Here is a 54975-nt window from a genome sequence, read left to right as displayed (position 1 = left end):
TGATGGTCGTAACTCGGACAGCCCGCGTACAGGTGGTGTGAATTCAGATGTTATCGCGCTGAGCCAGCGGTTTGCGATGCTGATGACCGAATATCAGTCGGCCATCGAAGACGGAATCATCACAGTCAACGAGGCCAAACGCCTGCTGAAAGAAACCAGTATGCTGCAACAGGTCCTGATCGAGATGAAACTTCATCTGGAAGAAGAAAGCGTCAGCTGATCTGACGCTCCGTTCGATGCCAGGCCTCCGCATTGATCCGTGATTAGATTTCAACAAAAAAAGGCGGCCAGTGCGCCGCCTTTTTGTTTTATGAAGGGTGAACCTTCGTGAATTAGCCTTCGTCGTTGTTGGCATTCTTGCCGCGACCAGGGCTAGCCCCTTCAGGGCCATTCCCGCCACCGTTATTGCCCTTGGCGCCACCTTTGCCCTTGCCTGGCTTGTCTCCGTGGCCACCTTTGCCGGGTTTGTCACCGCCGTGATTACCTTTGCCACCACCCTTTCCAGGTTTGTCATCGCCGCCACCGGGCTTGCCACCCCCATCGCCGGGTTTGCCGCCTCCGTCACTGGGCGTGTCGCCTCCATCATTTCCTGAGTTGTTTCCGCCGCCGCTATCGCCCCCTGAGCTATTGCCCGAGGTTCCGGAGCCCCCGGAACCAGAGGTGCTGTTTGAGCGATCGCTGTTGCGATCTTCGCCAAAGTTTGCGCTCGAAATTGATGCGGTCGGTAAATCAGTCAGAAGCTCTGCTAACCCCAGGCATTGCGTCGATGTATTCTGCAGAATCGTGTCGAAATCCGACCGTTTCTGCAGATAAGACACGAACCCGCGCGTCACCTGCGAGCAATCGCACAGCGTGCCATAATCACCGGCATTCGCAGCAGTTTTCGCGGTATTCACAGTGCAAACCTGCGATTCAGCCGCCTTCGTTTCAGTTGCCATGAATCCAATAAATGGCGCTGCAACCAGGGCAGCCATTCCAACTCGTGAATAATATTTACGCATTAATAGGTGCTCCTTCGTCCACATTCCCTGAATGCGCTGGGCATCCGATGAGGATGTGGAACTCCGATATGAAGGAGACGTTATGCCTGTCTGAAAAATTCTTGAGAAAGCAGAGAGGCCCTGCCCGGAAAACCGCAGGCCCTGCGGATCAGCCGTGCCGTTTGACGATCACGGACCCCACTGAATAGCCTGCGCCAAATGAACAGATCAGCCCGACATCGCCATCGTTCAGATCATCTGAGTGCTTTGAAAATGCAATAATCGAACCCGCAGAAGAGGTGTTGGCGTAATCTTGCAGGATGTTGGGTTGTTCGTCCGGTTCCGGTTCGCGGCCCAGAACTTTTTTACCGATGAAATCGTTCATCGTTTTATTGGCCTGATGCAGCCAGAGCCGTTTCAGATCATCGCTGTTGATGCCTTCGGCGTCCATATGGTCGCTGATATGCTTGCTGACCATCGGCAGAACCTCTTTGAACACCTTGCGCCCGTTCTGCATGAACTGCATATCGCGACGGTCGATCACACCATCAGGGCGGGAACGGCGCAGGAAGCCGTTGTTGTTGCGGATGTTATTGGAAAAAGATGTGGCGCAACGGGTCGAGAGGATCTCGAAATGCGGGCCTTCGGCGTCCTCGATCCGTTCGACCAGCGTTGCAGTGGCCACGTCCCCGAAGATGAAGTGACAATCCCGGTCCCGCCACTCCAGATGGCCTGAGCAGATCTCGGGGTTCACCACCAACGCCGCCCGGACCGAGCCCGAGCGGATCATATCAGCCGCCGCCTGAATACCGAACGTGGCTGAGGAGCAGGCGACATTCATGTCAAACCCGAACCCATCGATCCCCAGCGCCTGCTGAATTTCGATGGCAATCGCCGGGTAGGCGCGTTCGTGGTTTGAGGCGGCGCAGATCACCAGATCGACATCTTCGGCACTGCGTCCGGCCTGTGCCAGCGCCATGCGGCACGCATCCACCGCCATCTCGGTCATGATGCCCGGCTCGTCATCGCTGCGCTGTCGCAGCGAAGGGTGCATGATCTCGGGGTTCAGGACGCCGGTTTTGTCCATCACATACCGGTTCTCTATCCCCGACGCCTTGACGATGAACTCTTCCGAAGAATGCTGCATCGGTTCCATTTCGCCCGCTGCAATCGCATCCGCATTCTCAGCATTCATCCGGTCGGTATAGGCGTTGAAAGCTTCCACCAGTTCGGCATTGGTGATGACGTTTTCTGGCGTATAGACACCGGTACCGGTGATGGCAGGAGTGTACATGGCGGGCCCTGATTTAATGATCTGCACAAAATGCAATTCCTTCGATCGTTGATCAAGATGTGTTGACCCAAGGGAATGCGCGGTCTTCCGCTTCATAACTTGAATAGTTCATAACTCGAAGTATATTCCCCGGCGATTCGGACGGAAAAGACCCATGTCAGACGAGATCAGCACCCGACTAGGACGCCTTAGCCCTGAGATTCAGGCGATGATGGGCGTCTATGCGCTTTATTGGAAACTGGAAGAGAGCTTTGACAGCATCGAAACAGACCTGAGCCATCAGGAATGTCACATGCTGATCAAACTGGATGTGCCCAAACGTATGGGCGTGCTGGCTGCGGATATGCTGACTGTGCCGTCTACGATCACGGCGACCGCTGATGCGCTGGAGCACTCGGGTCATCTGACCCGGCAACGCGACCCCGAAGATCGCCGCGCCTGGCTTTTGGTTCTAACCGAGCAGGGCGAAGAAGCCCGTAACATGCTGGTGGCTGTCGCTGGTGAGCTATTCCGCAGCGCTTCTGGCCTGAACACTGAAGAAACTGCCGAGTTTGCACGTCTGGCGCGCAAAATTCGCGACAATATCCTGAAAACCGGAATCCCCGAGGGACTGAAGAAATGAAACTCCTGACCTCTGTTTGCCTTGCGCTGGCCGTTTTGACCGCACCCGCCATTGCGCAAGAGCCTGCCAAGCCCGTGAAACTGATGCAGGTCAGCGAAACAGCGCCCGGCTTTTCACGCCAGTTCTTTGGCCGTGTCGCTGCGCGTCAGACTGTTGATCTGGCGTTTCAGGTCGCTGGACAGATTGTCGAGATGCCTGTGACCGAAGGGTTTGTTATCCCAAAGGGTGAACTGATTGCCCGTCTCGATCAGGAGCCGTTCGAGTTGCAGCGCGACCGCACGCGTCTGCAGAAGGATCAGGCTGATCGAACCCTGGCCCGACTGTCGCGCCTGCGTGGTACAGCAGCCAGTCAGGTGGCTGTAGATGATGCCGAAACCGCGGCACAACTGGCTGCGATTGCGGTACGGGACGCAGAATATGAGTTGGAACACGCCACGCTGACCGCTCCGTTCGATGCGTTGGTTTCAAGCCGCGCGGTCGAGGCGTTTAGCACCGTTTCTGCAGGCACCCCCATCGTGCGAATCCACGATATGTCCGAGCTAAGGATTGAGGTCGATGTGCCCGAAATCCTGTTTCAGCGCTCCGGGCAGCAGGATGACATTACGATCACTGCCAAGTTCCCGGTCAGTGATGAGATCTTTCCGCTGGAGATACGAGAGTTCGATGCTGAATCCTCAAGCGTGGGCCAGACTTACCGCATCCAATTCGGTTTGACACCGCCCGAGGGGCTGCAGATTTTGCCTGGCTCATCCGTAACGGTCACGGTTCAGGTGCAGGATGAGCGTACCGGGATCATCATTCCACCGACGGCCGTTGTCGCGGATGCCAGCGGCGCGCTGGGCGTTCTGGTCTTTTCTCCGGTCGGTTCCGGCGAAGGCACCGTCCGCCGGGTCCCCGTTACGATTGAACCTACACAGAGTGGCGATGTCCGCGTGCTTACCGGTTTGTCCGATGGCGATGAGATCGTTGTGGCTGGCGGCGGGGCGCTGACTGATGGTCAGGCCGTCCGCCGCTTTGTCGGTTTCTCGAACTGAGGGCGCTTTCATGAGCATCGCACGCGCTTCGATAGACCGGCCACTATATACGTGGCTGTTCATCCTGATCGCCCTGTTCGGCGGCATTTGGGGTTTCTCGTCACTGGGCCGCCTTGAAGACCCGGCCTTTACGATCAAACAAGCAGTGATCGCCACACAATACCCTGGTGCCACGGCCGAGCAGGTCGCGCTTGAGGTCTCGGAACCGTTGGAATCTGCCATTCAACAGATGGGCGAGGTGGACATTATCACCTCTGTCAATCAGCCGGCCCAGTCGCTGATCGAGGTTGAGATCAAGTCCACCTATGACGGCAACGAGCTACCCGATATCTGGACCCGCCTGCGTGCCAAGGTACGTGATGCGGCACGCGGGCTGCCCTCGGGCGTTGGCGTACCGTATGTGAATGACGGGTTCGGGGATGTGTTCGGCCTGTTTTATGCGGTTACCGCCGACGGGTTCTCGGACGCTGAGAAACACGAACTGGCAACCTTTCTGCGACGCGAATTGCTGACAGTCAGCGGCGTCGCCGATGTCGAGGTGCAGGGCTTGCCGGATGAGGCGATCTTTATCGAACCCGACCTGTCGATCTCGGTCAATCAGAACGTTCCGCTGCAGGCAATCAACGAGGCCATCGTAAATGCGGATTCGGTCAACGCCTCGGGCTCGCTGCGGTCTAGTAGTGATCGGACGACCATCCTGACGGCTGAGGGATCGGACAGCGTGTCGGCCATCGCCGGACTTTCGGTCGGGTCGCAAGGGCAGGTGATCAACCTGTTCGATATGTCCGACGTCTATCGTGGGCGGCAGAACGATCCCGATATCATGATCCGCTTCAACGGGACCGAGGCCTTCACGTTGGGCATCGCCGGGCTGGCCACTGAAAACATCGTCGAAGTCGGTCAGCGCGCGGATGCCAAACTAGCCGAACTGGATTCCGAAATTCCCTTTGGCGTCGAAATCCTGCCCATCTATCAGCAGCATGTTGTTGTCGATGAAGCCTCAAACGCCTTCCTGCTGAACCTCGCCATGTCGGTGAGCATCGTGGTCGCCGTTCTGGGCATTTTCATGGGTTGGCGCGCGGCCATCGTCGTGGGCTCGACCCTGTTGCTGACCGTGGTGGGCACGCTGCTCTTCATGTCGATTTTCTCGATTGAAATGGAGCGCATCTCGCTGGGCGCCCTGATCATCGCCATGGGGATGCTGGTTGACAACGCCATCGTTGTGGCTGAAGGGATGCAGATCTCGATGTTGCGGGGCAAAAATTCTCGTGATGCGGCGGAAGATGTGGCCTCAAAAACGCAAATCCCGCTGCTGGGTGCAACAGTGATCGGTATCATGGCCTTCGCGGGGATCGGGCTCAGCCCCGATGCGACCGGAGAGTTCCTGTTCTCGCTGTTCGCTGTGATCGGCATTTCACTATTGCTGAGCTGGGTGCTGGCGATCACGGTGACGCCTCTGCTGGGGCACTATTTCTTCAAACAGGGCAAAGAGGGTGAGATTGACGCTTATGGCGGCATTCTGTTCCGCGTCTATGGTGCAATCTTGAACTGGGCGCTGCGGTTCCGCTGGCTGGTGGTTGCCGGGTTGATCGGAATCACAGTCGCCTGCTTCGCGGGCTTTGGATTGATGAAGCAGCAGTTCTTCCCCAATTCGAACACGCCGCTGTTCTTCGTGCACTACAAGCTGCCGCAAGGAACGCCGATTGCGCGCACTGCCGAAGATATGGCCGTGTTCGAGGGCTGGCTGGCCGAACGTGATGATGTCGTTTCGGTCGCCACGTTTGTGGGGCAGGGGGCGACACGGTTCATGTTGACTTATTCGGCAGAGAAACCGAACCCAAGCTATGGCCACATGATCATCCGTACCGAGACACTGGACGATATCCCTGCCCTGCAGGCCGATCTAGAGGCGTTCGGCTCGGCCCAGTTCCCCGAAGGTGAGTTCCGCACTAAACGTCTGATCTTTGGCCCCGGTGGCGGCGATCCGATCCAGGCCCGGTTCTCGGGCAGTGATCCGATTGTTCTGCGTCAATTGGCTGAAGAGGCTGTGCAACGCATGTCAGCCGCATCCCCGAATGCGCTGCATGTGCATCACGACTGGCGCGAACAGGAACTGGCTGTGCAGCCGATCTATGCAACCGAACGTGCCCAGACCGCAGGGGTGACGCGCGAGGATATCGCGGCCACGCTGCAATTCTCGACCGATGGCATAACCGGGGGTGTTCTGCGTGAGCGTGACCGCCAGATACCGATCATCCTGCGCCGTCCTGCGGATGGGGAGTATTCGATTGTCGATCAGGTGGTCTATTCCGATCAGTCGGAACGGTTCGTACCCATCGAACAGATGGTGGATGGGTTCGAATACAAGGCGCTCAACACGCTGGTTCATCGACGTGACCGAGTGCTTACGATTACGGTTGGCGCCGACATCCCCCCCGACATGACTGCGGCTCAGGTTCATTCCGAAGTACGCAGCGCCATTGAAGAGATGGAATTGCCGATTGGGTACAGCATGGAATGGGGCGGCGAGTTCGAGGATTCGGGCGACGCTCAGGCCAGCCTTGGGCGGCAATTGCCTCTGAGCCTGCTGATCATGGTGTTGATCTCAGTGCTGTTGTTCAACGCGATCCGGCAACCTGTCATCATCTGGCTGCTGGTTCCGATGTCTGTGAATGGCGTGGTCATCGGTCTTCTTGGAACGGGCCTGCCATTCACTTTCACGGCGTTGCTGGGGCTGCTGAGCCTTTCGGGCATGCTGATCAAAAATGGCATCGTCTTGGTCGAGGAAATCGATCTGGTCCGCGCCACAGGCAAAGCTCTGCGCCCCGCCATCGTCGAAGCGTCAGTCTCGCGTTTGCGCCCAGTGATGCTGGCGGCGATCACCACCATTCTGGGGATGGCTCCGCTGCTGACGGATGCGTTCTTTGTGTCTATGGCGGTCACGATCATGGGCGGACTGGCCTTTGCCACCATCCTGACCATGGTTGCCGCGCCGGTCTTCTACATGATGTTCTTCAACCGCGAAGAAAAACGTCGTCTGGCGGTCAACTAATAGGAACGGGCGGCAGATTCAGCCGCCCACCTCTGTCTCGGGATCATGATGGCAATAAAAGCAAGATAGCTTGTTGCCATCAGGATCACGCAGATAAGCCACATAGAAATCGGGTTGGTAATGGGGCCTGATGCCCGGCTTTCCCTCATCCATGCCGCCGTTTTCAAGACCGATGGCATGGAACCGCCGGACCTGATCGGCGCTTTTTGCGGGAAAAGCGATCATTGTACCATTGCCGATGCTGGCGGGTGCTCCATCGAATGGCTTGCAGATCCAAAAGCCGGTTCCACTATCGGGATCGGTGCCCCATCCCGCCCAGCCATCGATCCATCCGGGCAGGCGCGGCTGCTCAAGGACTGCAAAGATCGCATCATAAAAGCGGATGGCCCGCGGCAGGTCGTTGCTTCCGTTTGTGGTGTAGAGATCCATGAACGCTCCCCCTTGCTCTCATCATGTGGGCCACGAGCACGAAGGGGAAGAAAAAAGACCCCAGCCGAGGCCGGGGTCAATTCATACGTGCTGTTGCTAAGGTTTAGCCCTGCAGCGATTTCACCTCAACATCGCCCTCGGCCTGTGCCTTTATCGCCAGCGCTGCGGCGTTCGATCCCGCAGCTGTGGTGAAATATGGAATCTTGTCATAGAGCGCGATGGAGCGGATGGCCTTACTGTCCTCGACCGCTTGCGCGCCCTCAGTTGTATTCATCACCAACTGCACCTGACCGTCTTTCAGCATATCGACCACATCGGGGCGACCCTCATAGACCTTGTTGACCACCTCACAGGCGACGCCCTGTTCTTCCAGCCAGCCCTGCGTGCCGCGGGTCGCAACCAACGCAAATCCTTGCTCAACCAGAACATTGGCGGCCTCAAGCATTGCTTTGCCCTTGTCGGCATCTTTGATTGAGATAAACGCACGTCCCGAGGAAGGCAGGACCATGCCAGCCCCCATTTGCGCCTTGAGGAAGGCCCGCGGGAAGTCACGGTCCCAGCCCATGACCTCGCCAGTTGAGCGCATTTCCGGACCTAGGATGGTGTCGACGCCGGGGAAGCGGGCGAAAGGCATCACGGCCTCTTTCACCGAGAACCACGGCATGTTCGGGTCGGCCAGAGTCATCTGATCGGCAATCTTGGTGTCCTGACCTTCCTGATATGCGGGGCGCTGCGGGAAGTTCGCCAGTTTCTCACCAGCCATGACACGCGCAGCGATGGATGCAATCGCGCTGTCGGTCGCTTTGGCCACGAAGGGTACAGTACGCGAGGCGCGGGGGTTCACTTCGATCAGATAGATTTCATCATCCTTGATCGCGAACTGTACGTTCATCAGACCCACAACATTCAAAGCCTTGGCCAATTTGAACGCCTGATCCTTGATCTGCTCGATGATCTCTGCCGACAGCGAATAAGGTGGCAACGAACAGGCCGAGTCGCCCGAGTGCACGCCAGCCTCTTCGATATGCTGCATGATGCCCGCCACGTGAACATCAGTGCCATCGCACAGCGCATCCACGTCCAGTTCAACCGCGCCCGCCAGATAGCTATCCAACAGAACCGGGCTGTCACCAGAAACCACAACGGCCTCGTTGATATAGCGTTTCAGCTGATCCATATCACGCACGATTTCCATCGCGCGACCGCCCAGAACGTAGGAGGGGCGGATCACCAGCGGGAAGCCGATCTCTTCGGCAATTTCCAGCGCTTGCTCGTCGGTCGAGGCGATACCGTTTTTCGGCTGTTTCAAGCCCAGATCGTTGACCAGCGCTTGGAAGCGTTCACGGTCTTCGGCCAGGTCAATCGCGTCGGGCGTGGTGCCGAGGATCGGAATGCCTTCAGCCTCCAGAGCGTTGGCCAGTTTCAGCGGGGTCTGGCCGCCGAACTGAACAATCACACCGTGCAGCGTGCCGTTTTCCTGCTCTTTGGTCAGGATTTCCATGACGTGTTCGAAGGTCAGCGGTTCGAAATACAAACGGTCCGAGGTGTCATAGTCGGTCGAGACCGTCTCGGGGTTGCAGTTGACCATGATGGTCTCATACCCGGCCTCGGTAAGTGCGAAACAGGCGTGGCAGCAGCAATAGTCGAACTCAATGCCTTGGCCGATCCGGTTCGGGCCACCGCCGAGGATGACGACCTTTTTGCGGTCGCTTGGGCGTGCCTCGCATTCGACGTCACCCATCATGGGGGCTTCGTAGGTCGAGTACATGTAGGGCGTCTGGGCCTCGAACTCGGCCGCGCAGGTGTCGATGCGTTTGAACACGGCATTGACGCCCAGATTGCGCCGGGCGCGGCGGACATTGTCTTCGTCACGGCCGGTCAGGTTGCCCAGACGTGCGTCGGTGAAACCGAGCATTTTCAGCGCGCGAATGCCCTCTTCGGTAACGGGAAGCCCGTCTTTGCGGACCTGACGCTCGGCTTCGATGATCTCGCGGATGCGAGTCAGGAACCATGGGTCGAATTTTGTGACACCAAAGATTTCGTCATCAGTCAGACCGTGACGCATCGCTTGTGCGATGGTGCGCAGACGGTCGGGGGTCTGCTGGCTGATTGCCTTGATCACGGCGGCCTTGTCATCGGCCATTTCCCAGACGCCGACGTTCAGGCCAGGTATCTCGATCTCGTCAAAGCCGGTCAGGCCCGATTCCATCGAGGCCAGCGCCTTTTGCATCGATTCGTGGATGGTGCGTCCGATGGACATCGCTTCACCGACCGATTTCATGGCGGTGGTCAGATAGGGCTCGGAGCCGGGGAATTTCTCAAATGCGAATTTCGGGATTTTGGTGACGACATAGTCGATGGTCGGCTCGAACGAGGCCGGGGTGACCTTAGTGATGTCGTTGTCCAGCTCGTCCAGCGTGTAGCCCACGGCCAGTTTGGCCGCGATCTTGGCAATCGGGAAACCGGTCGCCTTGGAGGCCAGAGCGGACGACCGCGACACCCGCGGGTTCATCTCGATCACAACCATACGGCCATCATCGGGGTTGATCGCCCATTGTACGTTCGAACCACCGGTCTCGACGCCGATCTCGCGCAGAACAGCAATCGAGCCGTTGCGCATGATCTGGTATTCTTTGTCGGTCAGTGTCAGCGCTGGGGCCACGGTGATCGAGTCACCGGTGTGCACGCCCATCGGGTCGACGTTTTCGATGGAACAGACGATGATGGCGTTGTCGGCAGTGTCGCGCACCACCTCCATCTCGTATTCCTTCCAGCCCAGCAGGCTTTCGTCGACGAGGATCTGGTTCACCGGAGACGCATCCATGCCCGAGCGGCAAAAATGGATGTAATCCTCACGGTTATAAGCCACACCGCCGCCGGTGCCGCCCAGTGTAAAGGCAGGGCGGATGATGGCGGGAAGGCCGATTTCCTCAAGCTCATCCAGTGCCATCTGGACACCGGCGTCCAGATCGGTGGAGCCGTCTTCACGTTTGGGGGCGGTGACGATGGTCGCCTTAGGGTTCTCAAGACCTAACCGGTCCATCGCCTCGCGGAACAGGGCGCGGTCTTCGGCCATCTCGATGGCGTCGCGCTTGGCGCCGATCATCTCAACGCCGAACTTGTCCAGAACGCCCATCTCTTCCAGCGCCAGCGAGGTATTCAGGCCGGTCTGTCCGCCCATAGTGGGCAGCAAGGCATCGGGGCGTTCTTTCTCGATAATCTTGGCAACAACTTCTGGGGTAATCGGCTCGATATAAGTCGCGTCCGCCAGACCGGGATCGGTCATGATCGTCGCGGGGTTCGAGTTCACCAGAATGACCCGGTAGCCTTCTTCACGCAGCGCTTTACAAGCCTGAGCGCCGGAATAGTCGAACTCGCAAGCTTGACCGATAACAATGGGGCCCGCCCCGATTATCATGATCGACTGGATGTCGGTTCTTCTCGGCATGGCCTTGTTCCTTCGATTGTCCGCGAGTCAGGGCACCGCCCCAGCGCCCAAATTGTCCTGCGTTATAGGGACCGCGCGAAAAGGTGCAAGAGCTATCGGAAACAGGGGCGAAATTGCCGCTTTCCCCCCTTTCACCTGCTGGCGTATCCTCTATATCGCGCAGCACGGCAAATGAGGATGCACTTGCGTATTCGTTTCGATCAGGGACCAGCCGGGCGTGGCACCCGGTTTGAGCGTCCATCCAAAATCATCCGCGCGGATAGTGCGGAGGAGGTGCCCCAGGCTCTGGCGGCGCTCGATCAGGCGCGTGCAGATGGGGCCTGGCTGGCCGGCTACGCAAGCTATGAACTGGGTTATGTGTTGGAGCCGCGTCTGGCGGATCGCCTGCCCGAGGGGCGACGGCTGCCGCTGCTGTGTTTTGGCGTGTACGGAGAGCCGGATCGCGTTGGTCTGCCAAAGGACTTGGGCGGTGTCACGGCGTTTCAGCCCCGCTGGGATGAGGCCAGGTATACACAGGCCTTCCGGACGGTGCACGACGCTATTGGCGCCGGTGATATCTATCAGGCGAATCTGACGTTTCCAATCGACCTTGAGGTGACCGGAGAGTCAGACGCACTGTATGCGACGCTCACAGCTGGTCAGCCTGTTGGTCACGGTGCTTTGGTCGAGCAGGAGGGGTTACCCGACCTGCTCAGCCGGTCTCCTGAGTTGTTTTTTCGCACCGATGCCGAGGGCCGGATCGAAACGCGCCCGATGAAAGGAACCCAGCCGCGCAGCGAGGACCCGGTCGAAGATGAACGTCGTAGGGCTTTCTTGTCATCAGATGAAAAGAACCGCGCTGAGAACCTGATGATCGTCGACCTGCTGCGCAACGATATCAGCCGCGTGGCGCTGGCGGGCTCGGTCAAAGTGCCCGAACTGTTCAAGGTCGAAACCTATGCGACGGTTCATCAGATGGTATCGCTGGTGCAGGCGCAATTACATCTTGGGGTTGGCCTATCGGATATTCTGACGGCACTGTTTCCCTGCGGCTCAATCACCGGCGCGCCAAAAATTCGCGCCATGGAGATATTGTCGGAGTTGGAGCCATGGCCGCGCGATGTTTATTGCGGCACCATCGGATGGGCCGCGCCTGATGGACGGTCTGAATTCAATGTGGCCATCCGGACGCTCATGGTCGAGGACGGCAAGGCAACCCTGAACGTGGGCGGCGGGCTGGTCTGGGACAGCACCGCCCCATCGGAATATGAGGAGGCGCTATGGAAAGCCCGCTTCGCCCACCAGCTGAGCTTGATTTCCGTCTGATCGAAACGCTGGCTTTTCGGCCGGGGCAAGGGCTTGTGCGGCTGGATCGTCATTTGTCCCGTATGGCCCGCTCAGCCAAGGCGTTCCAGATTGACTTCGACTGGACCGCTGCTCAGGCGGTCGTGAATTCGGTATCTGGGAAAACCCCGCTGCGTTGTCGCCTGACATTGGATGCATGCGGAAAACTCGATTTGACGGCCGGAGATTTGGCCCCGAACCCGCCGCTCTGGCGTGTCGGTGTGGCTGAGCAGCGCCTTTCTTCGTCGGATATCTGGCTGCGGCACAAAACCACCCGTCGGGCTATCTATGACAGAGCGCGTGCGAACCTGCCTGCTGGTGTTGATGAGCTCTTGTTTCTCAATGAACGAGATGAGGTATGCGAAGGCACGATCACCAATCTGTTTCTTGAGATGCCCGGCGGGCCGTGCCTGACGCCTGCACTGTCCAGTGGGGTTTTGCCTGGAGTTCTGCGCGAAGAGATGCTGGAGCACGATAACACGACAGAGGCGGTGCTGACCCTGGCCGATCTGCAGAAGGCGCAAACGATCCACTTCGGCAATTCGCTGCGAGGGTTGATCCGGGCGGAGCTTGTAACACCGTGAGCAGGCAAAACGAATGGGCTGCGCGCCCAGCTGCCGTGCAGCGACTGAAGCTCGAGTTTGGGCTGTTCTACTTCGCCGTACCGGTTCTGATCGCAGTGCTCTTTCCACCAGATTGGATGTTTCCGTCGCTCTTTGCGTTCACCGGGTTGGGTATTGTCTTGCTGCACAGCACGCCCGGATTTTCGTGGGCCGAGCTTCGCTATGGCTGGCGAAACTGGTCCTGGGGCGAGGTTCTGCTGTTCACAATTGCGATGGCATCCGTCTGCTCAACCCTTGTCCTGACACTGCGACCGCAAGCTGCCTTTGCCCTGTTGAAGCACCGGCCCGAGTTGCTGGCCTTCATCTGGGTCGGTTACCCGCTCGCTTCGGCCTTGCCGCAAGAGTTGCTGTTTCGCGCGCTGTTCTTTCGCCGCTATCACGCAATCCTGCCGAAGGGATATGCCGCCTATTGGCTCAACGCGGCACTCTTTTCGCTCGCTCACCTGATGTATTGGAGCTGGATCGTTGCCATCATGACATTTGTCGGAGGGTTGCTATTTACCTGGGCCTACGACAAGCGAGGGTCGTTCTTCTACGCCGTTTTGTTGCACGCCATCGCGGGCAACATCATCTTTGCAGCAGGATTGGGGATCTATTTCTACTCGGGCAACGTGCAAAGGCCGTTTTGACGGCGCGACCTGCCTTGACTTTCTATGCCCGACGGGGTGTATCGGCGCGACGAATTCTGCGCCCGAAGGGATATGATCCATGCACGCCTACCGCAGCCACACCTGCGCCGCTCTGACCGCCGCCAATGTCGGTGAAACCGTCCGCCTGTCCGGTTGGGTGCATCGTGTCCGAGATCACGGCGGCGTGCTGTTCATCGACCTGCGCGACCATTTCGGCGTAACGCAGGTTCTGTGCGACGGCGACAGCGCGGCCTTTGCTGAGCTGGAGAAAGTGCGGTCCGAGTGGTGTATCCGCATTGATGGCACGGTCAAAGCCCGCGACGCTGATCTGGTGAACCCTAAGCTGCCCACCGGCGAGATCGAAGTTTATGTGCGTGAGCTGGAAGTTCTGGGTGCCGCTGATGAGTTGCCGCTGATGGTCTTCGGGGATCAGGAATACCCCGAGGAAACGCGTCTGCGCTATCGCTATCTGGATCTGCGTCGCGAGGCGATGCAGCAGAACATGACCCTGCGCTCGGACGTTGTCGCCTCGATGCGCCGTCGGATGTGGGATCAGGGGTTCCGCGAATATCAGACGCCAATCATCACCGCCTCGTCGCCCGAAGGCGCGCGCGACTTTCTGGTGCCATCGCGCCTGCATCCGGGCAAGTTCTATGCGCTGCCGCAGGCACCGCAGCAGTTCAAGCAGCTGATTATGGTGTCGGGTTTCGACAAATATTTCCAGATCGCGCCGTGCTTCCGTGACGAAGACCCGCGCGCCGACCGCTCGCCGACCGATTTCTACCAACTCGACCTCGAGATGTCGTTTGTTGAGCAACAAGACGTGTTCGACACCATCCAACCCGTTCTCACGGGTGTGTTTGAAGAGTTTGGTGGTGGCCGCAAAGTCGATCAGGAATGGCCGCAAATCTCCTACAAGGATTCAGCGCTGTGGTATGGCACTGACAAGCCCGACCTGCGCAATCCTATTAAAATGCAAGTGGTCTCCGACCACTTCCGCGGGTCTGGCTTCGCGATTTTCGCGAAGCTGTTGGAGCAAGAGGGCACCGAAATCCGCGCCATCCCGGCGCCGACCGGTGGCAGCCGTAAATTCTGTGACCGCATGAACGCGTTTGCGCAGAAAGAAGGTCTGCCCGGAATGGGCTACATCTTCTGGCGCGATCAGGGCGAAGGAATGGAGGCTGCGGGACCTCTGGCCAAGAACATTGGCCCAGAGCGTACCGAGGCGATCCGTCAGCAACTGGGGCTGGGCGTTGGCGATGCCGCCTTCTTCTTAGGTGGCAAGCCGAAAGCCTTTGAAAAGGTCGCTGGCAAGGCCCGTGACGTGATCGGTGAGGATCTGAACCTGACCGAGAAAGATCGATTTGCTTTCGCGTGGATCGTGGATTTCCCGATCTACGAGCAAGACGAAGAAACTGGCGCGATCGACTTCGAACACAACCCGTTCTCGATGCCGCAGGGCGGCATGGACGCTTTGCAGGGCAACCCTCTGGACGTACGCGGCTATCAGTACGATCTGGCCTGTAACGGGTACGAGCTGGTCTCGGGCGCGATCCGGAACCACAAACCCGAGATTATGCTGAAAGCCTTCGAACTGGCTGGTTACGGCGAGGATGAGGTCAAATCCCGTTTTGGTGCTCTGTTTAATGCCTTCCACTACGGCGCCCCACCGCACGGGGGCTGTGCCGCAGGGATCGACCGGATCGTAATGCTGCTGGCCGATGAGGCCAACATCCGCGAGGTCATGATGTTCCCGATGAACCAGCGCGCCGAAGACCTGATGATGGATGCGCCGTCCGATCCGACTTCGGATCAGTTGATGGAGCTGGGTCTGCGCATTATCCCGCAGGACTGATCGAAACCGCCCGCCTCGCGCGGGCGGTTTTCGTTATGAGTGTCGAAGATTTACGCCAGACGTCAGTCTAGCGGGTTATGCATGTTCCGACGATTGCTGCGGATATGCTTCGCGGTCTGACGCGTCTGGCGGTAAAGCCAGATAAACAAGAAGGATGCAGTCAGGAAATAGGCCGTCAGCATCTCAGATCGCCTCCTGCCGTTCGAGGCGTTCCTGCACAAGGCCAGCGACCCGCGCCGCTTGAGCCGTGACCGGAGCCCCCTGCCTTCGCGATGCGGCAAGCCGAAGTGCTGCATCTTCGAGGACAGTGTCCTGTGCATCCCGCGCCACGCTTTGCAGAAACTGCGCCGCGTAATCCAGTGTTTGCTGATTGGTCGGTCCGGTCAGCACATCAGCGATATGGGCCATATCGTCTTGATAAGCCAGAGGATCAGGATGAACGATTTCATCGCGCACCGCATCTAAGTCGCTGGGTCGGCGATCTTCGGGCAAAAGCTCAAGGATTGTTTTTTGGAAATAGGATAGTGAGTTCAGAGGTTTGGCCAGAAATCCATCTGCCCCCGCACGCAAGGCGACCGATTTGGAATTGTCATCGCCTGACATGCCGAGGATGACCGCTATTCGCGGCACCGCGTGGGTGAGTTCAGCGATCAGATCAGCGCCAGAGCCGTCCGGCAGCCCCATATCGACGATCAGCACCGAGGGACGGTATATCTGCAGATGACGCCGTGCCGATTTCAGGCAGTCCGCACGTCGGATACGTGCACCGCTGTGCAGGCACATCAAGCGAATTGCATCGCAGGCATAGCGGCTGTCTTCGACCACAAGGATGGTCTGGCCCAGCAGCGGCCGCATCTTGGTGGCCAGCGCCGGAGGGGCGAAAGGTCCCGAATCGTCCATGGCAGAACTCCTGATTAGCAGATGCCTCACGCTAGGAACTTCCGGCTAATACAGGGTTAACGCGCGTTTTGGCGCACTTGCCCTTTGACGGGACAGACCCCATAACCGCTGCAACGCAGAACGGAAGGAGAGTTCCATGATCGGTCGTCTCAACCATGTTGCCATCGCGGTTCCCGACCTCGAGGCCGCTTCAGCCCAGTATCGCAACGCTTTGGGGGCCAAGGTTGGCGCGCCGCAGGATGAGCCCGATCATGGGGTGACTGTCGTGTTCATCGAACTGCCCAACACCAAGATCGAACTCCTGTACCCGCTGGGTGAAAACAGTCCGATCAACGGATTCCTCGAAAAGAACCCGTCGGGTGGCATCCACCACGTTTGCTATGAGGTCGAGGACATCATCGCCGCACGCGACCACCTGAAAGAGACCGGCGCGCGCGTTCTTGGGTCGGGTGAACCTAAGATCGGTGCTCATGGCAAACCGGTTCTGTTCCTGCACCCCAAGGATTTCAACGGTTGCCTAGTTGAGTTGGAACAGGTCTGACGCCGATGACGATCACTGCTGCTCTGGTCCTGTTTGCGGTCATCTGGTTTCTGACCCTGCTGATCGTACTGCCGATACGGATTAAAACGCAGGGTGACCTTGGGGATATCGTTCCGGGCACCCATGCGGGTGCGCCGGAAGTGCATCACATGAAAAAGAAGCTCTGGATCACCACGGGGATAACAGTGATTCTTTGGGCGATCATCGCAGGCATCATCATTTCTGGTCTGATCTCGGTGCGCGATTTCGACTGGCTCAATCAGCTGGAACCGCGCGAGTAGCGCTTCAGGCGCGCGTGTTAGACAAACCGTGATAGAGATGGGTGAAAGTTGCGGCCCCCAGGATCGGGATCAGCAGGTTCACCAACGGTACCGACAAGGGAACGGCCATCAGAATCCCTGCCACCCAGATGGTGAGGCTGTGTTTTGCGCGCAGTTTCCGTGCCCCTTCGCGGCCTAATCGGCGCATGGCGGCGAGGGTGAAATACTCTCGTCCCAGCAGAAAACCGTTCATGCCCCAGAAAATGAACAACGCGAAAGGCGAGAACACGGCGTAGAGGATCAGAGCCAGGAGATTGGCGACGATCAGGACACCCAGAAAGCTGAGCGTGTCACGCAGCGCATCACCAAAGGGAATACGTTGGGCCGGAGGCAAGCCGGGATAGTGCCGGTCCTCGACTGCTTGAGCTACTTCGTCGAGAAACATGGATGTGATCGCAGACGCCACCGGCACCATCAGGAATACTGACAGCACCATCATCAGCAGAAACGACGACACGCTGAGCAGATCGTTCAGCCATGTCACCTCTCCCAGTATCGGCAGTGTCGCTTGTTCCCCGACCAGAACATTGATCAGCCAGAGAAATCCGGCATAGGCCGCTACCAGCAACGCGAAGGTCAATCCGACACCCAGCAGCAGCACCTTGCGGAACCGGGGATCACCGATTTGGCCGAGCGCCTGAAGAAACGAATGAATGATGATCATTCCGAAACCCACTGGGTCAGGGCGGTGATATCGGGGCGTGGCCGTTCGGGTGGAGCCGTACCCTCGGTCGCGATGTGAATGAAACCCGCGATGGATTCGTTGTCCGTCAGACCCAGCGCCGCCTGACAAAACGCGCGATCATGGGATTGCCAACCCGACAGCCAGTTCGCACCCCAACCGGCTGCCAACGCGGCGTTCAGAAGCGCCAGGCAGACGGCTCCGGCGGAATAGGTCTGTTCGATTGCCGGGATCTTGTCCGAAGGTTTCTGTACCTCGATGATCGCGACTGCCAGATGTCCCATGTCAAACTGGCTGCGGGCCTTTGTAATGTCTTCCGGGGTCTTGCCGAGAGATTGACCGCGGGTCTCGGTCAGCTCGGCCAAACGCTGCATTGCGCCCTTTTCAATGACAACAAACCGCCAGGGTTCAAGCTTGCCATGATCCGGACTGCGCGCGGCGGCTGTGAGCAGGGGCAACAGCTCATCGCGGGTCGGGGCAGGCGCGACCAGGGTCTTCGCCGGGCGCGAGCGGCGCACTTGTAGAAAATCCAACGCAGCTTGGTTCTTCAGGGACATATGTTAACTTCCTTCACATGGGCAGTCTGTATGTCGGAGGCATGCCGACCGCTTTCAAGGGCAAACTGCCCCCGAAAGGATGACAAATTCAATCGGAAATACTGTCCGTGATCGGTTACCAGGGCAGAACTTAACTGCTATTCCTTGGGACCATCGGTTTCGCGAATCTGGTAAACACCTTCAGGCAGGTCCAGTGCCGCGGCCAGATCACGTACCTGTTCAGGCGACAGCGTGATCTTTTGGATCTGGTCGGTGCGGGTGTCCAACTGCTCGATTGTTACGCATTCGGCGAAGCTGTTGATCACAATATCTTCCTGCAAAGGCTTTGCGCCTTCATCCACCAGCGTGATGACCGTCGAGTCAAATTCGTGTTCGATAGAAAACATGAATGCAGAGTGCCGATCACGGGGCTGTAATGCAACCCGATAGGCGTGCAATCCGCGGTGGTCCCGTCTGGTAAGCCGGGTTATGCTCGGCCTCGGTCGAAGCGCCTGAAAGGAACCACAATGCGCCGTCTTGCCCTGATGTTGGTGTTGCTTCTGGCCGCGTGTGACACTCCGTCTTTGGTAGCGGTTCCAGCCGAGAACTGGAAGCCAAACTCAACGAGCAAGAAGGCCACGGCACGCAGCTTTGAGAAAGTCGGGCGCGATGTTGCGATTGCTGCCGGAAAAGAGTGCCGCCGCCGTGCGCCCTCAAGCAATTGCGACTTTGTCGTATTGGTCGATCTGAATCCCAATGCACCTGCCAATGCATTCCAGACGCTGGATGACGATGGCCGTCCGCTGATTATCTTCACTCAACCGATGATCCGGTCGGCGCAAAACGCTGATGAAATTGCTTTTGTCATGAGCCACGAGGCTGCGCATCACGTTCTGGGCCATATCGCGCGGCAGGCGGCCAATGCGAAGGAAAGCGCGAAAATCTTCGGCGATCTCGCGCGAGAACGGGGCGAGGATACGGCAGGCATCGAACGGGCGCAGAAATTGGGGGCTCAGGTCGGCGTTCAAAACTACACGCAACAGTTTGAATTGGAGGCAGATCAGTTGGGCACGGTGATCACCCATTCGGCCGGGTATGATCCACTGGTCGGCATGATGTTCTTTCAGCGCATTCCCGATCCGGGTGACCGGTTCCTCGCCACGCATCCGCCCAATGCCAAACGGGTCGAGGCGGTCTTGCAAACAGCGCGTCAGTTGGGATTGCAGTAATGGCGGGTTTGACGCAGCTGGGCGTCGTCCTCAGCGATCGAGGATCAAAATACGCCGTGACGGGTGCACAGGTTACCAGTCGGGCCGAGGTGGATGCCGTGCTCGTCGATCTGAAATCCGACAAAGCCTATGCCAAGGCCACGCATAACACCTGGGCGGCGATGCTGCCGACAGGAGCACTTAAGGCGGACGACGGGGAAACCGGCGCCGCGATGGTGATTTTGCGGATGATGGAACGGGCCGGGTTGTCGGACCACGTCATCATCGTAACCCGTTGGTATGGCGGTAAGAAACTTGGCGGTGACCGGTTTCGAAGGGTTCAGGACGCGACACGGGCCTATCTAGATCATTTGGGCCTTTGACCTGAGTCAAGGCGCGCTTGGCCGGATCGGATAGCTTTCCCAAAAGCGTGACAGGGAAAGGAAACCGCATGTCCCACCGCGAAACGCTCAAACGTCATGCCGGTCTTGTGGACGAGATGGCCACAACGCTGGGCGTAGATCTGCAGGAAGCCGCACTCGACGGTGCCTTGCGAATTGATGAAATATCAGAGGCCGTCCTGCGCTGTACAGGCTGCCCCAACCCAGGTCACTGCGAATCGTTTCTGGCAGAAACTCCGGCCGCGTCCCGAACCCCGGAATATTGCCGAAACCAGGAGTTGTTGCAGCGGTTGATACCCTAGGCTCGGGGGCTGTCATGACACAGCTCGGTCAGGTGATGACACATCTCAGGTTGGTGCTGCGCATGGCACGCACGACCGGTACAGATTTGGTCGCAGCGCATCGTGATGGTCATCTGAGCCAGCAGGATTGGGCCGAGATGATTCAGCTTTGCCGCGGATGCGAATGGGCGTGTGCCTGCCCGGACTGGATGGATGACAACAAAACCGCAGAACGCGCGCCTTGCACCTGCCCGAACCGGGATCGGTTTACGGCGCTGAAGCTCCGAGAGTCATAGGTGAGCAGATGCCACAGGTTCCATTGGGGGAAATCGAAACGCATTTCTGGCTAACACGCTCGGTCGCACGCTGTATGGGGGTATCCCTGACCGAAGCGATGGCCGAAGGTAAACTGACCCCCGACGACTATGCCCAAATCGTAACCCGCTGCCGCGCCTCTGATTGCAGCGAGAAATGTCAGGTCTGGCTCGCAGCCCAGCAGTCACGGGCCAAGGAAGCACCTGCGTTCTGCGCCAATTCGAAACCGCTGAACGACCTGCTTTGATCGCCTTACAGTTCGGCGTGAGATCCGTCACACAGTGGTGGATTTGTGCTGTGTTTGCAGCCGCAGAAGAACAGCTTCTTGTCACTCTCAGCGGTGTATTTCATCGGCTCCAGCCCGGTATCCTTATGCGAGCCATCACAGAATGGCTGACGTTGGGATTTGCCGCACGCGCACCAGAAATAGGTTTTTCCCTTGGTCACTTCGACCGGAAAGGGACCTTTTTGAGCAATGATCGGCGCATCTGACATTTGGCGTCTCCGTTGTTGGCTGGCATCAGAAACACAGTGTAGAGCGTGGAAATGAAAAGGATAGAGCACCGGTTCAGATCGCGGCCCCAGCGTCGTTCCGCCTTAATTCACAACCTCGTGATCGATTCGGTTGCCAGATCAGTAACTTGGTCTTATTCTGACACCGGCCCCGAAAAACTGGGCAATATCAGAAAAGTAATAGAGGATTGACGGACATGAAACTGAAATTTGCTGCCATCTGCGCTACAGCTGTTGTTCTGACTGCATGCTCGCAGCAGGAAGAGCCGACCCCGGTCTACATCCAGCCTGATTATGATAAGTACGGTACGCCCAGCTGTGCGGCAGGCTATGAACTGGCCACGACCGAAGCGGGCCAGACTGTCTGTAATCCGGTCACACAATAAATCGCCTGCAGGCGGTCCCGGTTGGGGCCGTCTGCATCCGTACCGCTTAGACCGCCGCATTCGAGGCGGTTTTTTCTTGCCTTTTCACAGTCGCTGCTGAACCTGTGGTCACGAATTTCCACCGGACGGACCTATGCGAAATTTCTTTACCCGCCTGAATGACCGCACCCGCTGGAGCTGGCAGGGCCTGCGCGCCACATGGCGTGACGAGTATTCCTTTCGGAGCTGGGGCTGGGCCAATCTGATCTCGGCCGCGCTTGCGTTTCTTCTGCCATTGGGCCCGACAGAACGGGCGCTGATTCTGATCATGGGTTTGCTGGTGCTGGTGGCCGAGCTGTTCAATACCGCCATCGAACGTGCTGTCGATCACACCTCAACCGATCACCATGCTCTTGCGGGGCAGGCCAAAGACGCAGCCAGCGCAGCGGTTGCGCTGACCGCCATTGCAGCAGGCGTGGCATGGGTGTTCGCGCTGATCGGGTTGTTCTGAGCGTTCAGCCTGACGACTGCAGCCGCCCCCACAGATCATACTCGCCAGCTTCATCGACTTCGACCGAGACGATATCTCCGGGCTTCAGAGCCTCGAACCCCTCGTCGATAAACAGATTTCCGTCAATCTCGGGCGCATCTGATTTGGTCCGGCAGGTTGCGGCTTCGTCATCGATCTCATCGACGATCACCTCAAGCGTCTGACCAACCTTCGCCGCCAGTTTCGCCTCGGAAATGGCCTGTGCCTTCTCCATGAACCGATCCCAGCGCTCTTGCTTTAGCTCGGCAGGGACGTGATCCGGCAGGTCGTTCGACCGGGCACCGTCCACGTTTTCATACTGGAAACAGCCGACGCGATCCAGTTGCGCCTCATCCATCCAGTCCAGCAGAGTTTGGAATTCAGCTTCGGTTTCGCCGGGATAACCGACGATGAAGGTCGAGCGCAGGGTGATGTCCGGGCAGATGGCGCGCCACGCTGTGATTTCATCCAACGTTTTTGCCCCCGCTGCAGGACGAGCCATGCGTTTCAGAACATCCGGGTGGGCATGTTGGAACGGAATGTCGAGATAGGGCAGCAAATTGCAGCCCGCATCCGCCATCAGGGGAATCAAATCGCGCACATGCGGATAAGGGTAGACATAGTGCAACCTTACCCAGGCGTCGAACTGCCCCAGTTCCCGTGCCAGATCGGTGATATGGCTGCGCACCTCGCGGTCTTTCCACGGGTTCATGTCATATTTGCGGTCCAGCCCATAAGCCGAGGTGTCCTGCGAGATCACGAGCAACTCGCGCACGCCGTTGTCGACCAGTTTCTCGGCTTCGCGCAGCACCGCATGGGCTGGGCGACTGGCGAGCTTGCCGCGCATATCGGGAATGATGCAGAACTTGCATTTGTGGTTACAGCCCTCGGAAATCTTGAGATAGCTGTAATGGCGCGGCGTCAGCTTGACGCCAGAGGCGGGCAGCAGATCGACATAGGGGTTCGGGTCTGGCGGCACGGCGGCGTGGACCGCATCCAGTACTTGTTCGTATTGATGAGGTCCGGTGACGGCCAAAATCCTGGGATGGTGTTCGCGGATATAGTCCGGCTCGGCCCCCAGACAGCCCGTCACGATAACCTTGCCGTTCTCAACCAGCGCTTCGCCGATGGCCTCCAGCGACTCGGCTTTGGCGCTGTCCAGAAACCCGCAGGTGTTCACAATCACGGCATCGGCGCCCGCATAATCCGGCGAAATGCCGTATCCTTCGGCCCGTAGCCGGGTCAGAATACGTTCACTGTCGACTAGAGCCTTGGGGCATCCCAAAGACACCATCCCAAGGGTGGGCTGGCCCCGTCGCGGAGTATCAGTGATCTGTGCCGAAGGGGCCAGATCAGGGCGGAGGTTTGGTGGGTTCGTACTCATGGCCGGGCATATAGAGGGGAAAGCTTCCCCTTGCAAATATTGCCCGCACAGGGCTGACTTGAAACAGAGCAGATAAGCCGGAAAGGCAGACCCATGAAGTGGCTCATTCGTATCGTTTTCCTTTTGGTTGCGGCCTTCGGGCTGGTCATTGGCGCGTTGCTGCTGATGCCCGGTGACAAGCTGGCGACCATTCTGGCCGAGCAGGTCAAAGCGCAAACGGGTCGTGATTTGAAGCTGTCGGGCGATGTCCGGCTGTCTTTCTGGCCGGTTTTGGGGATGGAAACCGGGCCGGTTACCTTCGGCAATGCACCCTGGGCCGGGTCAGAGCCGATGCTCAGCGCGCAAAGTCTGGCCGTTGGGGTTGATGCCTCTGCGTTGCTGTCGGGGGATATCCGCATCAAGCGGGTGCTGGCCGACAGTCCGGTGCTGCGATTGGAGCGGTCGGAGGGGCGCGGGAACTGGGAACTGCATCAGCCTGACAATTCCTCCGGCACCAGTGGATCGGCGCAAGCTGCTGAAAGCCGACCGGTCACGTTGGAGAGGCTGGAGCTAACTGATGCCCGGCTGGTCTATGTCGAGGACGGCGCGATCAGCATGGATTTTGCCAATGTCGACCTGTCTGCGCGCTGGCCCGGCATCACCGACCCTATGGAGATGCAAGCCAGCATGCCCGTGCCTGGAGGTGCGGTAGAAGTCGACCTGACGATCCCCGACTTGCCTGCCTTTTCCAACGGGGTGGTGACACCACTTGAACTGAGCCTGACCGCTCCGGGCGGAGATGTTCAGTTCTCAGGCCGGGTGAATCTGGCTGGTGAAATGGATGGCAAGACCACAGTTACAGCGCGTGACACGCATAAGATGCTGGCTGCGTTCGGGCAGGGCGGTGTAACGGTACCCGAAGGCTTGGGGCGTGTGGCTTCGGTCTCGGGGCAGATGACCTATACCAGTGATGGCCGGATTTCCTTGCGCGATATGGTCACGATTCTGGATAGCAATCGGTTGGATGGCGAAGCAGACATCCAGATATCCGATCCGCCACAGATTACCGCGCGTCTGAAGGCCGGTGATCTCGATCTGTCGAAAGTGGCGGGAGAGGGATCATCTGGCGGAGGTTCGGGTTCGGACGGTTGGTCGAAACAACCGATCGATGCCTCGTTTCTGGCGCTGGCGAATGGAACAATCCGCTTGCAGGCTAACTCAATTGCAGTGCCGGGCATGCGGTTGGGTCAAAGTGATCTAATGCTCAGCCTCGACCGCTCGCGCGCAGTTCTCAAGATGCAACCGGCTTCATTGTTTTCGGGCCAACTGAACGGTCAGGTCGTCGCCAACAACCGCAATGGCCTGTCGGTCGGCGGCAATCTGAAGGCTGACAATATCGATATCAAAGAGGCGTTGACCACGCTGGGGGATATCGAACGCCTATCCGGAACTGGCTCGGGCACGCTTGAGTTTCTGGGGGTAGGGGAGACTGAAGATCAGATCATGCGCTCGCTGAATGGCAAAGGCCGAATCGATGTGGGCAAAGGGGTAATTGCGGGGCTCGATCTAGACCGGCTGATGGGCCGCGGTGAGGGCGCGGGTGGTACGACTGTGTTCAACAGTCTGACGGCCAGTTTCACGATGCAAAACGGTGATCTGACGAATAACGATCTGCTGATGCAACTCGACAATTTTCGCGCGGATGGAGCGGGACGCGTGGGTCTGGGCGCGCGTGATATTGATTATCTGTTCACACCCGTAGCCTTGCGGGCCAATTCGGGTCAGGGCATCTCAGTCCCGGTTCGGATCGTGGGACCATGGAGCAACCCTTCGATCAAGCCGGATCTGAGCAAAGTCATCGAAGCCGCCGCCGAGGGCAAGATCAAAGAGCTGGAAGATGACGCCAAGAATAAGGTTCTACAAAAGGTTGGGGACGAGCTTGATACCACGATCACCGAAACCGGGCAGGTCGAGGATGCGTTGAAGAAGAAGCTTGAGGAGGAGGCCAAGAAAGGCCTTCTGAAGCTGCTTGGTGGGGACTAGCCGGGGGCGTACCACGCCCCCGAAAGATCAGATTGTCTGATCGTAGTCGCCAACGCCGGGTTCGGTGCGGATAACGGCGTCGATATCGGCAAAGATCGCGCGCATCTCGTCTTCGCTTTCACTGCTTTCACAAACCACGACAAGGTTCGGGGTGTTCGACGACGCGCGCACCAGCCCCCAGCTGCCATTGTCCAGAATGACCCGCGCGCCATTGACGGTCACGACCTCTTTGATCGCACGACCGGCAAAGCTCTCACCCGCGTCGGCCTTGGCGACCAGTTTCTCGACCAACCGCTGCAGAATATCGTATTTCTCGGTATCAGCGGCGTACGGCGACATTGTGGGTGTGGACCACGTTTTGGGCAGCGCTTTGCTCAGGTCCGACATACTCTGATCCGGATTGCGGTCCATCAGCTTGCAGATTTCCACCGCCACGCGCATGCCGCAGTCATATCCGCGCCCAACCGGTTCGGCCAGAAAGTAGTGACCCGATTTCTCAAACCCGGCCAGTGCGCCGATTTCCTTGACCCGGCGCTTCATATGGCTGTGCCCGGTTTTCCAGTAGTCGGCTTTCACCCCATGGGCCCGTAGCTCAGGATCACTGGCGAACAGTCCCGTCGATTTCACATCAGCCACAAAGGTCGATCCCGGATAGAGCTTGGCCAGATCGCGGGCCATGATGACACCGACTTTGTCAGCGAAAATCTCTTCGCCTTCGTCATCCACTACCCCGCATCGATCGCCATCCCCATCAAAGCCGAGCGCCAGATCAGCACCGCTGGCTTTGACCGTGTCGGCCATGTCATGCAGCATTTCCATGGCCTCGGGGTTCGGGTTGTAGTTGGGGAATGTGTAGTCCAGCTCTGTATGGCTCGGTACGACCTCGACACCAATGCGTTCAAAGATTTCGGGTGCAAAGGCGGCGGCGGTTCCATTGCCAGCGGCGCAAACGACCTTGAGCGGACGGGACATTTTGAAGTCACCAATCAGATCGTTGATATAAGCCTCTTTCACGCCATCAACGAATTCATAGGACCCGCCTGCACGCGCAACGCCTTCGCCGTTCAGGACGATGTCGCGCAGTTCTGACATTTCGTCGGGACCATGGGTCAGGGGGCGGTCAAAGCCCATTTTTACGCCGGTCCAACCGTTTGGATTGTGGCTGGCCGTCACCATCGCCACCGCAGGCACATCCAGATGGAATTGCGCAAAATAGGCCATCGGGCTTAGCGCTGGGCCGATATCCTTGACCTGAATACCTGCCTGCATCAGCCCCACGATCAGCGCATTCTTGATCGACAGAGAATAGTCACGATAGTCATTGCCAACCGCAATCACCGGCTCGATCCCGCGCTTATGCATCTGGCTACCCAGACCGAGGCCAAGAGCGGTCATGCCCGGCAGGTTGATCTCATTGGGGTATTTCCACCGCGCATCGTATTCGCGAAAACCGGTCGGCTTGATCATCGGGTCGCGCAAGAAACTCCAGGTGTTCGGGGTCACCTCGGCAAGGGGCTTGGTCATTACAAATCTCAATCGCTAAATTTGAATCGGGTTTTCTTTGGCGAGCGCATCAAAACGCATCAACGTGTCAATCAGATGGCTCATTTGATCCAGCGGAATCATGTTGGGGCCGTCTGATGGTGCATTGTCCGGGTCCTGATGCGTTTCGATGAACAAAGCGCCGACACCCAGCGAAACAGCAGCCCGCGCCATGACTGGAGCAAACTCACGCTGCCCGCCGGAAGAACCACCCTGACCACCTGGCTGTTGCACTGAATGGGTGGCATCCATGACCACTGGATACCCAGTTTTCGCCATCTGTGGCAGTGAGCGCATATCGGCCACCAGAGTGTTGTAGCCAAATGAGGTGCCGCGTTCGGTTAGCAGGATATTCTGGTTACCGGTGCTTTCGATCTTGGTAACGATGTTGGGCATCTCCCACGGAGCCAGAAACTGGCCCTTTTTCACGTTTACCGCTTTGCCAGTATTGCCTGCAGCCAGCAGCATATCTGTCTGGCGGCACAGGAAAGCCGGAATCTGAAGGATATCGACTGCCTCAGCCGCGATTGCGCACTGGGCTTCGGTATGAACATCCGTCAAAACTGGAATGCCCATGGTCGTGCGGATATCATCCAGCACCTTCAAGCCCGCATCAATACCCATGCCGCGCTTTCCGGACAATGAGGTTCGATTGGCTTTGTCGTAGGAGGCCTTGAACACATATTGCGCGCCTGCGGCATCGCAGGCCTCTTTCATGGTGCCTGCGATCATCTGGGCGTGATCGGCGGTTTCAAGCTGGCAGGGGCCGGCGATAATGGTCAGCGGAAGATCGTTGCCAACCGTCAGGTCGGCGATTTTTATATGTTTCATGGGTCTTTACGAGGATACCTGTTCACGAAGGACCGACGCGGTAAGCGAGATCATCAGGTAGATACCAGCAAATAACAGGAAAGCCAAAATCGTATTTTCGAACTTGCGCGGATAGCTGGGTTCATCGCTGGGCACCGGGTTCACCGAGACGGTCAGATAGCGCACTTTACGGTTAGCCTCGGTCCGGGTCGCTTCCATTTGCTGCATAGCGGTTTGCAGCATCATATCCCGTGCGACCAGATCAGCCTGAGCCATCTGGATCCGCACGCTCAAACGCGCCAGCGAGTTTTCGCCTGCCGAGGCGTCCAGCATCTCGGCATTCAGTTCTTCGAGGACCACTTCGAGGCGCGCAATATCCGCGCGGACCCCATCAACCTTGGCTTGATTGGGGCGCAGATTGTCCAGCAAAGCCGCAAGTTGCAGTTCCTTGTCTTGCAACTCGAACTCGAACTGATCGATGCGCGCGCGTAGGCTTGCGATCACGCTTTGCGGATCAAGAATTGCGCCTTGCAGCTGAAGCTCGATCAGATCCTCCTGCGCCTGCCTGCGTGCGGTTTGCGCGGCTTCAAAGCTTTCTCGCGCATCGCGCATCTGGTCCTCACGCTTTTTCTCGGTCAGGCCATTGATGGTTTCCTCGGCGTAAGAGATGAGCCGTCTTGATAAATCAACTGAGATTTCAGGGCTCGGGGCCGCGACCTCCATGCGAATGATGCCATCGCTGGGGTCATAGCCGATCGTTATCATCCGTTTGTAGAGTTTGTAGGTTTCCTCGAGGCTTGCGTCCGGGGACAGGCGTTGGATCGGGTCAATCCAATCCTGCTGGAAGATCTCGGCAAAACCAGTATCTCTTTCAAGCCGCTCCAACGCATCTTTGGATTCCAGAAATTCCTGTGTGGCAACTGAATCCTGCGCCGTAGCAAATTGGGTGCCTGCAAGAAAACCTCCGAACGATGCGCCACCGCCATCTGCTTGTAAAATCGAAAACGCGGAAGCGCTGGCATACATCGGGGTCGCAACACGATAGAAATAGAACCCCACGATCAGTGTCGGCAACAGGACAAAGGCGGCCAGGCGCGCAAACAGCCCCATAAGTTTGCGACGACGACGGCGCGCAATGTCTTTCTGGATCTGACCAATCTCATACTCTCGCCGCTGGGTTGGGCTGAGTTCCGGCCCAGGCAGATTCTTCTGTGAGTCCTTTGCGGTCTGCGGCAGATGAATTTTGATGTTGTCCTTCGCTACGCTGCCGTCCTGTCCCGTTGTGTCAACAGCGGTCAGATCGAGCAGGTTTGCGCGCTGAAACGGATCAATTCCCTTTAGACGCAGCAGGCGAACCGCATCATAGTCTGAGGTTGCCGCCAGGCCGTTTTTCTGCGCAAGCCGTCTTGCGACGCGCAGTTGCCGTCCTGTCAGCCCTTCCCGCTTGATCGCGTCCAACTCGGTCCCGGGCTGGACATCATTCGCTGCTTCGGGCGGTTGCGTGGCCTCACGAATACGCGCCATAGCGTCGGCGCGTGCCTGTGGCGTCCCCTCACCGCTTGGAGTGCGGTCGGGATTGTATTTTCTAGCCTTGGGTTTGGTAGTCATAAAGCTGCTTCGCCTCTTCCAAGGTTTCAAACATATAGAGCTGACCATCCAGCAGAACCGCCGCCTGGCGCGCGAATTTCTCAAGCACTGCCGGGTTGTGCGAAACGATCACAAGCGTCGTGGTACGCAGTCTTTCCTGCAAGATGGCCCCGGCTTTCTTGTTGAATTCCACATCCGTTGTCGAGGGCATCCCCTCATCGATCAGATACATGTCGAAATCCAGAGCCAACATCAGCGCAAAGGTAAAACGCGCGCGCATCCCGGCCGAATAGGTGCCGAGCGGCTGGTTGAAATACTCCCCCAGATTGCACAGCCAACTGCAGTAGGCTTCGACATAGTCGGGGTCCATGCCGTAGATCTTGGCGATGTAGCGTGCGTTCTCAAGCGCTGACAGGCGCTTGGCCACCCCGCCAGTGAACCCCATCGGAAACGAAACACGGCAGTCACGCCGGATCACACCTTCGTCAGGTTTTTCCAGCCCGGCCATCATGTTGATCAACGTTGTTTTGCCGGTTCCATTCGGGGCCAGCACGCCCAGCGAAGTGCCAAGTTCAACCCGAAACGACACCTGATCCAGAATCACCTTGCGGCGGGTTCCGGTCCAGAAGGACTTGCTGACATTATCAAATTCCAGCATGCGCGGCCTGTAGATCGCTCGGGTTCTTGTCGGTTTGAAAGCGTTGGTGCTACCGATCCATGTTGGCCACATTATGTCGAAATATGAAACAAATGATCAATGCATATCCGGGGCTATGACGACGAAGTGTTGCAAGGGCTGGACGTGTTCGACCGCGCCTGTCTTGACCCGATGCAATTCGCAACGCCTGATGACCCCATGAGTTCATTGATCGAAGACATACGCGCATGTCGCCTTTGCGCGGACAAATTCGCCCAGACTGAAACCGCGCACCAGCCGCGCCCCGTGGTATGGTTCCGCCCCGGCGCACGTATCCTGATTGCAGGTCAGGCACCCGGCGCACGGGTTCATGAGTCGGGCCGCCCTTTTACCGATCCGTCGGGGGATCGCCTGCGCGAGTGGCTGGGGGTCGATGAGGCCACATTCTACGACCGCGACCGTGTGTCGATCGTACCGATGGCGTTTTGCTTTCCCGGATATAACGCGCGCAAGGCGGATCTTCCGCCCCCGCCGATCTGCGGAAAGACATGGCATGACAAAGTGATGGCGGCGCTGGGCGAGGTGCCATTGACCGTGCTGGTGGGCGGTCACGCACATAAATACCATCTGGGGGCCAAGACGCCAGTAACCGAAACCGTCAGCCGCTGGCGGGACCATGCGCCGCGGGTCTTTGCCTTGCCTCATCCCTCGTGGCGCAATACGGGTTGGCTGAAGAAAAACCCGTGGTTCGAGGCCGATCTGCTGCCGGTTCTGCGCGCTCGGGTGCAAGAGGTGATGAATGTCTGAAACCACAGCGCTCGATGCCGCACATGCCGCTATGGAGGCGGTCCCGCAAGACGATGCGGCGCGTCTGCGGTTTTTTGAGCGACTTGCCGATAGTGAACTGTTTCTGATGCTGACCGAAGAAGCCCGCGACGAGAATATCTCGCCCGAGCTGTTTGATGTCGCCGATGGACGCTTCGTGTTGGCCTTCGACCTTGAAGAACGTCTTGCGCGCTTTGCGGGTTGCCCCGTGCCATATGTTGCGCTGTCCGGTCGGGTTCTGTCGTCGATGCTTTCAGGGCAGGGGATCGGACTTGGGCTGAACCTCGAGGTCGCGCCCTCGTCGATGTTGATCCCGGCTGAGGCGTTGGCATGGTTGGCCGATACGTTGCAGCATGGTCCGGAAGAAGTGCAGCAGCGGTTGGCCGAATTCAGCCCGCCTGCCGGTTTGCCCGACGTCTTGCTGACTGCGCTGGATACCAAACTGGCAACGGCCGCCGGGCTTGCCGCCGCAGCGTTTCTGGTGGCAACGAAGACTCAGGATGGCGGTCAGGGCCATCTGCTGGGCTTTGTCGCCGCAATTGAAGGTGCGCAGCCCGCACTGGCGCGTGCGGTTTCCGAGGCTCTGACGTTTTCTGGTATCGAAGCCGGCGCGCTGGATGTGGGTTTCTTTGCACCTGATGAGCCCGCCGCGGCGGCTCTGGCCAAGGTCGGGCTGCGCTTTGATCTTCCGCAGCCTCAGACCCCGAGCATGGAAAGGGTCGCTCCGGGATCTGATCCTGCGCGGCCCCCGATTCTCAAATAGTCATCCGGCCAATCAATCGGCCGGTGCCAGCTTGTCCTGCGTGCGAGTTTCGAAGTCGCTGGCGTCGTGGCGCTCGTGCAATTGCGTATGCGGCTCACCAAAGGCGCGGTTGACCATGCGACCCCTCTGCACCGCGGGGCGTGCGTCGATTTCTTTGGCCCAACGCATGACGTTCTTGTAGCTCTCCACATCCAGGAACTCAGCCGCGTCATAAAGACGGCCCAGCACCAGCTGCCCGTACCACGGCCAGATTGCCATGTCTGCAATGGTATAGTCCTGACCCGCGATATAGGGCTTGTCGGCCAGTTCCCGGTCGAGCACATCCAGCTGGCGTTTGGCCTCCATCGCAAAACGGTCGATCGGGTATTGCCATTTCTCGGGCGCATAAGCGTAGAAGTGTCCAAACCCACCGCCCAGATAGGGTGCGCTGCCCATTTGCCAGAACAGCCAGTTCATGACCTCGGTCCGCTCGGTCCCGCTTTCAGGCAGGAATGCTCCGAACTTTTCAGCCAGATGGAACAGGATCGAGGCGCTTTCGAACACGCGGATCGGAGTGTCGCCCGAGCGATCCCAAAGGGCCGGGATCTTCGAGTTCGGGTTGGCGCCGACAAATCCAGAGCTGAACTGGTCCCCTTCACCGATATTGATCAGCCAGGCATTATATTCAGCACCCTCTTGGCCCAGGGCCAGCAACTCCTCAAGCATAATGGTCACTTTGACGCCGTTTGGCGTGGCTAGAGAATACAGCTGCATCGGGTGCTTTCCGACCGGCAGATCCTTGTCATGGGTGGCTCCGGCGATGGGGCGATTGATGTTGGCAAAGCGCCCGCCGCTTTCGCTGTCCCAGGTCCAGACTTTCGGAGGGGTATAGGTGGATTGTTCGCTCATCTCGTGCCTTTCCTTCAGAACCGGCCTGCGCGGCCGCTGCACCCACAGCTAATATTGCAGAACTCAAAGTCCAACCCCGAACGTGGCACGAACTTTGTAACATTCGGCGTGGTTCGGCTCACAAAACGCCGTCTGATGTAACAGCGGCGCGAGGGGGTCTTCGCGCGGTGCGAAAATCGCCTATTGTCTGGTCAGACCCCACAAGTCGGGTTCCTGGAAACCGTAAGGACATAAGGACCAACCACATGAAACGCTTTGCGCTGAGCCTTGCAGCAACAATCGCCTTTGCCGTTCCCGCATTTGCCGGAGATCAATATGTCGATGGCACCGGATTTGCCGTGTCGGGATATGACGTCGTTGCTTATCGCAGCCTTGATCAGGTCCCTGTCGGCCAATCGCAGCCCGAGGCCGTGCGTGGCCGCGCCGACTTCACAGCAGAATACAACGGTGCGACCTGGGCATTCGCATCCGCGGAAAATCGCGATAAATTCCTGGAAAACCCAGCCTATTACGCGCCGCAATATGATGGCCACTGTGCTTATGGTGTGTCGAAAGGCGGTAAGGTTCCAGCCAACCCGAACCTGTGGCGGATCGTCGATGACAAGCTTTATCTGAACATCACCGACGTGGTCGTCGGCTTCTGGGAAGAGGATGTACCCGCTAACATCAACCTGGCCGAAGGCAACTGGCCCGGTATCGAATCCGATGCGGCTTCGTCCAGCGTGATCCCGAAATTCACTTCGGAAGGTCCGATCTCGAACTGATTGCTTACACTGAACATTAAAGCCCGACCGCCAAGGTCGGGCTTTTTCTTTGGGCCGGTCTATCCGGCCAACTCAAATAAATCCCGCATGTGCTGATCCGCTTCAAAGCGTATCCTTACGCTCTTGGCGCCGGGAAACCTGCGCTCGCGGATGGGATCGGGGACAACGATTTCCCCAGAGCCCGAGCTTTTGGATTGAAATGACAGAATCTCGGTTTCGGCTTTTCTGCAACTGGTCAGAACCGAAGTCGGCAGCGCGACCCGGTTTGAACCTTCGCAAACCGAAGAGGCCACAAAATAGGTCAGATCGCGTCCGAAACAGCCGATTGCTTCCGGCACATGGTCCGACAGATCCACTTTGGGCTTCGCCACCTCATTCGTTTCGTTGTCGGATAGATCCGATAAGGCGCGTTCCGGGTTTAGCAGATCGCGGCAGGCTTCGATCTCATCCATGGCCAATTCGATCACGCGTTTTTTCAGGCGTGGTCTGCGTGGCATCGACGCACCAGATGACCCTTTGCAGGTCAATCCTTCATTGCGCAGAAAATCATATGCCGCCTTGGCCCGAGAAAACCCGTCGTAATCCCCGCCGGTATGATCTGGATGATCATGGAAGGCGACACTGCGCCAGGCGTCACGAATCTCGTTTGCACTGGCGTTTTGCGACAGGCCCAAAACCTGCAAGGCTTCGGCACGAGCCTTTATCTTGCTCACTGGCTCCATACTCAAATACTCGTTAAAACTACACTGACCCCAATTTGCCAGTGGTCACTTTTTTGTCAAATTTCACCGGGTATTAGCGTGGGCCTGCGCAACAGTTGTTAGGCCTGAGTTTCGATTGTCGCTGGTATCGTTTCCGCCCTGCAGATGAAAATACGCCACAGCCCCATTTGTGGAACCGGGGCGCATCAAAATCACGCTACATTCTGCAATTCAGCCCGAGGTGTGATGCCCAATGCAAAGCAGACGTCGCGCGTAAGCTCCGGGCGATTGAGCGTGTAGAAATGCAGCTTGTCCACACCACCGTCGATCAGGTCCGAGCACAGTTCTGTACAAAGTGCTGTTGCCAAAAGCTCCTCGCGATCATCGCGAACGGCTTTGTCAAAGGCATTCTCGACCCATTCAGGAATCCGGGTCCCGCAGCGCTGGGCAAAACGACGCGCTCCGTTCCAGTTTTCGATTGGCAGAATGCCGGGCACGATGGGTTTGTCGATGCCAGCCTTTTCGCAAGCGTCACGGAAGCGGAAGAACGTTTCAGCCTCAAAGAAGAACTGTGTCAGCGCCTCATCCGCGCCTGCATCCAGCTTTGCCTTCAGCCAATCCACATCCGCCCGCGCATCGTAGGCTTCGGGATGGATATCGGGATAGGCACCGACACGAATGCTGAACATTTCGGTTTCAGCCAGAGCTTCGATCAGTTCCACTGAATGGGCAAATCCATCGGGGTGCGGTGTGAACGCATCCTGACCTTTCGGAGGATCGCCCCGTAGTGCGACGATATTTTCGACACCGGCACGGGCAAACTTATCCGCGATCTCCAGCGTTTCTTGACGTGATGCATCGACACAGGTCAGATGCGCCGCGACCGGCAGTCCGGATGATTTGTGCAAGGTCGCCACCGCATCGCGGGTTAACTCGCGCGTCGTCCCGCCCGCGCCATAGGTGACCGAGACAAATCTGGGCTCCAGCGGGGCCAGTGTCTGGACCGTATCCCAAAGCCGGAATGAGGCCTCCAGCGTTTTGGGTGGAAAGAACTCGAATGAAATTTCAGGTTGGGTCATCACGGCCTCTCAGGATCAATTGCGCCCCTTGTGCCATGCTGGTGAATGTGAGACAAACTCATATTGTTCAAGAACAACATGAGTCATGTGATATATGCATATCGAGTTTCGACATCTGCGGACCATCAAGGCCATCCATGAATGCGGTGGTCTGGCGCGGGCGGCTGATCAACTGAACATCACGCAATCCGCGCTGAGCCATCAGATCAAGGGTCTGGAGGATCAAGCCGGGGTTGAGCTGTTTCTGCGCCGGTCGAAGCCGATGAAACTGTCAGCGGCAGGTCTGCGTCTGCTGCGATTGGCGGAACAGATTCTGCCGCAGGTCGAGGCAATGCAGCACGAGTTTTCCTCGCTGCGCGATGGGCGCACGGGCCGTATGCATATCGCGATTGAATGCCACGCTTGCTTTGAATGGCTGTTTCCGGTGCTTGAAGCGTTCCGCAAGTCATGGCCGGATGTTGATGTGGATATTCGCCCCGGGCTGGCCTTCGACGCGCTGCCCGCTTTGCAGAAGGAAGAGGTCGATCTGGTGGTCTCTTCCGATCCCGAAGATCTGCCCGGCGTCGAATTTGTCGAGCTGTTTGACTATAATGCAGTTTTCGTCGCCGCCTCGTCTCACCCTCTGGCCGAAAAGCCCTACATTGAGGCCGAGGATTTTCGTGGCCAGACCCTGATCACCTATCCAGTTGAACGCACGCGTCTGGATGTGTTCAGCCAGTTGCTGATCCCGGCACGAGTTGAGCCGGCCTCGATCCGGCAGGTCGAACTGACCGCCGTTATCCTGTTGCTGGTCGCCTCGAACCGCGGCATTTCCGTGCTGCCGGATTGGGTGGTGCGCGAGGTCAAGTACAACTCCGACTATGTCACCCGTCCGCTGACCAAAGAAGGCATCACTCGCAGGCTCTATGCTGCGGTGCGCAGTGAGGACCTTGAAAAACCTTTTGTTCAGGAACTGGTAAAGCTGGCCCGCACCGAGGCGCGCGCGCTTCAATCGCAGTAGCGCCCGGTGCAGGGCAGCCATGCGTATCATTCCTCTTGGCAAGGGCGCATTGCGCCAGTATACGCGCGGCTTGACCGAACAGGAGCCTATGGAAAATGGTTGGCAGTGCAAATCTCAACATCATGATCAAAGCCGCGCGCAAAGCGGGACGGTCTCTGGTCAAGGATTTTCGTGAAGTCGAGAACCTGCAGGTGTCGATGAAGGGCGCGGGCGACTTTGTGTCGAAAGCCGATATCGCCGCCGAGGCCATCCTGAAAGAGGAACTGCTGGGTGCGCGTCCGACCTATGGCTGGCTCGCCGAAGAGGGCGGTTCGATAGACGGCGAAGACCCGACCCGTCGCTGGATCGTTGACCCGCTGGACGGCACCACCAACTTCCTGCACGGGCTGCCGCACTGGGCGGTTTCAATTGCGTTGGAACACAAGGGCAAGATCGTCGCTGGTGTGATCTATGACCCTGCCAAGGACGAGATGTTCTTTGCTGAAAAAGGTGAAGGCGCGTGGATGAACGATACCCGCATCCGCGTCTCAGGCCGTCACCGCATGATCGAATCCATCTTCTCGACAGGTCTGCCGTTTGGTGGCCGCTCGGACCTGCCTGCGACTCTGCAGGATCTGGCCCGATTGATGCCCGCCTGCGCCGGTGTGCGTCGCTGGGGCGCTGCAGCACTGGACATGGCCTATGTGGCCGCCGGTCGCTACGAAGGCTTCTGGGAACGTCGTCTGAATGCGTGGGACTTGGCCGCCGGTATCATCATCGTGAAAGAGGCTGGCGGATTTGTTCAGCCACTGAACCCCGAAGGCAGCGTGCTTGAGGATGGCGAAGTGATCTGTGCCAATGAGCCGATCTTTGACAATTTCGCGAAGGTGATCCGGGGCTGACATCCAACCCTGATATAATGATCGCGATGCGCGCGTCCGATCCGGGCGCGCGTTTTGGTTTAGAAGTCGACCTCGATCGCGATGCCTTGCTGGACCGCCAGATCGACAACAGTACTTGCCACTGCAAGATCCTGCAGCCCAACTCCGGTGCCGTCGAATAGGGTCACTTCATCATCGGAGGTGCGTCCGGGATGGGTGCTATTGATGACCTCTCCGATCTGACGGATATCGCCTTCGGTTTTGGTTCCGGCAGCTACGGCATGCTGGCATTCACCCAGTGTCACGGCCTGAGCGACCTCGTCGGTAAAGACACTTGCGCGGACAATCAGGTCGGTGGCGACCTCTTGCTTGCCGACCGTATCGGTGCCCATGCAGGCGATGTGAGTGCCGTCCGAGACATGTTCAGACATCAGGTTCGGCGCGAAGGAGGAGATGACGGTGATAATCACATCCGCCTGCACCATGCCGGGCAGGCCCACGGCCTCAAATGGCAAACCCGCTTCAGCCGCGACCTTTTCAATGTTGGGCAGCATCTCGGGATGCAGGTTCCATCCGATGACTTTCTCGAAGGCGCGCTGTTCTAACGCCGCGCGCAGTTGAAATGTTGCCTGATGACCTGCGCCGACCATCCCGATTACCTTGGCATCCTTGCGCGCCAGATGGTTGATCGACACTGATGAGGCCGCTGCCGTACGCAGCGCGGTCAGAAGGTTGCCTCCGACGATGGCGCGGACGCGGCCGGTATCGGGATCGAATAGAAACACGGTGGACTGGTGATTGATCAGACCATGCGTTTCCAGATTGTTGGGCCAATACCCTCCGGCTTTCAGGCCTAGAGACATACCCGCACGGTCAAACCCACCCTTAAATCCATAGAGTGCATCCGCATGGCCAATCGCCTCGCGCACGACCGGGAAGTTATAAGCATCACCTGCGGCCATCGCGGCAAATACCTGTTCGACAGCGGTATAACTTTCCTTACGACCCAGCAGAGCGCCGATTTCCTTTTCAGGGACGATGATCATCGCATATGCCTTTCTTTATGATGACATCAAAAAGGGGCGGCATCGACTCGCCGCCCTTTGCTGCTTTTATCGGCAGATCAATAAGCCTTGCCGCGGGCCGATACCGGCCAAAGCGCCTCGACCTTGCCGCCCCGCACGCCCACATACCAGTCATGGACATTGCAGGTCGGGTCGCAGTGACCGGGCACCAGCCGCAGCTTGTCGTTGACCTTCAGCACGCCATCCGGGTCACCGATCACGCCGTGTTCGTCTGAACACTTGAGGTATTCCACGTCATCACGCCCATAGATGAAGGGCAGGCCGCTATCGACAGACTGCGCCTTCAGGCCTGCATCGCAAATCGCTTTGTCTGCCTTGGCGTGGCTCATCACACTGGTCAGGATGAACAGCGCGTTCTCCCATTCGCCCTGATCGATCCGTTCGCCGTTCTCGTCGAGAATGCGACCATAATCCGCATCCATGAAAGCGTAAGAACCGCATTGCAACTCGTTGTAGACGCCCGAATTGCTTTCGAAATAATACGATCCGGTTCCGCCACCCGAAACCAGTTCGCATTCGATCCCTTCGGCCTTCAGCCCATCGACCGCGTCTTTGACCATTGCAATGGCTATATCCAGCTTTTCCTTACGAGCCTCATAGGTGTCGAGGTGTTGCATCGCACCCTGATACGCCTGAATGCCGGTGAATTTCAGGTTTGGTGCGGCCTGTGTGGCCTTGGCGATTTCAATCACGGCGGGGGTTGTGGTGACACCACAGCGGCCCGCGCCGCAGTCGATTTCGACAAAGACTTCCAGTTCGGTGCCGTGTTTCAAGGCAGCAGCAGACAGGTCAGCGACGTTTTGCACATCGTCGACGCAGACAATCGTGCGCGCGCCCAGTTTGGGCAGGCGCGCCAATCGGTCGATCTTGGCCGGGTCACGCACTTGGTTCGAGACCAGAATGTCTTTAATGCCTCCGCGCGCAAACACCTCGGCCTCGGACACTTTTTGGCAGCAGACGCCGACTGCGCCGCCCAGTTGTTCCTGTAGCTTCGCGACGTCCACGGATTTGTGCATCTTGCCGTGCACCCGGTGCCGCATACCATGCGCCTTGGCGTAGTCGCCCATCTTCTTGATGTTCCGCTCTAGCGCGTCCAGATCGAGGATCAGGCAAGGCGTCTGGATCTCTGATTCATCCATGCCAATCGCGGCAGGGATGTCGTAGCCAACTTCGAGTTGATCGATATTCATGGGTTTGTTCATCCTGTTTCTCCTTACCCTGTCAGCCAGGGTAGTTTGTCCAGATCCACGTTGCCGCCGGTAATGATCACGCCAACGCGCTTGCCGCGAAAGACCTCGGGGTTTTTGAGGATCGTCGCTAGAGGCACCGCCGAGGACGGCTCCATCACCACCCGCAGATATTTCCAGGTCAGTTTCATCGCATCGATGATCTCAGCATCGGAGGCGGTAAAAATGTCGGTCACATTGTTGGATACAAAGTGCCAGGTGTTTTCCTTGAGCGGCACCAGCAGCCCGTCGGCGATTGTTTTGGGCGCGTCATCGGCGATGATGTGGCCGGCTTTGAAAGACCGATAGGCATCGTCGGCCTGCTCGGGCTCAGCCGCGTAGATCGTCGTGTCCGGCGCAAGGTTCGAGACCGTCAGACAGGTGCCCGAAACCATGCCGCCGCCGCCAATTGGGGCGATCACGGCGTCCACGCCATCGGTTTGCTCCAGCATCTCAGCCGAGCAGGTGGCCTGACCGGCGATGACGCGTGGATCGTTGTAAGGGTGCACGAACTCTCCACCCGTCCGCGCCTGCACCTCAGCAAACGTCGCCTCGCGGGAAGAGGTGGAGGGCTCACATTCGGTGATCGTACCACCATAGCGGCGCACGGCGTCCTTCTTGGCTTGCGGTGCGGTGCGCGGCATGACCACGTTGCAGGGGATGCTGCGTCGACCAGCGGCATAGGACAACGACAGAGCGTGGTTACCGCTAGAATGCGTGCAGACGCCTTTTGCGGCCATATCGTCACTCAGGCCAAACACGGCATTGCAGGCCCCGCGCACCTTGAACGCGCCCGCTTCCTGAAAGTTCTCGCATTTGAAGAACAGCTGGGCGCCAGTCAGGTCGTTCAGATAGTCCGAGGTCATGATGGGCGTGCGGCGAATATAGGGTCTGATCCGGTCATGCGCGGTGCGCATGTCGTCGATGGTCAGATCGGTCGCCGGGATATGGTCCAACATCGTTTCCTCCTCAGGCTGCGGCTTTGGCGTGGCCCGTCGGACCGGTGCGATAATAGTCCTGCGCCGCGGCCACGCCGCTGCCCAGTTCGATCGGATAGTTCAGATCCGCCATCGCCATCTCGATTGCACCCAGACCGGACAGCACCATCACATCCGTTAGACTGCCCAGATGGCCGATGCGGAAGGCTTTGCCGTTCAACTCGCCCAGACCGATGCCAAAGGACACGCCATAGGTGTTGAACGCATGATCGGTCAACACGTTGCTGTCATAGCCTTCGGGCACATAAATCGCGCTGACAGTGTCCGAGTAGAGATCGGGCGACTGCGCGACCAGTTTCAACCCCCAGGCATCGACCGCGCGGCGGACGCCCTCGGCAAGTCTGTGGTGTCGGGCATAGACGTTTTCCAACCCTTCTTCGAACAGCATCTTCAGGCTTTCGCGCATGCCATAGATCAGCTGCAGCGGCGGCGTATAGGGAAATCCGCCCGACGCATTCGCGGCCATCATGTCGCGGAAATCGAAGAAAGTGCGGGGCAGTTTGGCGGTTTCCATCGCGTCCAGAGCCTTGGGGCTGACGCACAGGATCGCCATGCCCGTGGCCAGCATGAACCCTTTTTGCGAGCCAGAGACGGCGATGTCCACGCCCCAGCGGTCAAACTCAAACGGCATCGAGGCCAGAGAGCTGACGCAATCGACGAACATCATCGCCGGGTGGTCGGCCGCATCCATCGCTTTGCGCACCGCTTCGATGTCCGAGCGCACGCCGGTTGCCGTTTCGTTATGGGTGACCAGAACGGTCTTGATCTGATGCGATGTATCCGCTGCAAGCGCGGCCTCGAACTGATCGGCGGGTGCGCCGGTACCCCAGGGGCATTCGATGACCCGAACGTCCAGACCATGCCGCTGACACAGGTCGATCCAACGATGGCTGAACACGCCGTAACGTGCCACCAATACCGTGTCGCCGGGGCTGAGGGTGTTGGTGATCGCAGCCTCCCAGCCACCGGTGCCGCTGGCGGGGAAGGTGACGATCTCGCCATCGCTTGTGCCGAACACTTTCTTGGTATCCTCAAGCACCGGTGCAAATGTCTCGACAAAGTCCGGCGCGCGGTGGTCCTGAGTTTGCACCTGCATCGCAAGCCGCAGGCGATCAGGGATATTGGTCGGGCCGGGAATGAAGACCGGGTTCTGGTTTGACATGGCTCTTGTCCTTTGCTCTCGAACCAAGTGTCACCCGTGTTTCGCTTTTTTGCAATTTTCTTGAAAAATATTTTCATTATAGATAGATAAATGGCAAGCAACTGAAATGTAATAGGTTTCAGTTTCTCGAAATTGCGCTCGATAGACCGTTGGAAACGACCGCGTCCAAAAGATCGGAGAGATCAGCCGGAATGGAATCGCAGAAAAGACCTCGTGGCAGGCCGAAATCACTGTTCAAGGAAAGCTCGGCGGGAACCATGCAATCGCTCGACCGCGCGTTGGGCGTTCTTACTACGGTGGCGCGGCTCGAACGTTCGGCGCTCAGCGATCTTGCGCGTGAAGTGGAAGTTCCGACCGCGACCACCCATCGTATCCTTGTGACCCTGCAGAAACATGGGTTCGTCACCTTCGATGAAGAACGCCAGGAGTGGATGATCGGGATAGAGGCTTATCGCACCGGAGCTTCGTTCCTACGCCGCAACAGCGTACTTGAGATTGGCAGGCCGATCCTGCGGCGTTTGATGCAGGAAAGTGGTGAAACGGCCAATCTGGCCGTGCCGGATGGCGGACAGGTTGTGTTCGTTGGGCAGGTCGAGACTCAGAACCCGATCCGGGCGTTTTTTCCGCCCGGCGCGCGGACGCCCATGTATGCCTCGGGCACGGGCAAGGCGATTTTGGCCGCGATGCGCGAAGAGCGATTAAGCAAATTGTTGGAGGCCAGCGCGCATATATCTTTTACAGCGAACACGAGGCTCCCTGATACAGGTCTGATGGAGGATCTGGCCCTGACCCGGCAACGCGGTTGGTCCCATGATCATGAAGAGCGCTATGAAGGTATGTCCTGCATCGGCGCGGCCATTTTTGATGATCGAGGTGAACCTTGCGGGGGTATCTCGGTTTCTGGACCGACCGTGCGGTTCAGCAAGGCGCGTGCGCCGGAGCTGGGAGCGCTGGTCACCCATGCGGCAGAAGAGATCACGCGGCTCAGCGGTGGACGGTTGCCAGAGTAAACAGCGCTATTTGCGCGGCACTTTTGGGATACGCGATTGCGATAACTTGTACTCGTGTTCGGGGTGCGGTGGGTGGCCGTGTGTCCGACTCCAGAACTCGGTTCCGCCGCGCCTGAGCCAGAGCGGGACGCAGAGCACCAGCCCGACAAAGAACCCTCCGGTATGCGCCCAATAGGCGACGCCGCCTTCATCCGGATTGCTGGACAGGCTGCCGAAGAATTGCAGACCCAGCCAAACGCCCAGCATCACAAAGGCAGGGATCGTGAAGACGCGGAAATAGACGATCAGAATCAGCAGGATATCCACTCGGGCTTTTGGGAACAAAAGCAGATATCCCCCCATCACCCCAGCAATTGCTCCGGATGCGCCGATGGTCGGAACCACCGAATCCGGGGCTGAAATCACGTGGATCAGGCCCGCCCCGATTCCCGCCAACAGATAGAATGCGAGAAACAGGAAGTGCCCCATTTCATCTTCGAGATTGTCGCCGAATATCCATAGAAACAGCATGTTTCCGGCCAGATGCATCCAGCCCCCATGCAGGAACATCGAGCTCACAAGCGTTTCCAGCGCGATACCGTCCGAGATGCGCGCCGGAATGACGGCATAGTCGAAATAAAACCGGTTGATCAGCCGCGCATCCTCCATGATCCCCACATAGCTGAGGAAGATCAGGATGTTGGCAGCCATCAGGGCGTAGACGACAAACGGAGTACGCCCCGAAGGGTTATGGTCACGGATCGGAAACATGGCGCGACGCTGGGCTTTTCGTCGCCCAGCGTCAAGGTCCGGTTATGCCGCACCTCCCAAAAGGGCGGCGTTGCCTCCGGCGGCAGTGGTATCGACGCAGACATGGCGTTCTCCCAACACGCGCGCGCGATCGGGCTGGCCGGGGATCAGAGCAATGATCGGGCCATCCCGCCGGGCCAGGTGCTGCTCGATCTGACGGGCGGTATCTTCGTCGCCCCACCACAGAACGCCCGAGAATCCGGCCAGGTTTTCAAGCCGGTGCAGATCTAGTGCCCCGGTCATCCGGATTGCCGTCCCACCCTGAGCTTTCACTGCATCGACCTGTGCTTGCGCGGCCTCAGGTCCAGGTCCCATGCACAATAGCGGTGGCCGTGCATATTCTGTCAGACGGTTCGATTCGCCAGTGGGGCCGGGCAGCGATTGGGTGCGGGGCGGGGCTGGCTGACCTTCGGGGGCGCCCAGCTCTGCCGCGCTTTCCCAGCTTGCTGAACTTGCCTGCCGATCCGGGGCACAGAACCGCGCCATATAGTTCGGGCCACCCGCTTTGGGGCCTGTGCCTGATAGGCCCTCGCCTCCGAAGGGTTGCGAGCCCACGATCGCGCCGATCTGGTTGCGGTTGACATAGATGTTGCCGGCATGGATCGCCTCGGTCACATGCTGCACCCGGTCATCGATCCGTGTGTGCAGACCGAATGTCAGGCCGTAACCTGTGGCGTTGATATCCGCGATTACCTTATCGATATCCTGTGCTTTGAACCGGGCGACATGCAGAATCGGGCCGAACACCTCGCGCTGCAGCGCTGCGATGCCAGGGATTTCGATCAGAGTTGGCGCGATAAACGTGCCTTCGGGTGGGGTGGAGAGTTCTTTCAGAACACGTCCCTCAGCGCGGGCTTTGGCCACGTGATCCGCGATGGTCTGCCGGGCCTGCTCGTCAATCACCGGACCGCAATCGGTTGAGATCAGCCACGGGTCGCCGACCTGCAAAGCATCCATTGCGCCCTGAAGCATGGTCAGAACATCATCGGCGATGTCTTCTTGCAGATAGAGGCAGCGCAGGGCTGAACACCTTTGACCTGCCGACTGGAATGCACTTTCGATGATCGACTGCACGGCCTGTTCGGGCAGGGCGGTGCTGTCCACGATCATGGCGTTCAGACCACCGGTTTCGGCGATCAGAGGCGTGCCCGGTCGCATATGCTGCGCCATGGCGGTCCGGATTTTTAGCGCAGTCGCGGTCGATCCGGTAAAGGCCACGCCCGAGACCCGTTCGTCAGATGTCAGGGCCGCACCCACTTTCGGCCCACCCGGCAGCAGCTGCAAAGCATCGCGCGGAACGCCTGCCTCGTGCATCAGCTGAACGGCACGGTGCGCGATCAGCGGCGTTTGCGGGGCAGGGGCTGCCAGCACGGCATTGCCGGTAGCCAGTGCTGCCGAAATCTGCCCGGTGAAAATTGCCAAGGGGAAGTTCCACGGGCTGATACAGGTGAAAATCCCTGCAGGTTTGGCTGCAGGAATATTGGCGGCGTAATAGCGCAGGAAATCGACCGCTTCGCGTAGTTCGGCCACCGCATCGGGCACGGATTTTCCGGCCTCGCGGGCGAGCAGGGCAAACAGCTCTCCGAAATGCGCCTCATAGAGATCGGCAGCCTTGTTGAGCGCGGCAGCGCGCGTTTCAGCCGAGGCCTGCCACGGGCACGCGCTTGCCAGCGCTAGTTCCACGTCCGTAGTGCTGGCTGCGGCGACAGAACCGGGGCGATCCTGCGGCTGCGCCGGGTTTATGACGGGTGTGTCCGCCTCAGGCTGTGCGTCGTCTGACAGCAAAGGCCGAGCGTACCAGTGATGGGCGCGGTAAGCATCGCGCGCGATATCGATCTGATCCAGGGTCGGCGTATGATGCAGATCGAACCCTTTGGAATTGGGGCGCTCGGGCGCGAACAACTCAGGTCCGGTCGGTAGCGGCTTGGCAGGTGTTTGAACCGCCAGAAATGGATCGGCTGCAACGGTTTCGGGGGCGACATCCTCATCAACGATCTGGTTCACGAAGGATGAGTTCGCACCGTTCTCCAGCAAACGCCGCACCAGATAGGCCAGTAGATCCCGATGCGCCCCGACAGGGGCATAGATGCGGCAGCGCGAATTCTGCTTGTCACGCACGATCTGATGCAAGGTTTCGCCCATCCCATGCAGGCGCTGGAACTCGAACGGCTGGTCGTCGGCCATATGCAGGATCGCGCTGACCGTGTGGGCGTTATGGGTGGCGAATTGCGGATAGATGCGGTCGGTCATACCCAACAGCTTGCGGGCATTGGCGATATAGGACACGTCGGTCGCCGCCTTCTGGGTGAAGACTGGAAAGCCATCGACGCCCTCAACTTGTGCACGCTTGATTTCGGTATCCCAATACGCGCCCTTGACCAGCCGCACCATCAGCTTGCGGTTATGTCGCTCCGCCATCTCGTAGAGCGTGTCCAGCACCAATCCGGCGCGCGGGCCATAGGCCTGCACAACAATGCCGAACCCATCCCAGCCTGCCAGCGCGGGTTCGGCCATGACCTCTTCGATGACCTGCAGCGACAGGGACAGCCGGTCGGCCTCTTCGGCGTCGACGTTCAGACCCATGCCTGCGGCCTTGGCCAACAGCGCCAGCGCCCGCAGTCGAGGCACCAGTTCGTCCATCACCCGCCGTTCCTGCGCCAGCTCATAGCGGGCGTGCAGCGCGGACAGCTTGACCGAGATGCCGGGGTTCTCGCGGATGTCCTTGTGGATACAAGCCTCGGCAATGGCGGCGATGGCACGCGAATAGGACAGGTGGTAGCGGGCGGCATCGGCCTCGGTCCGCGCAGCCTCACCCAACATGTCGTAGGAGTAGGTGTAACCCTTGTCCTCCATCCCCTTGGCGCGCTTCATCGCGGATTGAATGGTTTCGCCCAGAACGAACTGACGCCCCATCTCTTTCATCGCGCGGCCCACTGCGGTACGGATCACCGGTTCACCCAAGCGCTTGATTGCACCGCGCAAGGCACCGACCGGCGAGGATTTGTCTTCGTCCAGGACCCGTCCGGTCAGCATCAGCGCCCATGTCGAGGCGTTCACCAGCGACGAGGATGATTGACCCAGATGCTTGCCCCAATCGGAGGGCGCGATCTTGTCTTCGATCAATGCATCGATGGTATCGGCATCCGGCACCCGCAATAGCGCCTCGGCCAGACACATCAGGGCCACGCCTTCGTCGGTGGACAGGCCATATTCCGCCAGAAACACCTCCATCATACCGGGGGAGGTGCTGGACCGGATATCGCGCACCAATTGCGCCGCGGCATTACAGATCGACGTTCGGTCGGGCTGTGACAGCGCGGCCTGAGTGATCAGGGCATCCAGAACAGCGGTCTGGTCGGCATAGGTTTGTGTATCGATTTTGGTGCGCAGGATATGTGACATGTGTACTCCGGGGCTTTTGCCTAATATATCGATGAAACAGCAGGCAAATGGACTGAATTTTCAGATTGAGCGGTCGAATAGACCGAAATCGGAGGTGTATCTGATGCAAAACGATTTATCCGACCTTGACCGGTTTGATCGGGCAATCCTGACCGCGTTGGCCGAAGATGGGCGGATCTCGGTAACGGACCTGGCGCGCAGGATCGGTCTGTCAAAATCGCCAACGCAGGCGCGGCTCAAGCGACTTGAGGTCGATGGGATCATCACGGGCTATCGCGCCATGCTCGATCCGATCCGTCTGGGGCTGGATCATGTCGCCTTTGTCGAGGTGCGCCTGGCCGACACCCGCGAAAAGGCTCTGGCCGAGTTCAACGCGGCGGTGCGCAAGGTGGCCGAGATTGAACAGGCCCATATGATCGCGTCGAACTTCGACTATCTGCTCAAGATACGCACCCGTTCAATGACGGAATACCGCACGGTTCTGGCCGAAAAAATCTCATCCCTGCCGCATGTTGCCAACACATCCACTTTCGTGGCGATGGAGGCGGTGAAAGAGACCGGGCTGCTGAACCCGCTAAAAAACGGTTGACGTATAGGCCGACGGGATCAGGTTAGAGAGGATGAAGCACACACTTGCACTTGTATTTCTCGCTACCTCTGCTGCGCAAGCCGCTGCTGACTGCCCCGTCGCGCCGGATCATACCTCCGGGATCGACGCGCTGATCGCGCAAGCCCAAGGCGCGGTGACCGAGCGCGAGGCACGGGGCATTTCAGGCCAGATGTGGCAGCTTTGGACCGATGCGCCGGATGTCCGTGCGCAAACCCTATTGGACCGCGGAATGTCTTTGCGCGAGGCATGGGATTTGGCGGGCGCGCTGGCCGAGTTTGACGCTTTGGTCGCTTATTGCCCCGATTATGCCGAAGGCTATAACCAGCGGGCGTTTGTCAATTACCTCCAGCAAAACTATGGCGCGGCCCTCATTGATTTGGACCACGCGATAGCACTATCTCCGAACCATGTTGCTGCGCTGAGCGGGCGAGCATTGTCGTTGTTGGGGTTAAAACGCCTCGACGAAGCACGTGAGGCGCTGAATCACGCCCTTGAGTTGAACCCGTGGCTGTCCGAACGTGCTTTGCTCGCACCAGGTGGACTGCTTGATCCGCCGGGTGAAGATATCTGAGCCAAACGTCCCCGGTGCCGGTGCTAAGAGGCGGATGCTCGCCGTTCAACTAACCGATGAGCTCGCAATGGTGGTTTCTGCTTCGGCTGCCGCGAATGCAGAGCTTAGTACGACCGGCTGCAGCAGCAGGACCCTAGCGTTTCCGAACTAAAAACGACCTAGGCGGCTTTTGCTTTGCTGCGGCAATAGCAGGACGCATGTACCGGTATAGTTGCGCGGGCCGAGGCCTGATCCAGCAGCAGTTTGATATGCCGCGCTTCGGTTTCTTCTCGGCGCCGGACCAGACATTCGTGCAAGCCGTGCAGACTCCAAATATTGCGAGGGTGCTGACAGGCGCGGGCTAGTGTGTCGTCAAGGCCCAGATCGGCACGATAGACGGCCTCGGCCTCTTCGTATTGGCCAGCCTCCATCAACAATGCCCCCAATGCGTGACGGGTGGGCTGCATCCAGCCCCAGGGCTCGTCATAGACCAAGGCATCATCCAGTTCGACAGACCGGCGCAGATACGCCAAGCCACCTTCGTGATCGCCGGATTTGAACGCAATCTCTCCATCCATCATGGCCTCGCCGATCATCAAGACATCCTCTGCGGTGTTATTGAAGACCAGACGGCTTTCCGGCACGGCTTCGCGTGCCTGAACCGCAAGTGCGCGCGCTTCCTGCGCGGCATCCAATTGCCCGAGATTGGCCAAAGCTACGGCGCGCGCCTGATGGATCGCGGCTGTGGTGTAGCTGTACAACTCAGCATCCCCCGGCAGTGGCTCGTCCAGAATTTCCTGCCACATGCCAAAGCGGACCATAACGTGGATCTTCTTGCCGTAGAAAGATTCGAACAGGTCCGGGAAAAAGCGGATCACGTTGTCGGGCAGCATCCGCATCAGTTCCTCAGATGCAGCCAGCGCTTTTTCGGGTTGTCCAAGGAACATTGCGCCATAGGCTTCGAAATGCACGTTGTGGACGCGGTAAACCGTATAGAAGTTCTCACCCCCCGCCATCGCTTCGTATTTCTGGTCGACGGCGGCGGCGCGATGATTGCGCCAGACGACATTCTGATACTCGCCGCAGAGAACGTCGATATGCGTGGCCATATGCACCAGATGTCCGCTGTCGGGCACCAGATCGACCAGCCGGTCGCCATGTTGCAGGGCCTTCTCGGGTGTGGGCGACATCTCCATCAGGTGGATATACATATGAAGCAGGCCGGGGTGGTCCCACGCGCCCGGCAACGTGTCAAAGGCGCGTTCCAGCACCGTTTGCGCTTCGGTGGTTGATGCACCTTCAGCGGGCACCCCGTTCTTCAGATCCCAAAGCGTCCAAGGGGTGCGATTCATTAGCGCCTCGGCGAAGATCGAGGAGACCTCAAGGTCGTCCGGATATGCGGCATAGACTTGGCGCATCGAATCCGAGAACGCGTCATTCCATGGCCCGTAATCCTCAATCGTGGGATCTGTTGGAAATCGGTGGGCGATGGCCTCGATCAGCGCGGCTTCGACCGGGCTAACCCGCTCGCGCAGCGCCATCGCTGCGTCGATCGCCTGATGTGCTCGTTCCAGCGTGGCCACTTTTTCATCGGGCTCAAAAAACTCCCAAGGTTTATTGTAGTTGGGGCCGATTGCATAAGCGACGCCCCAATGTGCCATGCCGCAGTCCGGATCCTGAGCTATGGCCTGCTCAAAACAGTGCGCTGCCGCTTCATGATTATACCCAAACAACCAGATCAGCCCCTGATCGAACAGGCGCTGCGCATCTTGAGATCCAGTGGTAATCCTGCGTTGGTAGGTGCCAAGGTCAAAATCGGTCATTTGGAATATCCCCCATGGTGTACATGCGCAGACGCTCAGCAGTGCGCTGTGTCGCGGATTTCCACACAATATCACATTTCTGTGATCAATGCCGGAGCGAGATAAGCCGAGGATGGCAAAACCAAACAAATAGGTGATTTCGCTTCTTGACGCCCGGGGGCGCATGGACTACTCAGCCCAGACGCTGAGCGGGTATAGCTTAATGGTAAAGCCCCTGCCTTCCAAGCAGGCTATGTCGGTTCGATTCCGTCTACCCGCTCCAGTTCAGCCCCTCCGCCGAATGCGTCAAAAGGCCCGGATCGTGTCCGATTTGCGCCCAATGCTTGACCCCATCGGCCTCTGCCGCCAAGAAGCGTTGAAACGCGCCAGATAACGGCGATGACCAGAAGACAAGGGCCAGACATGGCAAGAACACGCTCAGCCAGTCCAGCGAATGCACAGGCGCCCGGTGCGCATGAAGAGCGGGCCGGGTCGAAGAAGATCGGCGTATTGCGGTCGCTGTGGCCTTTCATGCTGCCGTATCGCTTGTTGATGATCGGTGCGACTTTGGCGCTGATCCTGACTGCCAGCATGACATTAATGCTGCCTTTGGCTGTGCGCCGTGTGGTTGATAATTTCCGTATTGAAGATGGCGAGCTTCTGGATTGGTATTTTCTGGCCGCTCTGGTCATTGCTGGTATCCTCGCCATAGGCACGGGTATTCGATATGCGCTGGTGACCCGACTGGGTGAGCGCGTGGTGGCCGATATCCGAAAGGCTGTATTCGACCGCGTGATCGGGATGAGTCCCGAATTTTACGAACGCATCATGACCGGAGAAGTCCTCAGCCGGATCACCACCGATACAACGCTAATCCAGTCGGTGCTGGGCTCGTCGGTGTCGATTGCCCTGCGTAATCTGCTGATGTTCGTAGGCGGATTGGTTTTGATGTTGCTGACTTCGGCCAAGCTGACTGGGATGGTTCTGCTGCTTATTCCGTTGGTCGTCGTGCCGATTCTGGTGCTGGGTCGCCGGTTGCGGGTGATCAGTCGCGAAAACCAGGATTGGATTGCGGCGTCATCGGGAAACGCGGGCGAGGCGTTGGGAGCGGTGCAGACCGTGCAAGCCTTTACCCATGAACAGGCCAGCCGGGCGCAGTTCGGTGAGATGACAGAAACTTCGTACGAAGTTTCTCTGCGCCGAATCCAGACCCGTGCGATTCTGACGGTCATCGTTATCTTCCTCGTTTTCTCGGGCATCGTCGGCGTGTTGTGGATGGGCGCGAATGACGTGCGTAACGGGGTGATGACCGAGGGCGTGCTGATCCAGTTCGTGATCTATTCGATCATCATGGCAGGTTCGGTTGCTGCATTGTCGGAAATCTGGAGCGAACTGCAGCGCGCAGCGGGCGCAACCGAGCGGCTGGTCGAGCTGCTGAACGCTGAGGATACAGTCAATGATCCGCTGCAGGCTAGAGCTCTGCCTGCGCCAGTCCGGGGCGAGATTCACTTTGACGATGTGACTTTCCGCTATCCCGCCCGCCCGGATGTCGTCGCATTGGATCATTTGTCGCTGCAGATCAAACCCGGGGAAACGGTGGCTTTTGTCGGCCCGTCTGGTGCGGGCAAGACGACCGTGATCCAGATGATCCAGCGGTTCTACGATCCGGATGCCGGGCAGGTCAGCCTCGACGGGTGCGATCTGCGCGACCTCAATCGTGACGACTTCCGTCAGCACATCGCGCTGGTGCCACAAGACCCGGTGATCTTCGCCACCTCGGCACGCGAGAATATCCGCTTCGGCCGCCTTGATGCGACGGATGCCGAAGTTGAGGCCGCCGCCCGCGCTGCTGCCGCGCATGACTTCATCTCGGCTCTGCCCGAAGGGTATGACAGCTTCGTGGGTGAGCGCGGCGTAATGCTTTCAGGTGGTCAGAAACAGCGTATCGCCATCGCGCGCGCCATCCTCCGCGATGCGCCGGTGCTGCTGTTGGACGAGGCGACCTCGGCGCTGGATGCGGAAAGCGAACGCGCGGTGCAAGGCGCAGTTGATAATATGAGGGCAGGGCGTACCACGCTGATCGTGGCGCACCGGCTGGCGACCGTGAAGAAGGCTGATCGTATTGTCGTGCTTGAGGCGGGACAGATCGTAGCGCAGGGCACGCATGATGATCTGGTGGCGCAGGACGGCTTGTATGCCCGTCTGGCGCGTTTGCAGTTCACCGACGGAGTGGCCGCAGAATAAAGTGACGCTCCGGCACATCTTGTTTCGCCGTAGCGTCATTCTACATTTTCCCGAACCTGATCGCTAAGCCCTTGCTTGCGCATGCGGTGTTTTGCTTCCATCTTGGAGGCACAAACAAACCCGTGCGCGACACGGGAGACAGATCAGGGGAGGAGCCACATGGCCTTTGTGGGATTGGAAGACAAGGCGCGCATCGAGCAGGAGATGGCGTGGGAAGACCGGGATGTGCCCGTCACCTTCCATCAGCTGTTGTCGCGGACGGCGGGCAAGTTCCCGAACCACAAGGCGATCAGCTTTCAATTGCTATCCGGCCCGACTGACAAGGCAGAGACGCTGACATGGTCGGAGCTGCTGGGCAAAGTCAATCAGGCAGCCAACCTGTTCCGCTCGCTAGGCATCGGCGAAAAGGACGTGGTGGCTTATGTACTGCCCAACTGTAACGAGACGCTGGTAACCATGATGGGTGGCGCGGTTGCAGGGATCGTGAACCCGATCAACCCTTTGCTGGAGCCCGAACAGATTGCCGCGATCCTGCGTGAGACCAAGGCGAAGGTCGTGGTCACGCTGAAATCCTTCCCCAAAACCGATGTGGCCCAGAAGGTGGAAGAGGCCGTGCGCCACGCGCCGGGGGTCAACACGATCCTCGAGATTGACCTGAACCGCTATCTGACGCCGCCTAAATCCTGGCTCGTGCCGTTCCTGCGCCCCAAGATGGGCGACAAGGAAAAACTGGCCCATGCGGATTACAAGAACTTCAATGCCGAGTTGAACAAGCAGCCGAAAACGCTGAATTTTGAGGACAGTCAGGAAGACCGCGTCGCCTGTTATTTCCACACCGGCGGCACAACGGGCATGCCAAAGGTAGCGCAACACAAATACTCTGGCCTGATCTATAACGGCTGGTTGGGCAACACGCTGCTGTTTGACGAAAACGACGTCATCATGTGCCCGCTGCCGATGTTCCATGTCTTTGCGGTGCATGTGATTGTGATGGCAGCTGTGTCCTCGGGGGCGCATGTGATTTTCCCAACGCCCGCTGGATATCGCGGCGACGGCGTGTTCGACAATTTCTGGAAGCTGATCGAACGTTGGAAGGTCTCGTTCATCATCACCGTGCCAACCGCAATCTCGGCCAAGATGCAGCGCCCGGTCGATGCTGATATTTCAAGCGTGAAAACCGCCTTTTCAGGCTCAGCCCCGTTGCCCGTCGAACTGTTCCGCCGCTTCGAAGAAGCGACAGGCGTCACCATCGTCGAAGGTTACGGCCTGACCGAGGCAACCTGTCTGGTGTCGTGCAACCCTGTGGATGGCGAGAAGAAGATCGGCTCGATCGGTATTCCGTTCCCCTATACGGATGTCAAAATCCTGCAGGACGGACCGGATGGCCCTAAAGAATGCGGCGCAGATCAGATCGGTGAAATCTGCATTTCGAACCCCGGCGTCTACGCGGGCAACACCTATACCGAGACAGACAAGAACACGAACCTCTATCATTTCGACAAATACCTGCGCACAGGCGATTTGGGACGGTTTGATGAGGATGGTTATCTCTGGATCACCGGGCGCGCCAAAGACCTGATCATCCGGGGCGGTCACAATATTGATCCTGCCGAGATCGAAGAGGCCCTGCTTGGCCACGAAGCCGTCGCCTTTGCCGGGGCCATCGGCCAGCCGGATGCGCATTCGGGTGAGGTGCCTTGTGCGTTTGTGGAGCTGGTCGAGGGTGCCTCAGTTACCGAAAAAGAGCTGATGGAGTATTGCAAGGTCCACGTCCACGAACGCGCGGCGCAGCCCAAGCATATGACCATTCTGGATGAGCTTCCAAAAACCGCGGTCGGCAAGGTGTTCAAACCGGATCTGCGCAAACAGGCCATCACCCGCATCTACAATGGTGCCCTGGAAACTGCAGGTGTCGCGGCGCGCGTTGTGTCCGTAATCGATGACAAGAAACGCGGGCTTGTCGCACAGCTTGACGCGAACGGGTCTTCCGAGGACGATGTGGCCAAGGTGCTGGGGGCATTCACCCGGCCGTGGGAGTGGTCTGAGTAAGCCGCGGGAGGGACAATGGACTATGAACGCCTGATCGACGAAGAAACCTGGGCGTTCATACGTCGCACGGCCGAAAGCTATCCTGATGACGCGGTCGATATGTCCATCGAAGATCAGCGTCGCGTTTATGATGCGATGTGTCAGGAGTTTCGTCAGCCTCGTCCATCGGGTGTTGAAGTAGAAGACCGTGACGCGGATGGTGTTGCGGTTCGCCTCTATACTGCGGGTGATCCGACCCGAAGCGTTGTGTATTTTCATGGCGGAGGGTTTGTCGTCGGCGGTTTGGACAGCCATGACGATGTCTGCGCCGAGATTTGTGTGCAGACCGGATACCGCGTCGTGTCGGTCGACTACCGGCTGTGTCCAGAACATGCACACCCTGCCCAGTTTCAGGACAGCTGGACTGCAACCTGCTGGGTTGTCCGGGAATTCGGCGATCCCATCGTACTGGCCGGGGACAGCGCGGGCGGCAATCTTGCCGCAACTGTTGCACATCATGGCCGGGGGCGATTGGACAATGTGCTCGGGCAGGTTCTGATCTACCCTGGGCTGGGCGGAGATCCTTCGCAGGGCTCGTATATCGAACACGCTAACGCCCCGATGCTTACGCGCGATGATGTCCTATTCTACCAATCGATCCGCTGTGCGGGCGACGTGCCGGATGATGACCCGACATTTGCGCCTTTGCAGGATCGCGATTTCTCGAACCTCCCGCCTACGGTTGTGGTGACAGCCGATTGTGATCCATTACGCGATGACGGGCTTGCCTATTGCGAGTGTATCACAGCCGCCGGTGGGCATGCGCATTGCGTCAATGAACCCGGGCTGATCCACGGCTATTTGCGCGCCCGAAGCACGGTAAAGCGTGCCGCCGACAGCTTTGAACGAATATCGGTCGCCATCGAGGCGCTGGGGCAGGGGATCTGGTCCTACGATTGAAGCCTAGATCAGGAAAGGTTCGGCTTTCATCGTGTCTGCTACTGGCGCGCCCATCCGGGTCAGGATGGTCGGTGCCAGCTGTAGCTGATCGATCACCGTAGCGGCCTCAGGACCTCCGGCGTCACCGAAGTAATATAAGGCTGTTTCCTGTTGCAGCGGACTGCGCCCGCCGTGGTGGCCGCGCTCATCCTGGCCGTGGTCAGCTGTAACGATGACCTCGTACCCCAGTTGCCGCCAGCGGGGGATGAAAGGGGCGAGCATTTCGTCCGCGACAAAACAGGCGTGATCCATCTCGGGGCAGTCGTGGAAGAAACGGTGGCCCATGCTGTCTAGCGTGCAGGTGTGCAGAATGCCGTAGTCCAGCCCG

Annotated in this window: 54 protein-coding genes and 1 tRNA gene (2 of these 55 cut by a window edge); 30 read left to right on the top strand and 25 right to left on the bottom strand. The window is 58.4% G+C overall.

Annotated features, from left to right (window positions below; genetic code table 11):
* Positions 1-220 carry the 3' end of a hypothetical protein gene (locus ACR3EM_RS09875; protein ID WP_480470538.1) on the top strand. The gene continues 242 nt to the left of window position 1, outside the view, so the window shows 220 of its 462 coding nt (coding positions 243-462); the start codon falls outside the window, past its left edge; the stop codon is at positions 218-220.
* 112 nt (positions 221-332) lie between these two features.
* Here the strand turns inward: ACR3EM_RS09875 and ACR3EM_RS09870 are convergent, their stop codons facing one another.
* Together ACR3EM_RS09870 and ACR3EM_RS09865 are read right to left on the bottom strand one after the other, a co-directional pair.
* Positions 333-938, bottom strand: coding sequence for a hypothetical protein (locus ACR3EM_RS09870; protein WP_480470537.1), 606 nt, complete (start codon positions 936-938; stop codon positions 333-335).
* Positions 939-1149: 211 nt separating this feature from the next.
* Entirely contained in the window at positions 1150-2274 is a 1125-nt protein-coding gene (locus ACR3EM_RS09865) for a beta-ketoacyl-ACP synthase III (RefSeq protein WP_480470536.1), read from the bottom strand.
* A 154-nt stretch (positions 2275-2428) separates the two neighbouring features.
* Here ACR3EM_RS09865 and ACR3EM_RS09860 point away from each other — a divergent pair, with 154 nt between their 5' ends.
* From ACR3EM_RS09860 to ACR3EM_RS09850, 3 genes are read left to right on the top strand one after another with little or no spacing between them, the layout of a single operon-like run.
* A complete protein-coding gene (locus tag ACR3EM_RS09860) occupies positions 2429-2896 on the top strand; it encodes a MarR family winged helix-turn-helix transcriptional regulator (protein ID WP_480470535.1) in 468 nt (155 codons plus the stop codon).
* Positions 2893-3930, top strand: a complete 1038-nt coding sequence (locus ACR3EM_RS09855; protein WP_480470534.1) for an efflux RND transporter periplasmic adaptor subunit — start codon at positions 2893-2895, stop codon at positions 3928-3930. Before ACR3EM_RS09860 ends, ACR3EM_RS09855 begins: the two co-directional genes overlap by 4 nt.
* A gap of 10 nt (positions 3931-3940) precedes the next feature.
* On the top strand, positions 3941-6982 hold the full coding sequence (locus ACR3EM_RS09850) for an efflux RND transporter permease subunit (RefSeq protein WP_480470533.1): 3042 nt from the start codon (positions 3941-3943) through the stop codon (positions 6980-6982).
* Between the two features lie 18 nt (positions 6983-7000).
* Here ACR3EM_RS09850 and ACR3EM_RS09845 read toward each other — a convergent pair whose 3' ends face one another.
* Both ACR3EM_RS09845 and carB read right to left on the bottom strand, forming a co-directional pair.
* Positions 7001-7411: a VOC family protein gene (locus ACR3EM_RS09845; RefSeq protein WP_480470532.1), complete on the bottom strand. Its 411-nt coding sequence runs from the start codon at positions 7409-7411 to the stop codon at positions 7001-7003.
* Between the two features lie 103 nt (positions 7412-7514).
* A complete protein-coding gene (carB, locus tag ACR3EM_RS09840) occupies positions 7515-10859 on the bottom strand; it encodes a carbamoyl-phosphate synthase large subunit (protein WP_480470531.1) in 3345 nt (1114 codons plus the stop codon).
* Between the two features lie 177 nt (positions 10860-11036).
* Here carB and ACR3EM_RS09835 point away from each other — a divergent pair, with 177 nt between their 5' ends.
* The 4 genes from ACR3EM_RS09835 to aspS all read left to right on the top strand — a co-directional run bounded on the left by ACR3EM_RS09835 (position 11037) and on the right by aspS (position 15289).
* On the top strand, positions 11037-12164 hold the full coding sequence (locus ACR3EM_RS09835) for an aminodeoxychorismate synthase component I (protein WP_480471916.1): 1128 nt from the start codon (positions 11037-11039) through the stop codon (positions 12162-12164).
* Positions 12119-12766: an aminotransferase class IV family protein gene (locus ACR3EM_RS09830; protein ID WP_480470530.1), complete on the top strand. Its 648-nt coding sequence runs from the start codon at positions 12119-12121 to the stop codon at positions 12764-12766. Before ACR3EM_RS09835 ends, ACR3EM_RS09830 begins: the two co-directional genes overlap by 46 nt.
* Positions 12763-13434, top strand: coding sequence for a CPBP family intramembrane glutamic endopeptidase (locus tag ACR3EM_RS09825; RefSeq protein WP_480470529.1), 672 nt, complete (start codon positions 12763-12765; stop codon positions 13432-13434). Before ACR3EM_RS09830 ends, ACR3EM_RS09825 begins: the two co-directional genes overlap by 4 nt.
* A 79-nt stretch (positions 13435-13513) precedes the next feature.
* Positions 13514-15289, top strand: a complete 1776-nt coding sequence (aspS, locus tag ACR3EM_RS09820; protein ID WP_480470528.1) for an aspartate--tRNA ligase — start codon at positions 13514-13516, stop codon at positions 15287-15289.
* A gap of 183 nt (positions 15290-15472) precedes the next feature.
* Here the strand turns inward: aspS and ACR3EM_RS09815 are convergent, their stop codons facing one another.
* On the bottom strand, positions 15473-16189 hold the full coding sequence (locus ACR3EM_RS09815; RefSeq protein ID WP_480470527.1) for a response regulator: 717 nt from the start codon (positions 16187-16189) through the stop codon (positions 15473-15475).
* 136 nt (positions 16190-16325) lie between these two features.
* On the opposite strand from ACR3EM_RS09815, the gene mce reads away from it, so the two are divergent.
* Both mce and ACR3EM_RS09805 read left to right on the top strand, forming a co-directional pair.
* The gene (gene mce, locus ACR3EM_RS09810) at positions 16326-16730 is read left to right on the top strand and encodes a methylmalonyl-CoA epimerase (RefSeq protein ID WP_010441821.1); all 405 of its coding nucleotides are present in this window, start codon (positions 16326-16328) and stop codon (positions 16728-16730) included.
* Positions 16731-16735: 5 nt separating this feature from the next.
* The gene (locus ACR3EM_RS09805) at positions 16736-17011 is read left to right on the top strand and encodes a DUF1467 family protein (protein ID WP_480470526.1); all 276 of its coding nucleotides are present in this window, start codon (positions 16736-16738) and stop codon (positions 17009-17011) included.
* A gap of 4 nt (positions 17012-17015) precedes the next feature.
* Here the strand turns inward: ACR3EM_RS09805 and ACR3EM_RS09800 are convergent, their stop codons facing one another.
* The 3 genes from ACR3EM_RS09800 to ACR3EM_RS09790 all read right to left on the bottom strand — a co-directional run bounded on the left by ACR3EM_RS09800 (position 17016) and on the right by ACR3EM_RS09790 (position 18675).
* Positions 17016-17714: an EI24 domain-containing protein gene (locus tag ACR3EM_RS09800; protein WP_480470525.1), complete on the bottom strand. Its 699-nt coding sequence runs from the start codon at positions 17712-17714 to the stop codon at positions 17016-17018.
* On the bottom strand, positions 17711-18289 hold the full coding sequence (locus ACR3EM_RS09795; RefSeq protein ID WP_480470524.1) for a nitroreductase family protein: 579 nt from the start codon (positions 18287-18289) through the stop codon (positions 17711-17713). The genes ACR3EM_RS09800 and ACR3EM_RS09795 overlap by 4 nt, the downstream gene beginning before the upstream one ends.
* Positions 18290-18426: 137 nt before the next feature.
* The gene (locus ACR3EM_RS09790; protein ID WP_480470523.1) at positions 18427-18675 is read right to left on the bottom strand and encodes a hypothetical protein; all 249 of its coding nucleotides are present in this window, start codon (positions 18673-18675) and stop codon (positions 18427-18429) included.
* 120 nt (positions 18676-18795) lie between these two features.
* Here ACR3EM_RS09790 and ACR3EM_RS09785 point away from each other — a divergent pair, with 120 nt between their 5' ends.
* From ACR3EM_RS09785 to ACR3EM_RS09765, 5 genes are all read left to right on the top strand, one after another.
* Complete coding sequence (locus tag ACR3EM_RS09785) at positions 18796-19497, top strand: M48 family metalloprotease (RefSeq protein ID WP_480470522.1); 702 nt, start codon at positions 18796-18798, stop codon at positions 19495-19497.
* Positions 19497-19859, top strand: coding sequence for a YigZ family protein (locus ACR3EM_RS09780; protein ID WP_480470521.1), 363 nt, complete (start codon positions 19497-19499; stop codon positions 19857-19859). The genes ACR3EM_RS09785 and ACR3EM_RS09780 overlap by 1 nt, the downstream gene beginning before the upstream one ends.
* Positions 19860-19927: 68 nt before the next feature.
* Positions 19928-20179, top strand: coding sequence for a DUF6455 family protein (locus ACR3EM_RS09775; RefSeq protein WP_480470520.1), 252 nt, complete (start codon positions 19928-19930; stop codon positions 20177-20179).
* A gap of 14 nt (positions 20180-20193) precedes the next feature.
* Positions 20194-20454, top strand: a complete 261-nt coding sequence (locus ACR3EM_RS09770) for a DUF6455 family protein (RefSeq protein ID WP_480470519.1) — start codon at positions 20194-20196, stop codon at positions 20452-20454.
* A gap of 8 nt (positions 20455-20462) precedes the next feature.
* Positions 20463-20720, top strand: coding sequence for a DUF6455 family protein (locus ACR3EM_RS09765; RefSeq protein ID WP_480470518.1), 258 nt, complete (start codon positions 20463-20465; stop codon positions 20718-20720).
* Positions 20721-20725: 5 nt separating this feature from the next.
* Here ACR3EM_RS09765 and ACR3EM_RS09760 read toward each other — a convergent pair whose 3' ends face one another.
* Positions 20726-20968 carry a CDGSH iron-sulfur domain-containing protein gene (locus ACR3EM_RS09760; protein ID WP_480470517.1) on the bottom strand — a complete coding sequence of 81 codons (243 nt, stop codon included), beginning with the start codon at positions 20966-20968 and terminating at the stop codon, positions 20726-20728.
* A gap of 215 nt (positions 20969-21183) precedes the next feature.
* Between ACR3EM_RS09760 and ACR3EM_RS09755 the strand changes: the two genes are divergently transcribed.
* Both ACR3EM_RS09755 and ACR3EM_RS09750 read left to right on the top strand, forming a co-directional pair.
* Entirely contained in the window at positions 21184-21372 is a 189-nt protein-coding gene (locus ACR3EM_RS09755; RefSeq protein WP_480470516.1) for a hypothetical protein, read from the top strand.
* 133 nt (positions 21373-21505) lie between these two features.
* Positions 21506-21862 carry a diacylglycerol kinase gene (locus ACR3EM_RS09750; protein ID WP_480470515.1) on the top strand — a complete coding sequence of 119 codons (357 nt, stop codon included), beginning with the start codon at positions 21506-21508 and terminating at the stop codon, positions 21860-21862.
* Positions 21863-21866: 4 nt separating this feature from the next.
* Here ACR3EM_RS09750 and rimO read toward each other — a convergent pair whose 3' ends face one another.
* Positions 21867-23264 (bottom strand): 30S ribosomal protein S12 methylthiotransferase RimO, encoded by a 1398-nt coding sequence (gene rimO / locus ACR3EM_RS09745; RefSeq protein ID WP_480470514.1) that lies wholly within the window; start codon positions 23262-23264, stop codon positions 21867-21869.
* Between the two features lie 93 nt (positions 23265-23357).
* Between rimO and ACR3EM_RS09740 the strand changes: the two genes are divergently transcribed.
* Positions 23358-25286, top strand: a complete 1929-nt coding sequence (locus ACR3EM_RS09740) for an AsmA family protein (RefSeq protein WP_480470513.1) — start codon at positions 23358-23360, stop codon at positions 25284-25286.
* A gap of 27 nt (positions 25287-25313) precedes the next feature.
* Here ACR3EM_RS09740 and ACR3EM_RS09735 read toward each other — a convergent pair whose 3' ends face one another.
* Genes ACR3EM_RS09735 through ACR3EM_RS09720 form a run of 4 tightly spaced genes read right to left on the bottom strand, consistent with a single transcriptional unit; the run spans position 25314 to position 29883 of the window.
* Positions 25314-26810 carry a phosphomannomutase/phosphoglucomutase gene (locus tag ACR3EM_RS09735; protein ID WP_480470512.1) on the bottom strand — a complete coding sequence of 499 codons (1497 nt, stop codon included), beginning with the start codon at positions 26808-26810 and terminating at the stop codon, positions 25314-25316.
* Positions 26811-26825: 15 nt separating this feature from the next.
* On the bottom strand, positions 26826-27659 hold the full coding sequence (kdsA, locus tag ACR3EM_RS09730) for a 3-deoxy-8-phosphooctulonate synthase (RefSeq protein ID WP_480470511.1): 834 nt from the start codon (positions 27657-27659) through the stop codon (positions 26826-26828).
* A 6-nt stretch (positions 27660-27665) separates the two neighbouring features.
* Complete coding sequence (locus tag ACR3EM_RS09725; protein ID WP_480470510.1) at positions 27666-29246, bottom strand: KpsE/RkpR family capsule polysaccharide export protein; 1581 nt, start codon at positions 29244-29246, stop codon at positions 27666-27668.
* The gene (locus ACR3EM_RS09720; RefSeq protein WP_480470509.1) at positions 29224-29883 is read right to left on the bottom strand and encodes an ABC transporter ATP-binding protein; all 660 of its coding nucleotides are present in this window, start codon (positions 29881-29883) and stop codon (positions 29224-29226) included. Before ACR3EM_RS09720 ends, ACR3EM_RS09725 begins: the two co-directional genes overlap by 23 nt.
* 198 nt (positions 29884-30081) lie before the next feature.
* Here ACR3EM_RS09720 and ACR3EM_RS09715 point away from each other — a divergent pair, with 198 nt between their 5' ends.
* Together ACR3EM_RS09715 and ACR3EM_RS09710 are read left to right on the top strand one after the other, a co-directional pair.
* Positions 30082-30669: a uracil-DNA glycosylase family protein gene (locus ACR3EM_RS09715; RefSeq protein ID WP_480471915.1), complete on the top strand. Its 588-nt coding sequence runs from the start codon at positions 30082-30084 to the stop codon at positions 30667-30669.
* Complete coding sequence (locus tag ACR3EM_RS09710) at positions 30662-31450, top strand: SseB family protein (protein ID WP_480470508.1); 789 nt, start codon at positions 30662-30664, stop codon at positions 31448-31450. Before ACR3EM_RS09715 ends, ACR3EM_RS09710 begins: the two co-directional genes overlap by 8 nt.
* Positions 31451-31462: 12 nt before the next feature.
* On the opposite strand, the gene yghU is transcribed toward ACR3EM_RS09710, so the two are convergent.
* The gene (gene yghU, locus ACR3EM_RS09705) at positions 31463-32338 is read right to left on the bottom strand and encodes a glutathione-dependent disulfide-bond oxidoreductase (RefSeq protein WP_480470507.1); all 876 of its coding nucleotides are present in this window, start codon (positions 32336-32338) and stop codon (positions 31463-31465) included.
* 245 nt (positions 32339-32583) lie between these two features.
* Between yghU and ACR3EM_RS09700 the strand changes: the two genes are divergently transcribed.
* On the top strand, positions 32584-33102 hold the full coding sequence (locus tag ACR3EM_RS09700; RefSeq protein WP_480470506.1) for a YHS domain-containing (seleno)protein: 519 nt from the start codon (positions 32584-32586) through the stop codon (positions 33100-33102).
* A gap of 59 nt (positions 33103-33161) precedes the next feature.
* On the opposite strand, the gene ACR3EM_RS09695 is transcribed toward ACR3EM_RS09700, so the two are convergent.
* Positions 33162-33824, bottom strand: coding sequence for a DnaJ domain-containing protein (locus ACR3EM_RS09695; protein WP_480470505.1), 663 nt, complete (start codon positions 33822-33824; stop codon positions 33162-33164).
* A 191-nt stretch (positions 33825-34015) separates the two neighbouring features.
* Entirely contained in the window at positions 34016-34882 is an 867-nt protein-coding gene (gene metF / locus ACR3EM_RS09690; protein ID WP_480470504.1) for a methylenetetrahydrofolate reductase [NAD(P)H], read from the bottom strand.
* A gap of 94 nt (positions 34883-34976) precedes the next feature.
* Here metF and ACR3EM_RS09685 point away from each other — a divergent pair, with 94 nt between their 5' ends.
* Positions 34977-35882 carry a LysR family transcriptional regulator gene (locus ACR3EM_RS09685; protein ID WP_480470503.1) on the top strand — a complete coding sequence of 302 codons (906 nt, stop codon included), beginning with the start codon at positions 34977-34979 and terminating at the stop codon, positions 35880-35882.
* A gap of 95 nt (positions 35883-35977) precedes the next feature.
* Entirely contained in the window at positions 35978-36763 is a 786-nt protein-coding gene (locus ACR3EM_RS09680) for an inositol monophosphatase family protein (RefSeq protein ID WP_480470502.1), read from the top strand.
* A gap of 59 nt (positions 36764-36822) precedes the next feature.
* On the opposite strand, the gene bhcD is transcribed toward ACR3EM_RS09680, so the two are convergent.
* The 4 genes from bhcD to bhcA form a co-directional block, all read right to left on the bottom strand.
* The gene (gene bhcD / locus ACR3EM_RS09675) at positions 36823-37788 is read right to left on the bottom strand and encodes an iminosuccinate reductase BhcD (protein ID WP_480470501.1); all 966 of its coding nucleotides are present in this window, start codon (positions 37786-37788) and stop codon (positions 36823-36825) included.
* Between the two features lie 77 nt (positions 37789-37865).
* Positions 37866-39029 (bottom strand): 3-hydroxy-D-aspartate aldolase BhcC, encoded by a 1164-nt coding sequence (gene bhcC / locus ACR3EM_RS09670; protein ID WP_480470500.1) that lies wholly within the window; start codon positions 39027-39029, stop codon positions 37866-37868.
* 11 nt (positions 39030-39040) lie between these two features.
* On the bottom strand, positions 39041-40012 hold the full coding sequence (bhcB, locus tag ACR3EM_RS09665; RefSeq protein WP_480470499.1) for a beta-hydroxyaspartate dehydratase BhcB: 972 nt from the start codon (positions 40010-40012) through the stop codon (positions 39041-39043).
* 10 nt (positions 40013-40022) lie between these two features.
* Positions 40023-41213, bottom strand: coding sequence for an L-aspartate--glyoxylate aminotransferase BhcA (bhcA, locus tag ACR3EM_RS09660; RefSeq protein ID WP_480470498.1), 1191 nt, complete (start codon positions 41211-41213; stop codon positions 40023-40025).
* A gap of 191 nt (positions 41214-41404) precedes the next feature.
* On the opposite strand from bhcA, the gene ACR3EM_RS09655 reads away from it, so the two are divergent.
* Positions 41405-42223 carry an IclR family transcriptional regulator gene (locus ACR3EM_RS09655; protein WP_480470497.1) on the top strand — a complete coding sequence of 273 codons (819 nt, stop codon included), beginning with the start codon at positions 41405-41407 and terminating at the stop codon, positions 42221-42223.
* A 6-nt stretch (positions 42224-42229) separates the two neighbouring features.
* Here the strand turns inward: ACR3EM_RS09655 and ACR3EM_RS09650 are convergent, their stop codons facing one another.
* Together ACR3EM_RS09650 and putA are read right to left on the bottom strand one after the other, a co-directional pair.
* Positions 42230-42973 (bottom strand): rhomboid family intramembrane serine protease, encoded by a 744-nt coding sequence (locus tag ACR3EM_RS09650; RefSeq protein WP_480470496.1) that lies wholly within the window; start codon positions 42971-42973, stop codon positions 42230-42232.
* Between the two features lie 42 nt (positions 42974-43015).
* Positions 43016-46414, bottom strand: a complete 3399-nt coding sequence (gene putA / locus ACR3EM_RS09645) for a bifunctional proline dehydrogenase/L-glutamate gamma-semialdehyde dehydrogenase PutA (RefSeq protein ID WP_480470495.1) — start codon at positions 46412-46414, stop codon at positions 43016-43018.
* Positions 46415-46517: 103 nt separating this feature from the next.
* Between putA and ACR3EM_RS09640 the strand changes: the two genes are divergently transcribed.
* Together ACR3EM_RS09640 and ACR3EM_RS09635 are read left to right on the top strand one after the other, a co-directional pair.
* Positions 46518-47003 carry an Lrp/AsnC family transcriptional regulator gene (locus ACR3EM_RS09640; RefSeq protein ID WP_480470494.1) on the top strand — a complete coding sequence of 162 codons (486 nt, stop codon included), beginning with the start codon at positions 46518-46520 and terminating at the stop codon, positions 47001-47003.
* 31 nt (positions 47004-47034) lie between these two features.
* On the top strand, positions 47035-47595 hold the full coding sequence (locus ACR3EM_RS09635) for a tetratricopeptide repeat protein (RefSeq protein ID WP_480470493.1): 561 nt from the start codon (positions 47035-47037) through the stop codon (positions 47593-47595).
* A gap of 158 nt (positions 47596-47753) precedes the next feature.
* On the opposite strand, the gene ACR3EM_RS09630 is transcribed toward ACR3EM_RS09635, so the two are convergent.
* Positions 47754-49397, bottom strand: a complete 1644-nt coding sequence (locus ACR3EM_RS09630) for a hypothetical protein (RefSeq protein ID WP_480470492.1) — start codon at positions 49395-49397, stop codon at positions 47754-47756.
* Between the two features lie 188 nt (positions 49398-49585).
* Here ACR3EM_RS09630 and ACR3EM_RS09625 point away from each other — a divergent pair.
* From ACR3EM_RS09625 to ACR3EM_RS09610, 4 genes are all read left to right on the top strand, one after another.
* Positions 49586-49659: transfer RNA gene (locus ACR3EM_RS09625), tRNA-Gly, on the top strand.
* A gap of 140 nt (positions 49660-49799) precedes the next feature.
* A complete protein-coding gene (locus tag ACR3EM_RS09620) occupies positions 49800-51620 on the top strand; it encodes an ABC transporter transmembrane domain-containing protein (protein ID WP_480470491.1) in 1821 nt (606 codons plus the stop codon).
* A 159-nt stretch (positions 51621-51779) separates the two neighbouring features.
* A complete protein-coding gene (locus tag ACR3EM_RS09615) occupies positions 51780-53669 on the top strand; it encodes an acyl-CoA synthetase (protein ID WP_480470490.1) in 1890 nt (629 codons plus the stop codon).
* 15 nt (positions 53670-53684) lie between these two features.
* Positions 53685-54608: an alpha/beta hydrolase gene (locus ACR3EM_RS09610; protein WP_480470489.1), complete on the top strand. Its 924-nt coding sequence runs from the start codon at positions 53685-53687 to the stop codon at positions 54606-54608.
* A gap of 3 nt (positions 54609-54611) precedes the next feature.
* Here ACR3EM_RS09610 and ACR3EM_RS09605 read toward each other — a convergent pair whose 3' ends face one another.
* A protein-coding gene (locus ACR3EM_RS09605; protein WP_480470488.1) for an alkaline phosphatase family protein crosses the window boundary here: on the bottom strand, positions 54612-54975 show its end. 473 nt of this gene lie beyond the right edge of the window; only the last 364 of its 837 coding nucleotides appear in the window; the start codon falls outside the window, past its right edge — the gene reads right to left on this strand; it ends in the stop codon at positions 54612-54614.

This window comes from Ruegeria sp. AH3, assembly GCF_056536265.1.
The sequence above is the reverse complement of the archived record's forward strand: the minus strand, read 5'-3'. Positions and strand labels throughout refer to the sequence as shown.

Excerpts from the sequence above, each read along its gene's own strand:
- ACR3EM_RS09870 (WP_480470537.1), bottom strand. The coding sequence starts at position 938 with ATGGCAACTGAAACGAAGGCGGCTGAATCGCAGGTTTGCACTGTGAAT.
- ACR3EM_RS09865 (WP_480470536.1), bottom strand. The coding sequence starts at position 2,274 with ATGTACACTCCTGCCATCACCGGTACCGGTGTCTATACGCCAGAAAAC.
- ACR3EM_RS09860 (WP_480470535.1), top strand. The coding sequence starts at position 2,429 with ATGTCAGACGAGATCAGCACCCGACTAGGACGCCTTAGCCCTGAGATT.
- ACR3EM_RS09855 (WP_480470534.1), top strand. The coding sequence starts at position 2,893 with ATGAAACTCCTGACCTCTGTTTGCCTTGCGCTGGCCGTTTTGACCGCA.
- ACR3EM_RS09850 (WP_480470533.1), top strand. The coding sequence starts at position 3,941 with ATGAGCATCGCACGCGCTTCGATAGACCGGCCACTATATACGTGGCTG.
- ACR3EM_RS09845 (WP_480470532.1), bottom strand. The coding sequence starts at position 7,411 with ATGGATCTCTACACCACAAACGGAAGCAACGACCTGCCGCGGGCCATC.
- carB (WP_480470531.1), bottom strand. The coding sequence starts at position 10,859 with ATGCCGAGAAGAACCGACATCCAGTCGATCATGATAATCGGGGCGGGC.
- ACR3EM_RS09835 (WP_480471916.1), top strand. The coding sequence starts at position 11,037 with ATGCACTTGCGTATTCGTTTCGATCAGGGACCAGCCGGGCGTGGCACC.
- ACR3EM_RS09830 (WP_480470530.1), top strand. The coding sequence starts at position 12,119 with ATGGAAAGCCCGCTTCGCCCACCAGCTGAGCTTGATTTCCGTCTGATC.
- aspS (WP_480470528.1), top strand. The coding sequence starts at position 13,514 with ATGCACGCCTACCGCAGCCACACCTGCGCCGCTCTGACCGCCGCCAAT.
- ACR3EM_RS09815 (WP_480470527.1), bottom strand. The coding sequence starts at position 16,189 with ATGGACGATTCGGGACCTTTCGCCCCTCCGGCGCTGGCCACCAAGATG.
- mce (WP_010441821.1), top strand. The coding sequence starts at position 16,326 with ATGATCGGTCGTCTCAACCATGTTGCCATCGCGGTTCCCGACCTCGAG.
- ACR3EM_RS09805 (WP_480470526.1), top strand. The coding sequence starts at position 16,736 with ATGACGATCACTGCTGCTCTGGTCCTGTTTGCGGTCATCTGGTTTCTG.
- ACR3EM_RS09800 (WP_480470525.1), bottom strand. The coding sequence starts at position 17,714 with ATGATCATCATTCATTCGTTTCTTCAGGCGCTCGGCCAAATCGGTGAT.
- ACR3EM_RS09795 (WP_480470524.1), bottom strand. The coding sequence starts at position 18,289 with ATGTCCCTGAAGAACCAAGCTGCGTTGGATTTTCTACAAGTGCGCCGC.
- ACR3EM_RS09790 (WP_480470523.1), bottom strand. The coding sequence starts at position 18,675 with ATGTTTTCTATCGAACACGAATTTGACTCGACGGTCATCACGCTGGTG.
- ACR3EM_RS09785 (WP_480470522.1), top strand. The coding sequence starts at position 18,796 with ATGCGCCGTCTTGCCCTGATGTTGGTGTTGCTTCTGGCCGCGTGTGAC.
- ACR3EM_RS09780 (WP_480470521.1), top strand. The coding sequence starts at position 19,497 with ATGGCGGGTTTGACGCAGCTGGGCGTCGTCCTCAGCGATCGAGGATCA.
- ACR3EM_RS09775 (WP_480470520.1), top strand. The coding sequence starts at position 19,928 with ATGTCCCACCGCGAAACGCTCAAACGTCATGCCGGTCTTGTGGACGAG.
- ACR3EM_RS09770 (WP_480470519.1), top strand. The coding sequence starts at position 20,194 with ATGACACAGCTCGGTCAGGTGATGACACATCTCAGGTTGGTGCTGCGC.
- ACR3EM_RS09765 (WP_480470518.1), top strand. The coding sequence starts at position 20,463 with ATGCCACAGGTTCCATTGGGGGAAATCGAAACGCATTTCTGGCTAACA.
- ACR3EM_RS09760 (WP_480470517.1), bottom strand. The coding sequence starts at position 20,968 with ATGTCAGATGCGCCGATCATTGCTCAAAAAGGTCCCTTTCCGGTCGAA.
- ACR3EM_RS09755 (WP_480470516.1), top strand. The coding sequence starts at position 21,184 with ATGAAACTGAAATTTGCTGCCATCTGCGCTACAGCTGTTGTTCTGACT.
- ACR3EM_RS09750 (WP_480470515.1), top strand. The coding sequence starts at position 21,506 with ATGCGAAATTTCTTTACCCGCCTGAATGACCGCACCCGCTGGAGCTGG.
- rimO (WP_480470514.1), bottom strand. The coding sequence starts at position 23,264 with ATGAGTACGAACCCACCAAACCTCCGCCCTGATCTGGCCCCTTCGGCA.
- ACR3EM_RS09740 (WP_480470513.1), top strand. The coding sequence starts at position 23,358 with ATGAAGTGGCTCATTCGTATCGTTTTCCTTTTGGTTGCGGCCTTCGGG.
- ACR3EM_RS09735 (WP_480470512.1), bottom strand. The coding sequence starts at position 26,810 with ATGACCAAGCCCCTTGCCGAGGTGACCCCGAACACCTGGAGTTTCTTG.
- kdsA (WP_480470511.1), bottom strand. The coding sequence starts at position 27,659 with ATGAAACATATAAAAATCGCCGACCTGACGGTTGGCAACGATCTTCCG.
- ACR3EM_RS09725 (WP_480470510.1), bottom strand. The coding sequence starts at position 29,246 with ATGACTACCAAACCCAAGGCTAGAAAATACAATCCCGACCGCACTCCA.
- ACR3EM_RS09720 (WP_480470509.1), bottom strand. The coding sequence starts at position 29,883 with ATGCTGGAATTTGATAATGTCAGCAAGTCCTTCTGGACCGGAACCCGC.
- ACR3EM_RS09715 (WP_480471915.1), top strand. The coding sequence starts at position 30,082 with ATGAGTTCATTGATCGAAGACATACGCGCATGTCGCCTTTGCGCGGAC.
- ACR3EM_RS09710 (WP_480470508.1), top strand. The coding sequence starts at position 30,662 with ATGTCTGAAACCACAGCGCTCGATGCCGCACATGCCGCTATGGAGGCG.
- yghU (WP_480470507.1), bottom strand. The coding sequence starts at position 32,338 with ATGAGCGAACAATCCACCTATACCCCTCCGAAAGTCTGGACCTGGGAC.
- ACR3EM_RS09700 (WP_480470506.1), top strand. The coding sequence starts at position 32,584 with ATGAAACGCTTTGCGCTGAGCCTTGCAGCAACAATCGCCTTTGCCGTT.
- ACR3EM_RS09695 (WP_480470505.1), bottom strand. The coding sequence starts at position 33,824 with ATGGAGCCAGTGAGCAAGATAAAGGCTCGTGCCGAAGCCTTGCAGGTT.
- metF (WP_480470504.1), bottom strand. The coding sequence starts at position 34,882 with ATGACCCAACCTGAAATTTCATTCGAGTTCTTTCCACCCAAAACGCTG.
- ACR3EM_RS09685 (WP_480470503.1), top strand. The coding sequence starts at position 34,977 with ATGCATATCGAGTTTCGACATCTGCGGACCATCAAGGCCATCCATGAA.
- ACR3EM_RS09680 (WP_480470502.1), top strand. The coding sequence starts at position 35,978 with ATGGTTGGCAGTGCAAATCTCAACATCATGATCAAAGCCGCGCGCAAA.
- bhcD (WP_480470501.1), bottom strand. The coding sequence starts at position 37,788 with ATGATCATCGTCCCTGAAAAGGAAATCGGCGCTCTGCTGGGTCGTAAG.
- bhcC (WP_480470500.1), bottom strand. The coding sequence starts at position 39,029 with ATGAACAAACCCATGAATATCGATCAACTCGAAGTTGGCTACGACATC.
- bhcB (WP_480470499.1), bottom strand. The coding sequence starts at position 40,012 with ATGTTGGACCATATCCCGGCGACCGATCTGACCATCGACGACATGCGC.
- bhcA (WP_480470498.1), bottom strand. The coding sequence starts at position 41,213 with ATGTCAAACCAGAACCCGGTCTTCATTCCCGGCCCGACCAATATCCCT.
- ACR3EM_RS09655 (WP_480470497.1), top strand. The coding sequence starts at position 41,405 with ATGGAATCGCAGAAAAGACCTCGTGGCAGGCCGAAATCACTGTTCAAG.
- ACR3EM_RS09650 (WP_480470496.1), bottom strand. The coding sequence starts at position 42,973 with ATGTTTCCGATCCGTGACCATAACCCTTCGGGGCGTACTCCGTTTGTC.
- putA (WP_480470495.1), bottom strand. The coding sequence starts at position 46,414 with ATGTCACATATCCTGCGCACCAAAATCGATACACAAACCTATGCCGAC.
- ACR3EM_RS09640 (WP_480470494.1), top strand. The coding sequence starts at position 46,518 with ATGCAAAACGATTTATCCGACCTTGACCGGTTTGATCGGGCAATCCTG.
- ACR3EM_RS09635 (WP_480470493.1), top strand. The coding sequence starts at position 47,035 with ATGAAGCACACACTTGCACTTGTATTTCTCGCTACCTCTGCTGCGCAA.
- ACR3EM_RS09630 (WP_480470492.1), bottom strand. The coding sequence starts at position 49,397 with ATGACCGATTTTGACCTTGGCACCTACCAACGCAGGATTACCACTGGA.
- ACR3EM_RS09620 (WP_480470491.1), top strand. The coding sequence starts at position 49,800 with ATGGCAAGAACACGCTCAGCCAGTCCAGCGAATGCACAGGCGCCCGGT.
- ACR3EM_RS09615 (WP_480470490.1), top strand. The coding sequence starts at position 51,780 with ATGGCCTTTGTGGGATTGGAAGACAAGGCGCGCATCGAGCAGGAGATG.
- ACR3EM_RS09610 (WP_480470489.1), top strand. The coding sequence starts at position 53,685 with ATGGACTATGAACGCCTGATCGACGAAGAAACCTGGGCGTTCATACGT.